The sequence below is a fragment of the Burkholderia sp. Bp9140 genome, assembly GCF_003853425.1.
Classification (GTDB): domain Bacteria; phylum Pseudomonadota; class Gammaproteobacteria; order Burkholderiales; family Burkholderiaceae; genus Burkholderia.
On sequence record NZ_QTPQ01000042.1, the window covers coordinates 1 to 56,354 of the forward strand.

53 protein-coding genes are annotated in these 56,354 nt (G+C 68.4%); 14 read left to right on the top strand and 39 right to left on the bottom strand.

The features are described from left to right. Positions 1–904, top strand: a 904-nt coding sequence (locus DIE21_RS29295) for a pirin family protein (RefSeq protein WP_409364659.1), incomplete at its 5' end; no start/stop codon positions are given. Positions 905–964: 60 nt separating this feature from the next. Here DIE21_RS29295 and DIE21_RS29300 read toward each other — a convergent pair. The 9 genes from DIE21_RS29300 to bcsB form a co-directional block, all read right to left on the bottom strand. Beyond that, complete coding sequence (locus DIE21_RS29300; RefSeq protein WP_006761544.1) at positions 965–1,162, bottom strand: hypothetical protein; 198 nt, start codon at positions 1,160–1,162, stop codon at positions 965–967. Next, positions 1,144–2,700: a cellulose biosynthesis protein BcsG gene (gene bcsG, locus DIE21_RS29305; protein WP_124500948.1), complete on the bottom strand. Its 1,557-nt coding sequence runs from the start codon at positions 2,698–2,700 to the stop codon at positions 1,144–1,146. Before bcsG ends, DIE21_RS29300 begins: the two co-directional genes overlap by 19 nt. 27 nt (positions 2,701–2,727) lie before the next feature. Continuing rightward, positions 2,728–5,265 (bottom strand): UDP-forming cellulose synthase catalytic subunit, encoded by a 2,538-nt coding sequence (bcsA, locus tag DIE21_RS29310; RefSeq protein ID WP_124500949.1) that lies wholly within the window; start codon positions 5,263–5,265, stop codon positions 2,728–2,730. Then, positions 5,262–6,050 (bottom strand): cellulose biosynthesis protein BcsQ, encoded by a 789-nt coding sequence (gene bcsQ, locus DIE21_RS29315; protein WP_124500950.1) that lies wholly within the window; start codon positions 6,048–6,050, stop codon positions 5,262–5,264. Before bcsQ ends, bcsA begins: the two co-directional genes overlap by 4 nt. Then, positions 6,047–6,256 carry a hypothetical protein gene (locus tag DIE21_RS29320; protein ID WP_124500951.1) on the bottom strand — a complete coding sequence of 70 codons (210 nt, stop codon included), beginning with the start codon at positions 6,254–6,256 and terminating at the stop codon, positions 6,047–6,049. Before DIE21_RS29320 ends, bcsQ begins: the two co-directional genes overlap by 4 nt. After that, positions 6,253–8,205, bottom strand: a complete 1,953-nt coding sequence (bcsE, locus tag DIE21_RS29325) for a cellulose biosynthesis protein BcsE (protein WP_124500952.1) — start codon at positions 8,203–8,205, stop codon at positions 6,253–6,255. Before bcsE ends, DIE21_RS29320 begins: the two co-directional genes overlap by 4 nt. A gap of 294 nt (positions 8,206–8,499) precedes the next feature. Next, a complete protein-coding gene (locus tag DIE21_RS29330) occupies positions 8,500–12,432 on the bottom strand; it encodes a cellulose synthase subunit BcsC-related outer membrane protein (protein WP_124500953.1) in 3,933 nt (1,310 codons plus the stop codon). Further along, a complete protein-coding gene (bcsZ, locus tag DIE21_RS29335) occupies positions 12,417–13,637 on the bottom strand; it encodes a cellulose synthase complex periplasmic endoglucanase BcsZ (protein ID WP_124500954.1) in 1,221 nt (406 codons plus the stop codon). The genes DIE21_RS29330 and bcsZ overlap by 16 nt, the downstream gene beginning before the upstream one ends. A gap of 3 nt (positions 13,638–13,640) precedes the next feature. Then, positions 13,641–15,959, bottom strand: coding sequence for a cellulose biosynthesis cyclic di-GMP-binding regulatory protein BcsB (gene bcsB, locus DIE21_RS29340; protein WP_124500955.1), 2,319 nt, complete (start codon positions 15,957–15,959; stop codon positions 13,641–13,643). 78 nt (positions 15,960–16,037) lie between these two features. On the opposite strand from bcsB, the gene DIE21_RS37945 reads away from it, so the two are divergent. Next, positions 16,038–16,796, top strand: a complete 759-nt coding sequence (locus DIE21_RS37945; RefSeq protein WP_260432559.1) for a diguanylate cyclase domain-containing protein — start codon at positions 16,038–16,040, stop codon at positions 16,794–16,796. Positions 16,797–16,842: 46 nt separating this feature from the next. On the opposite strand, the gene DIE21_RS29350 is transcribed toward DIE21_RS37945, so the two are convergent. The 4 genes from DIE21_RS29350 to DIE21_RS29365 all read right to left on the bottom strand — a co-directional run bounded on the left by DIE21_RS29350 (position 16,843) and on the right by DIE21_RS29365 (position 21,134). Continuing rightward, entirely contained in the window at positions 16,843–17,295 is a 453-nt protein-coding gene (locus DIE21_RS29350; RefSeq protein WP_124500956.1) for a hypothetical protein, read from the bottom strand. Further along, the gene (locus tag DIE21_RS29355) at positions 17,295–18,695 is read right to left on the bottom strand and encodes a phosphatase PAP2/dual specificity phosphatase family protein (RefSeq protein ID WP_124500957.1); all 1,401 of its coding nucleotides are present in this window, start codon (positions 18,693–18,695) and stop codon (positions 17,295–17,297) included. Before DIE21_RS29355 ends, DIE21_RS29350 begins: the two co-directional genes overlap by 1 nt. After that, complete coding sequence (locus tag DIE21_RS29360) at positions 18,692–20,461, bottom strand: bifunctional alpha/beta hydrolase/class I SAM-dependent methyltransferase (RefSeq protein ID WP_124500958.1); 1,770 nt, start codon at positions 20,459–20,461, stop codon at positions 18,692–18,694. Before DIE21_RS29360 ends, DIE21_RS29355 begins: the two co-directional genes overlap by 4 nt. A gap of 67 nt (positions 20,462–20,528) precedes the next feature. Further along, complete coding sequence (locus DIE21_RS29365; protein ID WP_124500959.1) at positions 20,529–21,134, bottom strand: CDP-alcohol phosphatidyltransferase family protein; 606 nt, start codon at positions 21,132–21,134, stop codon at positions 20,529–20,531. Between the two features lie 83 nt (positions 21,135–21,217). Here DIE21_RS29365 and DIE21_RS37380 point away from each other — a divergent pair, with 83 nt between their 5' ends. From DIE21_RS37380 to DIE21_RS29380, 3 genes are all read left to right on the top strand, one after another. Next, on the top strand, positions 21,218–21,355 hold the full coding sequence (locus DIE21_RS37380) for a hypothetical protein (protein ID WP_185640614.1): 138 nt from the start codon (positions 21,218–21,220) through the stop codon (positions 21,353–21,355). Between the two features lie 231 nt (positions 21,356–21,586). After that, on the top strand, positions 21,587–22,219 hold the full coding sequence (locus tag DIE21_RS29375; protein ID WP_124500960.1) for a lysophospholipid acyltransferase family protein: 633 nt from the start codon (positions 21,587–21,589) through the stop codon (positions 22,217–22,219). 37 nt (positions 22,220–22,256) lie between these two features. Then, complete coding sequence (locus tag DIE21_RS29380) at positions 22,257–23,186, top strand: phosphatidate cytidylyltransferase (RefSeq protein ID WP_124500961.1); 930 nt, start codon at positions 22,257–22,259, stop codon at positions 23,184–23,186. A 51-nt stretch (positions 23,187–23,237) separates the two neighbouring features. Here DIE21_RS29380 and DIE21_RS29385 read toward each other — a convergent pair whose 3' ends face one another. From DIE21_RS29385 to DIE21_RS29405, 5 genes are all read right to left on the bottom strand, one after another. Further along, complete coding sequence (locus DIE21_RS29385) at positions 23,238–24,086, bottom strand: topoisomerase IV (protein WP_124500962.1); 849 nt, start codon at positions 24,084–24,086, stop codon at positions 23,238–23,240. A 100-nt stretch (positions 24,087–24,186) separates the two neighbouring features. Next, the gene (locus DIE21_RS29390; RefSeq protein ID WP_124500963.1) at positions 24,187–26,016 is read right to left on the bottom strand and encodes a methyl-accepting chemotaxis protein; all 1,830 of its coding nucleotides are present in this window, start codon (positions 26,014–26,016) and stop codon (positions 24,187–24,189) included. A gap of 337 nt (positions 26,017–26,353) precedes the next feature. Beyond that, entirely contained in the window at positions 26,354–26,665 is a 312-nt protein-coding gene (locus tag DIE21_RS29395) for a hypothetical protein (RefSeq protein WP_124500964.1), read from the bottom strand. After that, complete coding sequence (locus DIE21_RS29400; protein ID WP_124500965.1) at positions 26,665–28,026, bottom strand: acyclic terpene utilization AtuA family protein; 1,362 nt, start codon at positions 28,024–28,026, stop codon at positions 26,665–26,667. The genes DIE21_RS29395 and DIE21_RS29400 overlap by 1 nt, the downstream gene beginning before the upstream one ends. Before the next feature lie 37 nt (positions 28,027–28,063). Beyond that, entirely contained in the window at positions 28,064–29,362 is a 1,299-nt protein-coding gene (locus tag DIE21_RS29405; RefSeq protein WP_124500966.1) for a CitMHS family transporter, read from the bottom strand. 97 nt (positions 29,363–29,459) lie between these two features. On the opposite strand from DIE21_RS29405, the gene DIE21_RS29410 reads away from it, so the two are divergent. Continuing rightward, complete coding sequence (locus DIE21_RS29410) at positions 29,460–30,356, top strand: LysR family transcriptional regulator (protein WP_124500967.1); 897 nt, start codon at positions 29,460–29,462, stop codon at positions 30,354–30,356. A gap of 40 nt (positions 30,357–30,396) precedes the next feature. On the opposite strand, the gene DIE21_RS29415 is transcribed toward DIE21_RS29410, so the two are convergent. After that, positions 30,397–30,990 carry a flavin reductase family protein gene (locus DIE21_RS29415; RefSeq protein WP_124500968.1) on the bottom strand — a complete coding sequence of 198 codons (594 nt, stop codon included), beginning with the start codon at positions 30,988–30,990 and terminating at the stop codon, positions 30,397–30,399. Here DIE21_RS29415 and DIE21_RS29420 point away from each other — a divergent pair. Further along, entirely contained in the window at positions 30,989–31,474 is a 486-nt protein-coding gene (locus DIE21_RS29420) for a hypothetical protein (protein ID WP_124500969.1), read from the top strand. The genes DIE21_RS29415 and DIE21_RS29420 overlap by 2 nt on opposite strands. Before the next feature lie 40 nt (positions 31,475–31,514). Next, a complete protein-coding gene (locus tag DIE21_RS29425) occupies positions 31,515–32,744 on the top strand; it encodes a transglycosylase SLT domain-containing protein (RefSeq protein WP_124500970.1) in 1,230 nt (409 codons plus the stop codon). Between the two features lie 184 nt (positions 32,745–32,928). Here DIE21_RS29425 and DIE21_RS29430 read toward each other — a convergent pair whose 3' ends face one another. Then, complete coding sequence (locus DIE21_RS29430) at positions 32,929–33,255, bottom strand: hypothetical protein (protein ID WP_124500971.1); 327 nt, start codon at positions 33,253–33,255, stop codon at positions 32,929–32,931. Positions 33,256–33,375: 120 nt separating this feature from the next. After that, positions 33,376–34,122, bottom strand: coding sequence for a MipA/OmpV family protein (locus DIE21_RS29435; protein WP_124501007.1), 747 nt, complete (start codon positions 34,120–34,122; stop codon positions 33,376–33,378). Between the two features lie 245 nt (positions 34,123–34,367). Between DIE21_RS29435 and DIE21_RS29440 the strand changes: the two genes are divergently transcribed. Next, entirely contained in the window at positions 34,368–35,093 is a 726-nt protein-coding gene (locus DIE21_RS29440) for a response regulator transcription factor (RefSeq protein ID WP_124500972.1), read from the top strand. Then, positions 35,094–36,494: an ATP-binding protein gene (locus DIE21_RS29445; protein ID WP_124500973.1), complete on the top strand. Its 1,401-nt coding sequence runs from the start codon at positions 35,094–35,096 to the stop codon at positions 36,492–36,494. A gap of 40 nt (positions 36,495–36,534) precedes the next feature. On the opposite strand, the gene DIE21_RS29450 is transcribed toward DIE21_RS29445, so the two are convergent. The 5 genes from DIE21_RS29450 to DIE21_RS29470 form a co-directional block, all read right to left on the bottom strand. After that, the gene (locus tag DIE21_RS29450) at positions 36,535–37,575 is read right to left on the bottom strand and encodes an iron ABC transporter permease (RefSeq protein ID WP_124500974.1); all 1,041 of its coding nucleotides are present in this window, start codon (positions 37,573–37,575) and stop codon (positions 36,535–36,537) included. Next, on the bottom strand, positions 37,572–38,609 hold the full coding sequence (locus DIE21_RS29455; protein WP_260432560.1) for an ABC transporter substrate-binding protein: 1,038 nt from the start codon (positions 38,607–38,609) through the stop codon (positions 37,572–37,574). The genes DIE21_RS29450 and DIE21_RS29455 overlap by 4 nt, the downstream gene beginning before the upstream one ends. A gap of 5 nt (positions 38,610–38,614) precedes the next feature. Beyond that, entirely contained in the window at positions 38,615–39,412 is a 798-nt protein-coding gene (locus DIE21_RS29460) for an ABC transporter ATP-binding protein (RefSeq protein ID WP_260426675.1), read from the bottom strand. Then, positions 39,409–41,502: a TonB-dependent siderophore receptor gene (locus tag DIE21_RS29465; protein ID WP_124500975.1), complete on the bottom strand. Its 2,094-nt coding sequence runs from the start codon at positions 41,500–41,502 to the stop codon at positions 39,409–39,411. Before DIE21_RS29465 ends, DIE21_RS29460 begins: the two co-directional genes overlap by 4 nt. 331 nt (positions 41,503–41,833) lie before the next feature. Further along, positions 41,834–42,211: a nuclear transport factor 2 family protein gene (locus DIE21_RS29470; protein ID WP_124500976.1), complete on the bottom strand. Its 378-nt coding sequence runs from the start codon at positions 42,209–42,211 to the stop codon at positions 41,834–41,836. A 93-nt stretch (positions 42,212–42,304) separates the two neighbouring features. Here DIE21_RS29470 and DIE21_RS29475 point away from each other — a divergent pair, with 93 nt between their 5' ends. Beyond that, a complete protein-coding gene (locus DIE21_RS29475) occupies positions 42,305–42,967 on the top strand; it encodes a hypothetical protein (RefSeq protein ID WP_124500977.1) in 663 nt (220 codons plus the stop codon). A gap of 41 nt (positions 42,968–43,008) precedes the next feature. Continuing rightward, the gene (locus DIE21_RS37950) at positions 43,009–43,230 is read left to right on the top strand and encodes an alpha/beta fold hydrolase (protein ID WP_260426676.1); all 222 of its coding nucleotides are present in this window, start codon (positions 43,009–43,011) and stop codon (positions 43,228–43,230) included. A 282-nt stretch (positions 43,231–43,512) separates the two neighbouring features. Here DIE21_RS37950 and DIE21_RS29485 read toward each other — a convergent pair whose 3' ends face one another. The 4 genes from DIE21_RS29485 to DIE21_RS29500 all read right to left on the bottom strand — a co-directional run bounded on the left by DIE21_RS29485 (position 43,513) and on the right by DIE21_RS29500 (position 45,943). Next, positions 43,513–43,959 carry a hypothetical protein gene (locus tag DIE21_RS29485; RefSeq protein WP_124500978.1) on the bottom strand — a complete coding sequence of 149 codons (447 nt, stop codon included), beginning with the start codon at positions 43,957–43,959 and terminating at the stop codon, positions 43,513–43,515. A 373-nt stretch (positions 43,960–44,332) separates the two neighbouring features. Further along, on the bottom strand, positions 44,333–44,944 hold the full coding sequence (locus DIE21_RS29490; RefSeq protein ID WP_124500979.1) for a hypothetical protein: 612 nt from the start codon (positions 44,942–44,944) through the stop codon (positions 44,333–44,335). A gap of 29 nt (positions 44,945–44,973) precedes the next feature. Beyond that, entirely contained in the window at positions 44,974–45,279 is a 306-nt protein-coding gene (locus DIE21_RS29495) for a RebB family R body protein (protein ID WP_124501010.1), read from the bottom strand. A gap of 106 nt (positions 45,280–45,385) precedes the next feature. Then, on the bottom strand, positions 45,386–45,943 hold the full coding sequence (locus DIE21_RS29500; protein ID WP_124500980.1) for an RNA polymerase sigma factor: 558 nt from the start codon (positions 45,941–45,943) through the stop codon (positions 45,386–45,388). 406 nt (positions 45,944–46,349) lie between these two features. Between DIE21_RS29500 and DIE21_RS29505 the strand changes: the two genes are divergently transcribed. Then, positions 46,350–47,024, top strand: coding sequence for a Crp/Fnr family transcriptional regulator (locus tag DIE21_RS29505; protein WP_124500981.1), 675 nt, complete (start codon positions 46,350–46,352; stop codon positions 47,022–47,024). Positions 47,025–47,103: 79 nt separating this feature from the next. Here the strand turns inward: DIE21_RS29505 and DIE21_RS29510 are convergent, their stop codons facing one another. The 4 genes from DIE21_RS29510 to DIE21_RS29525 form a co-directional block, all read right to left on the bottom strand. Beyond that, on the bottom strand, positions 47,104–47,427 hold the full coding sequence (locus DIE21_RS29510; protein WP_124500982.1) for a RebB family R body protein: 324 nt from the start codon (positions 47,425–47,427) through the stop codon (positions 47,104–47,106). A gap of 203 nt (positions 47,428–47,630) precedes the next feature. Next, positions 47,631–47,999, bottom strand: a complete 369-nt coding sequence (locus tag DIE21_RS29515; protein ID WP_124500983.1) for a RebB family R body protein — start codon at positions 47,997–47,999, stop codon at positions 47,631–47,633. A 190-nt stretch (positions 48,000–48,189) separates the two neighbouring features. After that, positions 48,190–48,525: a RebB family R body protein gene (locus DIE21_RS29520; RefSeq protein WP_124500984.1), complete on the bottom strand. Its 336-nt coding sequence runs from the start codon at positions 48,523–48,525 to the stop codon at positions 48,190–48,192. Positions 48,526–48,606: 81 nt separating this feature from the next. Continuing rightward, positions 48,607–49,239 (bottom strand): hypothetical protein, encoded by a 633-nt coding sequence (locus DIE21_RS29525; protein WP_124500985.1) that lies wholly within the window; start codon positions 49,237–49,239, stop codon positions 48,607–48,609. Positions 49,240–49,345: 106 nt separating this feature from the next. On the opposite strand from DIE21_RS29525, the gene DIE21_RS29530 reads away from it, so the two are divergent. Further along, the gene (locus tag DIE21_RS29530) at positions 49,346–49,543 is read left to right on the top strand and encodes a hypothetical protein (protein WP_124500986.1); all 198 of its coding nucleotides are present in this window, start codon (positions 49,346–49,348) and stop codon (positions 49,541–49,543) included. A gap of 539 nt (positions 49,544–50,082) precedes the next feature. Here DIE21_RS29530 and DIE21_RS29535 read toward each other — a convergent pair. From DIE21_RS29535 to DIE21_RS29555, 5 genes are read right to left on the bottom strand one after another with little or no spacing between them, the layout of a single operon-like run. Continuing rightward, a complete protein-coding gene (locus tag DIE21_RS29535; protein ID WP_124500987.1) occupies positions 50,083–50,442 on the bottom strand; it encodes a hypothetical protein in 360 nt (119 codons plus the stop codon). A 31-nt stretch (positions 50,443–50,473) separates the two neighbouring features. Beyond that, positions 50,474–50,965: an SMI1/KNR4 family protein gene (locus tag DIE21_RS29540; protein ID WP_124500988.1), complete on the bottom strand. Its 492-nt coding sequence runs from the start codon at positions 50,963–50,965 to the stop codon at positions 50,474–50,476. 36 nt (positions 50,966–51,001) lie between these two features. Next, complete coding sequence (locus tag DIE21_RS38180) at positions 51,002–52,801, bottom strand: PAAR-like domain-containing protein (protein WP_124500989.1); 1,800 nt, start codon at positions 52,799–52,801, stop codon at positions 51,002–51,004. After that, positions 52,794–54,137: a DUF2169 domain-containing protein gene (locus DIE21_RS29550; RefSeq protein ID WP_124500990.1), complete on the bottom strand. Its 1,344-nt coding sequence runs from the start codon at positions 54,135–54,137 to the stop codon at positions 52,794–52,796. The genes DIE21_RS38180 and DIE21_RS29550 overlap by 8 nt, the downstream gene beginning before the upstream one ends. An 11-nt stretch (positions 54,138–54,148) precedes the next feature. Continuing rightward, entirely contained in the window at positions 54,149–56,260 is a 2,112-nt protein-coding gene (locus DIE21_RS29555) for a type VI secretion system Vgr family protein (RefSeq protein ID WP_124500991.1), read from the bottom strand. Positions 56,261–56,354 lie beyond the last annotated feature (94 nt).

Sequence of the window (56,354 nt, forward strand, 5' to 3'; positions counted from 1 at the left end):
CACTAATTACACCCACTACTCCCCCCCCCCCCACACCCCCCCCCCCCCCCCCCCCCCCCCCCCCCCCCCCCCGGGGGGGGGGGGGGGGGGCCGCCCCCCCCGCCCCCCACGCCTCGTCGGCCCGTTCATCTTCTTCGACGAGATGGGGCCGGCCGTGCTGCCGGCCGGCAGCGGCATCGACGTGCTGCCGCATCCGCACATCGGCCTCGCGACCGTCACTTACCTGTTCGACGGCACGCTGATGCATCACGACAGCCTCGGCTTCCGCCAGAAGATCGTGCCCGGCGACGTGAACTGGATGACGGCCGGGCGCGGCATCGTCCACTCGGAGCGCTCGCCTGACGAGGACCGGCCGCTTGAACAGCCCGTGCACGGAATCCAGACCTGGGTCGCGCTGCCGGTCGAGCACGAGGACACCGCACCCGCGTTCGTGCATCACGCGGCCGACACGCTGCCGTCGTTCACGCGCGACGGCGCGAGCGTGCGCGTGATCGCGGGCACCGCGTTCGGGCTCACGTCGCCGGTCGCCGTGTTCTCGCCGACGCTCTATGCGTATGCGCAGTTCGCGGCGGGCGGGCAACTCGCGCTCGATGCGGAACACGACGAGCGCGGCGTGTATCTCGTCGACGGCGACCTCACGCTCGACGGCACGCCGCTCGCGCCCGCGACGATGGCCGTGCTCGAACCCGGCACGAGCGTCGTGCTCGCGAGCGCGAATGGCGCGCGCGTGATGCTGCTCGGCGGCGCGCACCTGCCGGGCGAACGGTTCATCGAATGGAATTTCGTGTCGAGCGAGCGCGCGAAGATCGAGGCGGCGCGCAACGCGTGGGCCGCGCAGACCTTCGGCAAGGTGCCGGGCGAGGAAAACGAGTGGACGCGCCAGCCGGAGCGCAAGGCGAAGTAAGCCGGTAGCGCCTGGTCCATCGATGCACGGCGGCCGGCATGCACGCCGGCCGCCGTGCGTTTACCGCTTCAATCCCATCAGCTTCGCCAGTACCGGCCAGCGGTCGAGCGATTCGACGAACGCGCGCCGCGCCTGCTCGTCGACATAGCGGGCCGGGTCCAGCGCGGGCAGGTGCCGCGCGAGGCCGAGCACGTCATTCGGTTGCGACAGGCGATCGTCGTCGCCTTCGCCGATGTTGATCACTGTTCGTCGATCCATACGCCATCCGGAGTCTTGACTGCGTAGCCGGCGTTCGTCGGCATCGTCACCGTGCCCTCGTTCTCGCCGACCATCCGTGTGCTCGGCAGGTCGGCCGCGTATTGCGCGAGCGTCACGCCAGGCTTGAACGGGCTGCTCGACACGAGGTTCGACAGCAGTTGCGCGAGCGCGAGGAAGCTCGTCGGCTGGTCGATCACGGTCGTCGCGCCGTGATTGCCGGCGAAACCGACGAGCCGCACGCCGACCGGCCCGTGAATGATGCGCGGCGTCGGAATCTCGCGCAGCCCCGCGACCTGGTTCTTGTCGCCGCGCAGCGCGGCGCCGTGCTCGGGCACGAACACGATCACCGCGCGCCGGCCCGACTGCGCGATCAGGTCGGCAAGCCGGTCGAAGTCGGTCATCAGCCGGGTCGCGCGCTGCGGATACGAATCGATGCTGGTCAACGAGCTGCCCACCACGCGGTTGCCGTCGTGCAGGCTGATCGTGTTGTAGTACAGCGCGACCGGGCCCGGCACCGACGCACGCTGCGCGTACCAGTTCGCGAGCGTGCCGTAGTCATCCTTGATCGCCGAGCCGTCGAACGCGTGCATCGCGACCGGCGCGGCCGCGTTCGAGATCATCGGCGCGTCGGGCACGCCGAGGTTGTCGTGAATGACCTGCAGGAAGTTGTCGAAGTGGCCGTCGTGGTTCAGCAGCGACTGCACCGTATAGCCGGCGGACGCAAGCTGCGAGAACAGGTAGCACTGCTGCGGCGCGCTCTTGTACAGGTCCGCGTGCGCCTCCTGCCCGCAGCTCGCGCGCAGCACGCGGATCGCGGCCGGGCCGCTGTAGCTCGCGGCCGTGCTGAAGTGGTTGAACAGGTAGTCGAAGCGGCTCAGCATCGGGTGATTGCGCACGTTCGCGGCATCGAGGTCGTCCCACGACAGCGAGCAGATATGCAGCACGATCACGTCGAACTGCGCGGACGGATCGCTCGCGAGATGACCGAACGCGACCTGCCGCTGCGACTCCTGCGCGCGGAACGTCGCGAGTGCCGCATTGTGATCCTCGGGCTGGCCGGCGCGAACGCCCGCTGCCTCGACCGGCCGCGATGCGGCCGGCGCGGCGACGCGCGCCATCAGCCCGTTGCCGGCCTGCCACAGCGGCATCACGATCAACACGGCGAGCACCAGGGTCGCGACGCGCACCCAGCGGTTGACGATGAAATAGACGATCAGCACGCCTGCCACCGTCAGCACCAGCACCGGCGGCAACAGGCGCGGCAGCAGCTCCATCCAGTAGTCGACGCGGAACGTGCTGACTTCGCGCGCGGCTTCGGCGAGGCGCGCGAGCGGCGGTGCATGCAGTTCGCGCGCGAGCAGCGGCACCGCGATCGCGATCGCGACGAGCTGCCGCACGATGCGCCAGACGCGCTGCCGGATCGGCGCGCTCGCCGCGAGCGCCAGCGCGAACGCGAGGTTCGCGAGCCACAGCGGCTGCAGGTGGCCGGTTGCGAACAGCGCGAACTTCAGGATGAAATACAGATTCCAGAACGTCATCTAAACCACTCCGTGATGGGCGCCGCGTCAGTCGCGCGCCCGATCGAGCTTCGGTGCCAGCATCGACTGCACGCCGCGCGCCACACCCTTCCACATCCGTACGTAACCGTCCAGGCCCACCCGCAGCACTTCCTTCAGTCCGCGCAGCGGCGTGTCCGAACGCGTGCCCGCGTGCCAGTCGAGCCACGCGTCCGCACGGCCGAACGTGCACTGCACGAGCTGGCGCTCCTGCTCGAGCGTCAGCGCCTCGAAGCTCACCCCGACGTGGGTCGGCGTCACGCGGCTCACGCGCACCGGGAACGGGAACGGCCGATCGCCGCGCGTCACGCACACCGTCAGCGTGTCACCGACCGCGAGCGGCAGCCCCGGCACCGCCTCGAGGCCGAGGCCGCCGGTCGAGTAGTCGCTCGTGAAGCACGCGGCCGTCGAGCCGTCGGCGAGCAGGAGCGTCGCCGGCACGCGCATTGCGATCCGGTGCGTGACGCGCACCTGCTTGGTCTCGCGCGCGACGGCCAGCGCCGCGCCGAGCATCGCGAGGTTGTAGACGGTCCAGCCGAGCGTGATCAGGATCGTCGACGCCTCGTCGCCCTGGTCGGCCACGAGCCGCCACAGCCCGGCCGCGATCGCGAGCACGTTCAGCGCGAACAGCACCAGGTACGGCTTCGACGTCGACCAGTCGACGTAGCCTTCGTCGATCTTGCCGCCCTTGTCGGTCACGTTGAACTTGCCGTGCTTCGGGCTGAAGAACGCGACGGTGGTCGGCAGCGCGATGTACCACGCGAGCACCGATTCGTAGACCTCGGCCCAGAACGAATGGCGATAGCGCCCCTGCATCCGCGAATTCGCGACGTTCGCGAGCACCAGGTACGGGATCACGTAGCTCGCGAGCGCGATCGACGACGCGTTGATGAAGTACAGGTGGAAGAACAGGTACGCGAGCGGAATCGTCAGGAACACGAGCCGCGGGATCCCGTAGAAGAAATGCAGCATCGCGTTGCCGTAGCAGATCCGCTGGATGAAGCCGAGCCCGCGCCCGAGGAACGGGTTGTCGATGCGGAAGATCTGCGCCATCCCGCGTGCCCAGCGCGTGCGCTGCTTCACGTGGCCCGCGAGGCTCTCGGTCGCGAGGCCCGCCGCCTGCACGGTCGGCAGGTACGCCGACGTGTAGCCGCGGCGATGCAGCTTGAGCGCGGTGTGCGCGTCCTCGGTCACGGTCTCGACCGCGACGCCGCCCACCTCCTCCAGCGCGCTGCGCTTGAGCACCGCGCACGACCCGCAGAAGAACGTCGCGTTCCACAGGTCGTTGCCCGACTGCACGAGCCCGTAGAACAGGTTGCCCTCGTTCGGGATCTCGCGGAACGTGCCGAGGTTGCGCTCGAACGGATCGGGCGAGAAAAAATGGTGCGGCGTCTGCACCAGCGCGCATTTCGGGTCGCGCAGGAACACGCCCATCGTGGTCTGCAGGAACGAGCGCGTCGGCACGTGATCGCAGTCGAAGATCGCGATGTATTCGCCGTGCGTCTTCGGCAGTGCACGGTTGATGTTGCCGGCCTTCGCGTGGCGGTTGTCGTCGCGCGTCAGGTAGCCGATGCCGGCCTCCCGCGCGAACGCGGCGAACTCGGGGCGCCGGCCGTCGTCGAGCAGGTACACGCGCAGCTTCCCGGTCGGCCAGTCGATGCTCTGCGCGGCGAACACGGTCGGCTTCACGACCGACAGCGGCTCGTTGTAGGTCGGGATATAGACGTCGACGCTCGGCCAGCTTTCGGGATCGTCGGGCAGCGGCACGATCGGCCGGTCGAGCGGCCACGCGGTCTGCACGAAGCCGAGCAGCAGGATCATCCACGTATAGGCCTCGGCACCGTACAGCAGGTAGCCGGCGACCGCTTCGACAGGGCTGCGGAAATCGAGCGTCTGGGTCGTGCGCCACCACACGTAGCGCACCGCGGCGAGCAGCGCGAGCGACGCGAGCGCGAGGGTCGGCAGATGGCCCGGCAGGCGGCGCAGCGCGAGCGCCAGCACCGCGACGATCGCGAAGAATGCGAACTGCGCGCCGGGCATCAGCGGCGACATCCCGGCCGCGGCCCACATCAATGCACCGGAAATCAGCAGCAGCGGCGCGAGCCAGCGGCGCCGGCCGACGCCGTGCGCGTGCGCGTCGAGCCAGTGGCCCCAGCGCGCCCACGGCAGACGCTCGAGCAACGCGTCGACGCGCACGCCGAGCGCGCGCGCCGCGACGTAGACCGGCACGACGAGCGTATCGAACCACGCGAGCGGATCGCGCGCGGGCTGCCCGTCCGCCGCGCGCGGCGCGCGCACGATCGAGCGCCACAGCCATTCGCGCAGGCTCAGCGGCTGAAGCACGCCCCACTCGCGCGCGAGCCACCGGAAGGCGCTGCGCGCCCAGCGGCGCACGCGATCGGGCCGGCCGGGCGGCGGCGCATGGAAGAACAGCCGCACGAGCCAGTCGAGCAGCGTGCGCTGTGCCGGCAGCCCGATCCCGCGCGCGCACCAGTTGGTCGCGCGTCGGGCCGCGGCGCGCCAGCGTGACGCGAGCGCGGCTTTCATCGCCGGGCTCCCGCACGGCCGGTCGCGGCCGCCGCGAGCCACGTGTCGACCCAGTTCGCGACGCCGTTCAGGTCGTGCGACGCCTGCGAATACGGCGCGTCGTCGAAGATCCAGCTGCCGCGCGCGAGCGTTTCGGGCACGGCCGCGTCGACGTGAATCCGCTGCTCGAGCATCGACGCCGGCCCCGCGACCGCGCGCAGCATCGCGAGCGCATCGCGCTGCATGTCGCGCGCGGGGTTCAGCCGGTTCACGACGATCTGCAGGTCGCCGCCGCCGGCACGCAATGCGTCGAGGCGCGCGGCGACGCTCGCGCACGCGGCCGGCTCGGGCGGCACGACGACGAGCGTCAGGTCGGCGCGGCGAATCGCCTGCTCGGCCTGCGGCGACGGATAGCGGGCCGTGTCGACCAGTACCACGCCGTCGTCCGGCAGCGCGATCTCGTCGAGCGCGCGCGACAGCCAGGCCGGATCGGCCACGAGCCGCGCATCGCAGGCGGCGGCGCCCGCCGCATCGACTTGCCCGTACGGCACGAACAGCACGCCGTCGGCATTGCGCCACGTATGCGCGTGCCACGGCGCGGCGTCACCAGGGTCACCGAGCAGGCCGTGCGCGAGCCCGTGTTCGGCAAGCGTGTCGAGCCCGAGCGCCGCGCCCATCAGGTTCTGTGCATCGAATTCGACCGCGACGACCGGCCGGCCGCGGCGCGCGAGCAGCACCGCGAGCGCGGCGGCGAGCGTCGTGCGGCCCGCGCCGCCGGTCGTCGACGTGATGGCGATCGTCTTCATTGCGGGGTCTCGTCGGTGCCGTCGGCATCGGGCAGCAGGCGCCCGCGCAGCGCGACCGGCACGAGTTCGCACGGCACCGCGTCACGCCGGTGCAGCCCGCGCGGCGCATGAAAACCGCGGCCGATGCCCAGGTGCTGCGCGACGATCCACACCGGCACCGCGATCGCGATGCCGACGATGAATCCGATGACGAGTTCGGCGATCATGCGTCCTCCGGCTTGCGCAGCGGCATCGCGCTGCGAATGGCGCCGCGCGTGCGCGCGGCGGGATTGTCGGGTTCCGGCGCCGATGCGTCGACGGACGCGGGCGTCGCACGGATCGCCTCGAGCGCGACGATCGTATCGATCGCGTCTATCGCATCGCTCACTTCACTCGCTTCGGTCGACGCCGTGCCGAGATCGGCGCGCGCCGCCGTGGCGCGCGCGGCACCCGCCGGCTGCGCGGTCGCGAACAGGTCGCTGTAGTCGGCGATCGGCGCGCGCCGGTTCTCGGTCTTCAGCGCGTCGAGCTCGGTGTCGATGCTGCCGGCCCCGAGACACACGACACGATCGGACAGCGTATCGACCGGCGCGTCGAAGATCCGCGCAAGCGCGTCCTCGGCGTCGGCCGGCTCGCACGCGAACAGGAACACGTACAGGTGCCCGGCATCCGCCGTCACGACGTCGCCCGCGCGGCGCGGCCGGCAGTGCCGCAGCGCATCGACGTGCGACACGCCGGGCAGCAGCGCGATCTTCGCGAGCGTATGCGGCAGCGCGAGCACGGCGCCGCGATCGAGCACCGCGCGAATCCGCAGGCAGAACGCGCCGACCGGCAGGTAGCCGAGCACCGAATCGCCGAGCGCGGCCGCGAGCGCCGCGCGATAGTCGGGCGCGACGGGCCGCGCATAGAGCTGCCCGCGCAGCGCGTGCACGGCGGCCTGCATCCGCGACAGCGGCAGGTCGCGCGCGACGACGCGGTTCGCGCCGACGCTCAGCAGCAGCATCTCGAACTGCTGGCGCAGCACCTCGCCGCGTTCGACGACGGCGATCTTCAGTGCACCGCCGCACTGCCGGCGCAGCGCGTGAACGGCCGCGCACAGCGCCTCGAGCTGGGCATGCGAGCGGAACGCGAGCACCGCGGTCGCGGCCTGCGCGTGCGCACAGGCGGCGACGACCGCCGCGTTGTCGTCGACGAGGTCCCAGCCGGCGGGCACGCGGCCCGCGTCGTCGAGCACCGCGCGGCTGACGATGACGCGATCCTCGTCGATCGCGAGCTTCATCCGGCGCGACGGTTCGACGGCGCCGCCGTCGACGATCGCCGCGAGCCGGCCGTCCGGCGCGAAGCGCAGCGGCCTCACTTCGCCGGCCGCGAGCGTGTCGCCCGCGCGCCAGAAATCGACGACCCACAGCAGCTCGCCGTGCGTGCGCTGCAGCTGCGCGACGCCCGAGCACACGCCGTGAAAGCCGCTGCGCGGCGCGCGATTCGCGTCGCGCACGAGCGGCGGATCGTCGGTGTCCGGATCGGCGCCGGTGCGCACGATCTCGGGATCGACCAGCAGCACCAGCGCGATCCGGTGCGTGCGGCACCAGTCGGCGAGCGCGTGCGCCTCTTCCGCGAGCGCGGCCGGATCGTCCCAGCTGAACCAGCGTTGCGCGCCTTCGATGAAATACAGCGAGCGCGCGCGAAAGCCGTAGCGCTTCATCGCACGCAAGCCGCCCGTGAGCCGTGCGAACGGACCCGGCGCCGCACGGCGCGGCACGCCCGGTTCGATCGCGGCATCGCCGTCGGCGGCCGCGGGCGCGGGCGGCATCGCCAGCACGTTGAGGTTGCGCGGCCAGCCGGCCGGCTGCGCGCCGCCCGCGAAACCGCGCGCCTGCATCTGCGCGGCCACCCGCGCCGCGTCGCGTGACAGCACGACCGTCACGTCGCGCGTGCGCGACTGCCGCGCGCTTTCCCACACCAGCGCGTCGCACGCCGGCGTGCCGGCGGCCGCGTAGACGGTGTACAAGCCGCCCGCTTCCAGTTGCGTCCACGCATCGGGCAACCCGTCGATCGCGAGCCGGCTCAGCGGGCCGGCGCGGCCGCCCGCCGGACCCATGCGCAGCAGCGCGCGCAGGCGGCCCAGCAGGCCGGCGGCGCCGAGCGCGGGACGGGTTGCATCGATTTCCGTATTCACGCGCTTCCCCTAGGGTCTGCTTGCATATGGAACGCACATGCGTTGCCACGAGAACGGCCGCTCGCGAGGCGCGCGACGCCGCGAATACTGACGTATTCGCAAGGAGCGCAACGCGGCGAGCGGCCGTTCTCGTGGCAACCCCAAATTAAAAAACCCATTCCAGGGGAATGCCCGAAAGCGCCCGTATGGCGGCGTCGCTCGTCGCTTGTTTGGCACGGCCAAACGGCGCTCCTCACTTCTTGCCCTACGAGCGCTTTCGGGCATTCGCATGTGCGTTCCATATGCAAGCAGACCCTAGTAATCCGAATAAAGCCGCACCGGCGTCGGCGTGACGAGCCAGCTGCGCTCCGCGCGTGCGTCGAACGCATAGCGCAGGTACACGAGCGCCGAACTCGGCGCATAGTCGTGCGACCGGTCGACGTGCAGTTGCGCGCCGACGCTCAGGTGCGGATTCACGCGATACTCGGCGATGCCGTTCACGCCGTACGAGAACGACACGCCGCGCGTCGAACTGCCCGCGTAGACCAGCCCGGCCGCCTCCTGCGCGGCGCGCTGGTCCGCGAAGGTCGGGTAGAACAGCGAATCCTTTTCATGGCTGTTCGAAATCCCGGCCGTGACGGTCAGGTCCCACGACAGCGCGTCGCGCCGCCCCGCCCATTCGATCGGCACGCCGAGCGACAGGTAGCGCTGCGGGCTGTAGTAGCCGCCCTGCCCGTACGTGTAGTAGCGCAGGTTCTGCGCGTAGTGCCACGCATTGCCGACGAGCCCCGTGCTCACCCTCATCGTCGCGCGTTCGTACACGGGCACCGTGAAGCCCGAGCGCAGCGTGACTTCCGCGTTGCGCTCGACGTTGCGGCCGGACAGCACGCCCGCGCCGAGTTCGGCGAACAGGTTCACGCGCCCGACGTCGACCGCCGCACGCAGGTTCACGCCGTCGCGGCGCACGCCGCCCCATACCGCACCGGTCCACGGGTCGCGCATCCCCGCATACGACAGCACGCTGCTCGTTTCCGGCCGGCGCGACGCGTTCACGGTGAAGCTCGCCGGGCCCGCGTCGAAGCGGTAGCGCACGCCGCCGACCAGGTAATGCACCGGGAAGCCGAGCGGCGACGTGCCGAGATCGACACGCCACGCGTCCGTGCGGTAGCCGGCGCCGAGCGCGACGCCCGTCATCGGCTGGTGCAGGTCGCCCTGCGGATGCGCGATCAACGCGGCGGCCTGCTGATTCAACGGCGACTGCACGGGCAATGCGGCCAGCGCGTTGAGCGCCCCGTAGGTCCCGAAGGTCTTCAGCGAATACGCGTTCGGGTCGCTCGTATCGAGCGTGCCCGCGTCGAGATGCACGGTGTCGAGCTGCAGGAACGCATGCCCGTCGTAGCGCACCGGCATCTGCATGTAGATCGGCACCTGCTGCGCGCGGTACGCGGAAATCCCTTCGTCGCCCGACTTGTACGCGGGCAGCCAGCCGATCTCGATTTCCGGATCGCGCCGCTGCTCGAGATCCGCGAACGCGGCCTGCGCGGGCGTGCGGCCGTCGCGGCCCGGGCTGACGCCGCTCGTGCGTTCCTGCGACAGCGACAGCCGGTACAGCGACGCGGCATCGTCGTAGCGGCCCTGCGCCTCGGCCACGCGGCCGGCCGCGACCGTCACGTCGGCGCGCGCCGGATACGCGGCCTGCAGCCGGTCGGTCAGCAGCGCGGCTTCGTCCGGGCGGCGCAGCGCGTTCAGGCGGCGCACGGCGGACAGCCGCGTATCGACGTCGTCGTCCGGCGTGCGCGCGAGCACGGCCTGCACGCGCGCGAGTGCCGCCGCGCGATGACCGCTGTCCTGGTCGATCCGCGCAAGCGCGAGCTGCGTATCGGCGTCTTCCGGCGTGCGCGCGACGACCGGCGCGAGCGCGTCGCGTGCCGCGTCGTAGTGCCCCTGCGCGCGTTCGAGGTCGGCCAGCTCGAGCGCATGGCGCTTGTCCGCGCGTCCGGCCGGGCTCGCGCGATCGAGCAGCGTGCGCGCGCGCGCATAGTCCTGCTGCGCGATCGCGTCGTCCGTCTGCCGCAGCACGAGCCGCAGCGACTGATCCTCGATGCGCGCGGTCTGTGCCGCCGTCAGCGCCGGCTCGCGACGCAGCGTGTCGAGCCACGCGGCGAGCGCGTCGTCGCGTCCCGCGCTGCCGAGCAGGTCGCCGTAGCGCAGCCGCACATCGGTATCGGCATCGTGCGGATGCGCGGCGATCCAGTCGCGCAACGGCGCGAGGCCGCGCTCGGGTTGGCCCGCGTCGATCCACTGCGCGCCGATCGCGGCCAGCATGTCGGGATCGTCCGGCGCGCTCGCCTGCGCATGCGCGAGCGACGCGGCGAACGCCGTGCGATCGCCGCGGCCGAGCGCGGTGCGCGCATCGGCCAGCGCGCCTTCTGCGTCGAGCTTGCGCGCGAGCGCGCGCATGCCGTCCGAGCGGTGCGCGTCGTCGACGCCCGCGAGCGCGGCCTGCGCGCCGGCGACGTCGTCGAGCGAGTTGCGATACAGCGCGCTCGCATAGCGCATCTCGGGCGTATCGCTCTGCGCGAGCCCGTCGTCCATCACCGTGCGGCCGAGTTGCGGCAGCCCCATGTCGCGATACAGCCGCGCGAGCGCGAAACGCGTCCACGGCGCATCGGGTGCCGCGCGCACCGCCGCTTCGTAGCGTTGCGCGGCCGGTCCGCGTTCGCCCTTGTCCGCGAGTGCGCGCGCCTGGTTCGCGAGCAGGTCGGCACGCAGGCCGTCGAGCGCCCGGCGGTCATCGCGGCCCGTCACGCGGCCTTGCAGCGCGTCGAGCAGCGGGCCGATGCGGTCCGCGCGGCCGGTGTTCTCATACAGCGTCGCGGTGTCACGCACGGCCGACACGTTCGGCGAACGGGCGGCCAGCAGTTCGCGCAGCACCGGCTCCGCGCGTGCCCAGTCGCGCTGCGCGAGCAGCGCATCGGCGAGCTGCAGCTTCGCGTCCAGGCTGCCGGGCTGCATCGCGAGCGCGGCGCGCGCCGCGCGCTCGGCATCCTGCGGGCGTCCGGCCGACGCCGCCGCGCGGCCTTGCGCGAGCCGCCCCCAGAACTGCGCGGTGCGCGCGAGGCCCTGCCACTTGCCGCGCTGGTCGGCCGACAGTGCCGCGGCACGCGTGAACAGCGCACGCGCTTCGTCGTGCCGGCCTTCGCGCAAGCGCAGCAGGCCGAGCCCGCCGACCGCATCGGCATCGTCGGAGCGCGCCTGCACGGCGCGCGCGAGCAGCGGATCGGCGCCGGCCAGGTCGCCGCGCGCGAGCGCCTGCAGGCCGCGCTGCTGCGCGATGTAGTCGGGATCGCGTTCGAGCCGGCGCTGCGCGTCGCGCTGCCGGTCGAGTGCGGCGGCGCGATCGCGAAATTCGGTGTCGTCCGGCACACGCGCCAGATACGCCTGCAACGCATCGAGATACGCGGGATCGTTACCGGCGGACTGCAGCACGCGCCGCCACACGGCCATCGCTTCCGTATGGTCGGTGTCGGCCCGCTTCGCGAGCGACCAGGCGATCCGGTTCGCTTCCGCGCGCGTGTCGTCGCGCTGGTTCAGGAGCCGCGCGAGCGCCAGCGCCGCGCTCGCGTCCTGCGGGTCGGCCGCGACCGCGCGGCGCAACGCGGCGATCGCCGGTTCGCGGCCGCGCGGCGCGTTCGAGACGATCTGGTAGTACTCGGCGCCGAGCGCGCCGGACGGCGCGCCGTTCGGAAACAGCGCGACGATGCGCCGCGCCGCTTCGTCGGCGCGGCCGCTGCGCGCGAGCAGGCGGATCTGCGCCATCTCGCCGCGCCCGCTCGTCGCGACGCGGTATTCGTCGGCCGCGCGACGCGTGTCCGGTGCCGCGGGCGCACGGGCCTGCAGGCGTGCCAGCGCGGCCTGCGCGCCTTGCGCGTCGCCGAGCCGCAGCAGCACGCGCATCTGTTCCGCCAGCAGCTCGGGATCGTCCGGCGCGATCAGCAGCCCCTTGCGCAGCGCGTCGCGCGCGAGGTCGTCGCGATGCTTGGCGCCCCACATGCGGGCGGTCGCGAGCTGGCGCTGCGCGTCGGACGGATCGGCCGTGGCCGGCGCCGATGCGGACTTCGGCGCGACGGTTTTCGGCGGCGTGGCGGCGGCGACGGCGGCCGCGGCCGGCGCCGCCGCACAGACCGACGACGCGAGCCACGCGAACCCCGCGACGCGCGGTACGGTGAGCTTCATCGGACCGCGCATGGACGGCCCTCCCAGCGCGCATCGAGCGCCCCGTCCGCGCCGAACCGGTAGCGGCCGTCGCGCCAGCCGAGGCCGAACAGCGTCAGCACGCTCGTGTAGTAGCCGGGCGCCGACTGGCGCGCGAGCGTATCGACGCGGGCCGCCTGCGCATCGGCGAGCGCATGCTGGCCGCGCGCGTCGAGGAACGGCACGGCCGCCGCGGAGAAGCCGCCGTTGCCGTCGTTCGGCCCCGCGACGCCGGTCGTCGTGTCGACCTTCTCCGGCGGTGCGCCATGCGCGGCGATGTAGTCGGCAAATGGCGCAAACCGTGCAAGCAGCGGCGCGGCAAGCGGATCGGCGCGATCGAGCATGCCGGCCCACAGGTACACGCGGATCGCGTTGTACGCGCTTTCCGCACGGGTCTGCGGATCGGGCCCGAAGCCGGCGCCCGCGCGATACAACGCCCAGTCCGGCGCAAAGCCCTTCGGCGCGGTGTCGAGCAGCACGCGGCCGGTGCCGGCCGCGAGCGCGGCCCAGCGGCGCTCGTCGGGCAGGCGCGTGGCGAGCCCGCGGATCACCTGCGGCGGCGAATAGCTGGGGTTCACGCGCCATTGACCATCGGCCAGCTTGAACCCGGTCGGCCCGGGCAGCAGCGTGAGGCCGAGGCCCGGCACGCTGGCCGTCTCGTCGTCGAGCACGCGCTTCGCGAGCAGCGCGCCGCGCGCGGTATAGCTGCGCTCGCGCCACAGCCGTCCGGCTTCGACGAGCGTGTAGGCGATCCACAGGTCGGCATCCGACGCCGCGTTCGCGTCGAGCACGCGCCATGCGCCGTCCGGCGCGCGGCCCCACAGCCACGCCGGCAGACGAGCGCTCAGGTCGCCCTGCGCGAGGTTGTTCTCGGTCCATGCGAGGATCGTGTCGAACGTACGCCGGTCGTTCGCGACGAGCGCGAAGAACAGTCCATACGCCTGCCCCTCCGATACCGTGCGCGAATCGGCCGAGCCGACGTCGATCACCCGGCCGTCGGCCGACACGAAATCGCGCTTGAACGCGTCCCAGCGCGGCCACGCCGCGCCGCACTGCAGGTCGGTCGCGCCGCTTTGCGCGGCCTGCGCGCGCCCGGCGGTCCCGGCCGCCGCGCACGCTGCCGCGACGGCCAGCACGAGCGTCGTGCCGGCGCGACGCGCCGGCCGCGTTGCCCGTCGCCTTGCGAATGCCCACGCCATCCGTTACATCCCCCGTCGGCGCGCGGCGATCCTCTGCAGCACGCTGAACACGCCGAGCGCGAGCAACAGCCCCGCGACGACGCCAACCACGCCGAGCACGACCGGGTGCCGCGCCGCATGCGTCCAGACGCGCGCATACCACGGCACGAAGCCGACCACGTACGGCTCGCCGACACGCAGGCTGTCGACCTGCCCCGGCCGCACCAGCGCGAGGTCGCCCTGCAACTGCGACACGAGGCCCGGCTTCTCGAATACGTCGAGCAGGTCGGCCAGGCGCGTCTGGTCGGTCGCCGTCAGCGCAACGACGCTGCGGCCGTGGCTGCCCGGCAGCTCGAACCCGGCGAGCGCGGCGAGCGCGCCCGTCTGTTCGACATGCGCGCCGCCGTCGGCCATGCCGACGCCGTTGCGCCAGCGCTCCTTCACCGAGAATGCGACACGCGTCGCGCCCGTGCCGGGCTGCTGGTCGATCGACAGCGGCAGCGCCGCGCGCCAGCGCGACAGCAACGGCGACGCGGGCGAGCCGTCGATCACGAGCAGGTCCTTGCGGCCCGCCAGCGCGGCGACGTCGCCGGGCCGCGCGACCTGCACGCGCAGCGCGGGGAAGCCGGTCCACTGACCCATGTGGCCGAGCATCGTCAGGTAGGCTTCGAGCTCGTGCGGCGACGGCCGGTCGGGAATCACGACGGCCGTCTGCGACAGGTCGGCGAAACGCGTGAACGGGAAGCCGCTGTTCGCGAAGAACGCCAGATTCGGCAATTGCGCGTAGTGGACGAAGTGCGAGAAGTCGATCGTCGAATCGGGATCGATCGCCGCGCGCTGCGGCTCGGTCGCGGTGCTTGCGCAGAGCCCCGTCTTCTGCGAATCGAGCGTGAAGCGGAACTGCAGCTGGTTGCCGCTGCCGACGCGGAATGCCGGGATGTCGACATCGCTCGTCACGCGCCCTTCCGGCACCGACAGCAGCGGCAGCTGCATGCGCCCGCGCGCGTCTTCCGCATGGGCCGGCCCGAGCCGGTACGACTTCACGAGCTGCTCGTTGATCTCGACGGCGAGCGTCGAGTTGTCCTGCACGGTCGGCGCCGTATAGCGATAGCGCAGCGTGATCGGCACGCCCGAGCCGTTCCACGAATGGAGATCGGCCGGCACGCGCAGGTTCAGCCGGATCGCGTCGGGCGACGTGCCGCGCACTTCGAGTTCGCGCGGATCCGGCACCAGCTCGCGGAACGCGATCGGCCGGTTCACCGGCAGCCAGCGCGGTGCGTCGTACGGCTGGCGCGGCGCGCCGAGATCGACGTGCGCGACCGTCGCCGCCGGGCCCGACAGCGCCGCGCGGCCGAGCACGAGCGTAGCGACCGCGTCGTCGACCTCGGCCGCCGTGCGGCCCGTCGCGACCAGCAGCTTGCGGCCCGGCGCGGCCGGGTTGTCGGCGACGGCGAGCAGCGGGCCGTTGATCGACGGCAGCGCGAGGCCGGCCGGCAGCGTCGCAGCCGTGCCGACCACCACCGCCTGGTCGTCGGCCGGCAGCGCCGCTGCGACCGGGAAGCGTGCCTGCCGGTAATCGGCCTGCGCGCCGAACCACGACGCGAGCACACCGGCGCTGCGCAGCGTCGCCGAGTCGGGCGACGCCGGCAGCACGAACGGCAGCCGCAGCAGTCCGTTGTCACGCCGGTCGAAGAACGGCGCGGGCAGCAGTGCGAGATCGTTCGGCAGGCGCACCGGCGACTCGTCGAGAATCAGCTCGCTGGTCGGGCTCACGTCGGCCCACAGTGCCGAGTTCGACGGATCCTCGCAGTGATCGAGCGTGTAGTGCGCGATCAGGCGCAGCCCGATCTGGTTGAAGTCGGAGAAATAGCGCGGATCGATCGGGATGTCCTGCGTGACCGTGCGGCCCGCGCGCGCCGCGTCGAACGGGACGGTCGCGACCACCTCGCCGTTCATCGACACTTTCAGGTGCGACATCGGGAACACCAGCGACGGCGAGTACGCATAGGTCAGGCGCAGCCGTGCGCCGGTGACCACCCGGTCGAGCCGTACGCCCGCGCTGATCGTGCGCGCATCGTCGGCGCCGCGCAGGCGCACCGGATCGAATGCGCCAAGCGACGCGAACGGCAGGTGCACGGTCGTCGCCGGCAGGCCGGCGGCGCTCGGCGCGGCCGCGAGCGGCGGCACGGCCGCGCCGCTGGCGAGCGCCGGCCCGGGCGGACTGCCCGCGGACGCCGAAGCGGCCGCGGGCACCGCCGGCATCGGTGCGGCCGACAGCGCGGCCGCATGAAACGCGCCGAACGTGGCGACCGACAGGACGAACAACGACATCGCCGCCTTCATGCGCGGCCCCGCATCGTCGCGATCATCCGGTCATCAAGCGCGTCGCGATCGGCGCGCGCAAAGCAGCTATGCCCGTGAGTGCACATCCCCACTGCTTCCCCTCATGTCTGGCCTGAATGCATTTATGGAAACGACGCGCCGGACTCCTCCGCTGCCGGTTCGTCGTACTGCGCGCGCCTGGCACCGGCGCACGCCCATTCGTCACACTATCTCAAAATTAGGGCAGAACTTACCCTGATTCGTGATGACGAAGGGAAAAAAACTCAATTCGGTCGGAAATGCTGCGCGCCGCGATTGAATGGCAAGAATTACGCCGTTGCTGGCGGTCGGGCCGCCCGGCATACTGCCGGCTGGCCGGACGGCGACCACGACCCGTTGCGACCCGTTGCGAGCCGCCGGAACGCGCTGCCGCGTGAGCGGCGCGTATGCTACCGCAAGCCCGCGTCGCGCGCTGCGTTTTCTCGATGGAAAACTGACCTGGATCAAATCGTCGACACCGCCACCCCGTCCTCCGACACGCTGCTGCGCATCATCGCCGCGCGCATGCTCGGCGCCGTGCGGCGCTCGGATACGGTTGCGCGGGTCGGCGGCGACGAGTTCGCGGTGATCCTGCCCAACGTCGGCAACCGCGACGATGTCGACGCGCAGCGCGCCCGGCTCGCCCGGCAGGTCGGCGAACCGTTCGAGTTCGAGGGGCATCCGCTGCGGCTCGGCGTCAGTGTCGGCGTCGCGATGCTGCCCGACGACGGCACCGACATGAATGCGCTGATCGAGTACGCGGACCAGGCGATGTACGAAGTGAAGCGCACGCGGACGCAGCGGGTGGCGCACGCGTGATGCACGACGCGTGCCGCGTCCCGCCGCCCGGGCCGCGACCGCGCGGCTAACCGACCCGCGGCAGCGCGATCGCCAGCCCGACCACGCTCCACTGCACGATCGCAACCAGCACGCCGGCACGGCACAGCCCGACCGCGCCGCGCACCCGCGCGTCGAGCGTGCGTCCGGCCTTCCCTTCATCGATCCAGCCGAGATCGGCGAGCGCCCGATCGAGCGCGGCGAGCCCGTCGTCGACCGACGCGTCGTCCGACACCGCCCGCGCCAGCGCGGCAAACAGCCGCCGGTCGATCTCGATGCGCACCGCGTACCACAGCGCGGCAATCCCCGACACGGTGCTGACCAGGGCCAGCAGCACGCGCGCGATCGTCGCCGGCGTCCAGCCCGACGCGATCCACCAGCCGGCACCGGCCGCGGCCAGCGCGGCCGCGATCGCCCACGCGCCCGCGTCGAGCGCACCGCGCGCGGCGGCGATCCGGAACGGGGCGGACGGGTCGCGCATCACGCCCCTCCCGTCACGCGGCGCCGGTCGATCCAGTCCTGCAGCACGGCCACGGCGTCGTTCGACCAGACCGCGCGCGGCCGCACCGCCCATACCGCCGCGAGCGCGTCGCGCGCGTCGCCGAGCCCGCGCCGCGCGGCAAGCCAGGCGGCCGCGCACAACACGCTGCGCCCGTAGCCGAGCGCGCAGCAGACCAGCACGTCGCGCCCTTCGGCATGCAGGCGTTCGAGTGCCGCGACGGCCGCCGCGAGCTGCGCGGAGGTTGGCGCGACGAGGTCGAGCTGCGGCACCGCCGCATACGCGAACGACGCGTCGGCCGCGGCCCAGCGCGGCATCTCGGCCGTCAGGTCGACGAGCGCGGTGAAACCGTGGCGCCGCATGTCGCGCGTGGTCGGCGCACGGCCGATCGACACGCGTTCGTCGATCCGCACCGGCGCCGGCTGCCGGAACGTCCACAGCCGCGAATTGACGAACGCGCCGGCGATCGTCGGTGCGAGCAGCCAGCGGATGAACACGGGGATGCGGCCCGCGTCGTCCTTCTGGAACGCACCGGGCGCCCCGCGCCGGTAGATCCACGCGACGCACGCGAGCGCCAGCGCGCCCCACCCGGCCGCCAGCGCCCAGCCCGGCGCACGCGACACGCAGTAAAGCGCCGCGAGCGCGACCAGCGCCGCGCCGAGCGCGTAGCGGCGCGCCAGCGCGCGGCCGGCGGCGGACGGCGAGCCCGCGGCACCCGGCAGCCGCCCCGCCGCGTCGCGCAACGGAAACAGGAACAGCGCCAGACAGCCGACGGCCGCGCCGGTCGGCACGTCGATCGCGTGATGCTGGTAGGTCGTCAGGACCGACACGCCGATCGCCGCGAACCACGGATGCAGCACGATGCGCGCGGCCGTGCCGCGCAGATGCTTTGCATAGACGGCCCACAGCACGACGAGCAGGCCGATGTGCAGCGACGGCGCCTGGTTGAACGGCTTGTCGAACCCCATCAGCAGCGTGAACAGCGCGCCGGCCGCGCCGAGCGCATCGGGGCGCTCGAAGCCGAAGCGCAGCGGCCACGCGATGAAGCACGCGACCGACACCAGCTGCACCGTCAACAGCCGCTTCACGTGATCGAGCAGATCGTCGCGGCGGGTCCAGAAGAAGAACGACAGCGCGTACAGCAGGTCGATCGACCAGTACGGCACGATGCTCCACGGCACGAACGGAATCGCGTGCTCCCAGCCGAACGCGAAGGTCGGCACCACCGCACGGCGCGCGGCGAGCCAGTTCGCGAAGCCGTAGGTGGAAAAGAACACGGCGCCCATCGCCGCGAGCCAGCCGACGCGCAGCGCGAACGACGCGTCGCGCGCGCCGGCCGCAGGCTCGGCGAGACCGTCCGCGCCGCCGCCGAGCGCGCTCATGACGCGTCGACCCGCTGCGCGAGACTGACCGTGAAGATGCCCATCTCGTCGATGCGCTGGTCGAGCTTGCGGAAACCGGCGCGCGCGACGAGTTCGTCCATCTCGGCCTGCGAGCGGCGGCGCATCACCCAGGTCGCGTCGCCACGGTGATTGTTCAGCGCACGCGCGATGAATTCGAGCTGCGGATGCCACGGCTGCCCCGTATAGACGAGATAGCCGCCGGGCGGCACCGCCTGCGCGAGCCCGCGCAGCGAGCGCTCGATCAACGCGTTCTCGCCGAACAGTTCATACAGCCCCGACACGATCGCGAGCGTCGGGCGCGGCTCGAGCGTCGCGAGCGACGCCTCGTCGAACGCGTCGCCGCGCTCGAAGCGCGCGATCGGCTCGAGGCCGCGCTGCGCGATCAGCACGCGCCCGGCCTCGACGTTCGGCGGGCTGTAGTCGCGCAGCGTGATGTCGTCGGGCGCCGCGCCGTCGCGTTCGGCGGCCGTCGCGATCGCGTCGAGCACGTAGCGTCCGTGCCCGGCCGCGATGTCGACGATCCGAACCGGTTCGCCGCGGCCGCGCAGCCGGCCGATCGCCGCGCCGATCAGCTCCTGCAGATGCACCTTGCGCTGACGGATGCCGACCCAGCCCGGCGAATCCAGATAGGTGCGGTCGATCAGCGCGCCGACGCCGAGCCGGCCCTGTGCGCGGTTGCGGTACACGTAGTCGAGCGTCGAACCCGAATCGAAGCCGAGCCGCAGCCCGAGCGCGATGCCGTCCGACAGCGCGCCGCCGGCCTTCAGGCCCGCCCGCGTGATCGCCCAGTACGCACGCGCGAACGGGTTCGCGGGCGGCCGGCCGAGCGCCGCGTATTCGTCGTGGAACGCGCCGCGCCGGTCGGCGTCGGCGAGCGACACGCGCGGGCTCGGCATATCGAACTCGCGCAGCACGAACGTGCGCAGCGGCGCGAGCGCCTGCGCGCGGTCGCGCTCGCCGAGCGTGTCGTGATAGAAGCCGGGCAGCACGATGCGCTCCTTGCGCGCGGCGCCGAGCCGCTCGAAGAAGCGGTCCTGCGGGCCGCGATGCACGACCCAGTCGGCGCCCGAAATCAACAGCTGCGTCGGCACCGTGATCGCGGCCGCATCGGCGACGATCCGCTTCGCGGTGTCGTGCAGGTCGAGCAGCATGTTGACGGCGATCGGCCGCGTGATCAGCGGATCGGCCGCATAGCTCGCGATCCGTTCGGGGTCGTGGGTGAGGAATTTCGGCTTGACGTAGCTGTTCACGTAGAACAGTCCACGCAGCTTGTGCATCAGCCGCAGCCCCGGCCGCGCGAACGGCACGTAGAGCTTGATGTGGAACGCGGGCGACGCGACCACGAGGCAGCGGATCGGCGGGGCGTAATCGTGTACCCAGGTAGCCGCGAGCACCGCGCCGACGCTCTGCCCGACCACGGCCATGTCCTCGATCGCGATGCCGTGCGTGTCGCGGATATGCTCGACGAAGGTCTGCAGGTCGCGCACCGACGCGGCCGCGCTCGGGCTGTAGCCGCGCGCGCCGGGCGAGCGGCCGTGGCCGCGCGCATCCCACGCGAAGAACGCGAAGTCCGGCAGGCCGAGCTCGTCGACGAGGTGCGCGACGCGCGCCGAATGTTCGTGGCCGCGATGCAGCAGCACGATCGCGCCGCGGCAGCGCGGGCCCGTCGCGGGCCAGTGACGATAGAACAGCGTTTCGCCGTCGTGCGTGATGAAGTCGGCCTCGCGGGCCGTGCGTGCGTTCATGCGTTTCTCTCGTCTCGTTATTCGAATCATGCGGCGCCGCCCTCCGGCACCGGTCCATCCAGGGCCGTCAGCCGCCCGCTTCGGCGACGCCGGCCTGCACGCGCCGCACCACCGTCACGATCGACAGCACGATCAGCACGCGCCACAGCCATGCGGCGACGCTGCCGACCGGCAGACCGAAGCCGATCCACAGCGCGAACGCGCCGAGCGCAAGCGCGCGGTCGCTCTTGCCGAACGGGCCGTCGTAGCGGCGCGTCGCGCCGGCGAGCGGGCCGATCAGCCCCGCGCATTCGACGATCACCGCCGTCAGCGCGAACAGCCAGACGTCGGCCGGCGCGAACGCGGGAATCGCGAGGAACGGCAGCACGAGCGCGACATCGGACACGACGTCGCCGAGCTCGTTCAGGTATGCGCCGAGCGTGCTCTTCTGCCCGTGTTCCCGCGCGAGCATGCCGTCGATCGCGTTGAGCGCCATCCGCACGAACAGCCAGATCGGGATCAGCAGGAACAGCACGCGGGCGAACACGCCGAGCCCGGCGAGCGCGCCGACGACGATCGAGCCGCCGGCCGCGAGCAGCGTGACCTGGTTGGCGGTGACGCCGCGTTCGGCAAGCGAATCCGCGAACGGACGCAGACGGTTCTGGAATTTCGGTTTGAGTGCGTAGAGGCTCATCGTTTTATTGGTTCGTCACGTTCGGACACGTTTCCAGCCGCCATGCCCCGGGCGGCGCAACCGCCAGCGGCGGTTTTCGACAGGTGGTCGTCATCGTCGCCGAGCGGCCCCGACGCGTCAAGCCGCGCCCCGCTTCGGCCGCGCCGCGCAATCTGGCGTTTTTGACGGAAACTCGCGATAATCCGCTGGCCCGTGAGCGCAGCAACGCATTCGAACTGTGACCGGGCGCTCGTGCAACAGCCGATTATCACGCCGCCGACCGGCGCATTCGCCGCGACGCAAAATACGCGAGCGAATCGTCCGATTATCGCGGCCCTGCGACAGGCAGCCACGAATTTGAAAAAACTTGAACAATGGCCGTCTGGCGCGCATCCTGCCGCGCCGGCATTCCGGGATTCCGCCCGCCGCGCATGCGCGGCTGCGCGGGCATGCAGGCAGGAGGCGCGACGCCGATGAACATCCTGAACGTCTGGCAGCGCGATTTCCTGCTGTCGATCGTGCGGCTCGTCGCCGGTGCGTATCCGGTCTGGCATCAGGCGCCGCCGTCGCCGACGCAGAAGATCTACTTCTCGAACCACACGAGCCATATCGACACGCTCGCGATCCTCGCCGCACTGCCGCGCGACGTGCGCGCGGTCGTGCGGCCGGTCGCGGCACGCGACTACTGGGACAGCAGCGACCTGAAGCGCCACATCGCGCAGAAGCTGCTGAACGTCGTGCTGATCGACCGTCACCGTGAAAGCGGCGGCGACCCGTTGGGCCCGGTGCGCGACGCCCTGCGGCAAGGCCACTCGATCATCATCTTCCCGGAAGGCACGCGCGGCGCCGACGTGTTGCCGCAACCGTTCAAGAGCGGCCTGTTCCATCTCGCGACCGAGTTTCCGCACGTCGCGCTGGCACCCGTCTACCTCGAGAACCTGCAGCGCATCATGCCGAAGGGCGCGATCTGGCCCGTGCCGCTGATCTGCAAGGTGCACTTCGGCGCGAACGACGCGCTCGGCGCCGGCGAAGACAAGCCGACCTTCCTCGCCCGCATGCGCGACGCGATCGTCGCGCTCGCGCCGCCGCAGCGGCCGGCCGGCTGAACGCGGCGCCCCCCCTCTCCCTTTTCCGGACTTCTTCATGCGAATTCTCTTCTGGGAACTGGTCGCGGGCGTCACCGGCGTGCTGCTGCTCGCGACCGTGATCGGCGCGATCCTCGGCGCGCGCAGCGGCGGCACCAGCGCGACCATCGTCAACCTGAACCAGCGCATCCGCGCGTGGTGGGCGATGATCGCGATCATGGTCATCGCGATCAGCCTCGGCAACAACGTCACGTATCTGGTGTTCGCGCTGCTGTCTTACCTGACGCTGCGCGAATTCATCACGCTCACGCCGACGACCGCAAGCGACCACACGACGCTGTTCATCGCGTTCTTCATCGCGATTCCGGTGCAGTACCTGCTGCTCGGGATCAACTGGTACGGCATGTACTCGATCTTCGTGCCGGTGCACCTGTTCTTCGCGATGTCGCTGGTGTCGGCGCTCACGCAGGACACGCGTGAATTCCTGAGCCGCAACGCGAAGATCAACTGGGCGCTGATGGTGTGCGTGTACGGGCTGAGCCACGCGCCGGCCGTGCTGATCCTCGACATTCCGCGCTACGCGGGGCAGAACGCACTGCTGCTGTTCTTCTTCCTGTTCGTCGTGCAGGTCAGCGACGTGCTGCAGTATGTGGTCGGCAAATTGTTCGGGCGGCGCAAGATCGCGCCGCGGCTGTCGCCGTCGAAGACGGTCGAAGGCTTCATCGGCGGCGGCCTGCTCGCGACGCTGTGCGGCGCGTCGCTGTATCGCGTGACGCCGTTCAGCTTCGGCGCGGCGTTCGGGATCTCGCTCGCGATCGTGATCGCGGGCTTCGTCGGCGGCCTCGTGCTGTCGGCCGTGAAGCGCTCGCTCGGCACCAAGGACTGGGGCTCGATGATCGCGGGCCACGGCGGGATGCTCGATCGCGTCGATTCGATCTGCTTCGCGGCGCCGGTGTTCTTCCACCTCGTGCGCTACCTGTACGTGTGAGGTGCGGGCGGCGCAACGCCGCCCGGTTTCGCGGTTCCGCGCGCGAACCGCTCAATACCCTTCGCGCACGGCCTTCGGCACGATGTAGCGGCCGCGCGCCGCGTCGAACTTCACCGTATGGCGCGCGTGAATCGCGCGATCGCCACGCTTGCCGGTTTCGGTCACGATCAGCGGATAGACGCCATCGCCCGCGCGCGTGTCCGGCGCGATCGCGAAGCGGCGTTCCTCGCAGCGCGCCGGATCGTTCGCGCATTCGGTCGATTCCGCATTGTCGAGCGCTTCGTCGATGCGCGCCGCCGCCAGCACCAGCGCGTCGCCGTACGGCAGCCAGATCGAGCGGATGCTTTGCGTATAGCCTTGCCGCGAATCGCTGTCGCCGATGACGAAACCGAACAGGTGCGGCCCGAGCCGCTGGATGCTCACCGTGCCCGGCTCGCCGCGCCCGCCGGACGCGATGCCCGTCTTCTTCAGCGCCGCTTCGAGCGTCGTCCCGTCCTGCGACGGCCGAAGCACGTACAGGTCGATCGCGCCCGACGTGGCATCGGAATCCATCCCCGGCATCCCGTTCTGCACGGCGTCCTCGGTCTCGCCGCACATCGCGAGCAGCGTGCGCGGGCCGTCGGCCGTCGCGACGCGCAGCGATCCGCACGGCGCATAGACGAAATCGCCCGCGTCCGACTGCCAGCCCTTGCGATCGGCACGCCACTTGCCGTAGGTGTCGCGGATGAAACTTTGCAGCTGGCGGTCGGGATGCGTCGGCTCGGCGGCATGGGCAGGCGATACCGCGGCGAGCGCGGTGAACACCGCGAGGGCGGACAGTGCGGCCAGCGTTGCCGCGAACCGGCGCCCGCGCCCGGCCTCGCCATTCGTGCAGCCCGGCGTAACGATCTCGTTCTTCATTCCAGGATCCGGTCGATGCGCGCGGCCCCTGCCGCACGCGCGGGCCGATGCCCGCGAGCCCGTAGCGTACACGCACGCCGCGGCCCCGGCGCGCGCCGCATCACGCCGGCGCCATATCGGCCGTTTGCGGACGCGCAAGCTTGAATTCGCCGACCGTTTGCGCGAGCTGCGCCGCCTGCTCGCGCAACAGCGCCGCGGCCGCGGCGGACTCCTCGACGAGCGCCGCGTTCTGCTGCGTCGAGTGATCGAGCTGCGACACCGCCTGGTTCACCTGCGCGAGACCCGTGCTCTGCTCGTTCGCCGCAACCGTCATTTCCGCGATCACGCTTGTAATGCCGCGCACGCCCTCGACGATCTCGTCCATCGTGGCGCCCGCCGTGTGCACGAGTTCCGACCCGCCCTCGATCTTGTCGACGGACGCCTGGATCAGCTGCTTGATTTCCTTGGCGGCCTGCGCGCTGCGTTGCGCGAGCGTGCGCACCTCGCCCGCGACGACCGCGAAGCCGCGCCCGTGCTCGTTCGCGCGCGCCGCCTCGACGGCCGCATTCAACGCGAGGATGTTGGTCTGGAACGCGATGCCGTCGATCACGCCGATGATGTTCGAGATTTCGTTCGAGGCCGCCGTGATCTCGCCCATCGTCGCGACCACCTGGCTCACCACCTCGCCGCCGCGCATCGCGACGCCCGACGCCGATTCCGCGAGCCGGTTCACCTGCGTCGCCGCATCGGCCGAGTTGCGCGCCGTGCCGGCAATCTCCTCGAGCGCTGCCGCGGTTTCCTGCAGGCTCGACGCCGCATGCTCGGTCCGGCTCGACAGGTCCTGGTTGCCCTGTGCGATCTCCGCGCTCGCCACGCTCACGGATTCACTGAACCCGCGGATCTGCAGCAGGATCGCCGAAATCTTTTCCGCAAACAGGTTGAACGCGCGCGCGATCTGCGCAGCCTCGTCGTTGCCGTCCGCCCGCAACCGCTTCGTCAGGTCGCCGCTCCCGCTCGCGACGTCGGTCAGCGCATCGCGCACCAGCAGCACGCGCTTGAATGCCGCATTCGTCAGCGCGCCGACGAGCGCGGCCGCGATACAGGCCACGATGACGATGGCCACGAGCGTCGTCGTCGCGACGGCGCGCATGCCGGCCGTCACGTCCGACCGGTCGAGCGCCATCACGAGCGACCAGTCCGTACCGGCGATCGGTTGCGCGCGCAGCAGCTTGGTCACGCCGTCCATCGCGATCGCCACCGGCTCGGTCGCGCTCTGCAGGCCGGTGAGACGCTCGGGCGTCAGTTCCGGTGACAGCTGCGTGGCGGGTTTCATGATCAGGTCGGTCTTCCCGCCCGCGATGAGACGCCCGCCGCGGTCGACGAGAAACGCGAAACTCGCCGGCGTCGGGTGCATCGACGCGACGATTGCGCTTGCGCGTTCCATGTAGAGACTCGCCGCCAGCACGCCCTTCAGCGCGCCGCCGCGCATGATCGGCACCGCGAATGCAAACGCCGGCTTGCCGGTCGACGCGTCCTGGTACAGCGCGGTGACGACGAGCCGGCCGGCCTCGACCGCCTGCTTGTACCACGGGCGCGCGGTCGGATCGTAACCGGACGCGAGCGGGATGTTCGAGAACGCCGTGCGGTCCGGCAGGCCGAGCGTCAGCACCTGGAACCCGCCCGACTTGCCGAGCAGCGTCAGTGCCGGCAGCGGATCGCCTTCGCCGATCGCCAGCGTATCCGCAAGCGCCTGCGTCTGCTGGGCGCGGCCGGCGACCCACTCGTCGATCGCCAGCGCGTGGCCGGCCAGGACCGACCGCAGGTTCTGGTCGATGGTCTCGTCGTTGTGTCGCTTGACAACCTCGTACACGAGGCCACCGGTGACGGCGAGTGCCGTGACGACGATGGCGACGCAGGTTGCCACGATCCGGGCGCGAATTGATGACAGCATGATGACGGCGATCTCCGGTTGCGCGTTGTTATCGAACAGTCAAATGAGTACGCAACCGGATTTAACGACCGGTCGCGACGCAACTTGAGGTTCGACTGGTCAGACCATGCAAAAAAACCGTGATGCACCGGCAGCGGGCGCGCCGATCGATACCCCCGAAGGGTTAATGCACCGGCGGGATGGGAAACGCGCCGCGGCGAGGCGAGGCGAGGCGAGGCGCGGCGCGGCGCGGCAGATCCTCGCCGGCGAACGCGTCGCGCACGCGGACGGTCGCCGCGAACTGCTGATTCCGTAACCGTGATCACGCGCCCCGCCGGCGACGCGCACCGTCACGTCGTCACGCCGGGTCGGGCACGTCGATCGCCAGCAGCGCGGAGCTGACCGACTTGCCGTGCGCGTCGAGTGCGAGCGAACGCGTGACGCCGCCGCCGAGCGCATCGCGCAGCACGAAGTTGAACGCGGCGAGCGCAGGCAGTTCGTAGCGCACGACGTCGCCGTGCACGATGCCCGCGAGCCATGCCTTCACCGCCGGCGCATCGAGATGTGCGCGCAGGTGTTCATAGTGACGCGGATCGCGGCAGATGACCGACACGTTCAGCGTATTGCCCTTGTCGCCGGTGCGCGCATGCGCCAGTTCACGCAGGTGCATCAGGCCTCCACGAATGAAAACGACGGCGCCACGGCCGCGCGCGGCAGCAGCACCGACTGCACCGCGATCACCTCGCGCGTCGACTTGAACGCACCGCCGCCGCCGGCCGGCCCGTTCGTATAAAGCGTCTCGACTTCGTTGCCGATCCGCTCGGCTTCGGCCGCACTCGCCGCACGGCAGGCGACCCGCACGCGGACTTCGGCCGGCTCGCCGCGCACGGCGGGCCTCGCGTCGCCATACAGCGAGTCGACGCCGATCAGATCGAAGCGCAACTCGGTCGCGGCCACGCCGGTCAGCGCGAGCCGCTCGCGGACGATGTCGAGCGCGAGCCGCGCGCGCGCCAGCGCCCCCGGCCCGCCGTAGGAGATCTGTCCTTCGCCGATATGGCCGTCGACGTATGCGACCGACACCTTCAGCGTATCCGTGCGCGCGGTGCCGCGCCCGCCCGTCACGCGCACGCGGTCCGGTGCCTCCTCCGTGACGGCCACGCGCGTGAAATCCGCGACGACGTCGGGCTGCAGGTAGCGCGCCGGATCATGGATCTCGTACAGCAGCTGTTCCTTGCAGGTCGCCGCGCTCACGCGGCCGCCCGCATGCGGCACCTTGGTGATCACGACCGAGCCGTCGGCCGCGACCTCGCCGATCGGGAAGCCGAGCCGCGCGAGATTCGGCACGTCCTTGTAGCCGGGGTCGGCGAAATAGCCGCCCGTCACCTGCCCCGCGCATTCGAGCAGATGGCCGACGACCGTCGCGGCCCCGAGCGTGTCCCAGTCGTCCATCCGCCAGCCGAACGCATGGATCAGCGGCGCGGCGAACAGCGACGGATCGGCGACGCGCCCGGTCAGCACGACGTCCGCGCCGGCCGCGAGCGCATCGACGATCGGCGCGGCGCCGAGATACGCGTTCGCGGACACGATGCGGTCGCGATACGCGGCGACTTCGTCGCCCGACTCCTCGAAGCAGAACGCCCCGCGCAGCACGACGTCGAGCACGTCGTCGCCTTCGACCGCCGCGACCTTCAGCCCCGCGAGGCCGAGCGACTGCGCGATCCGCGCGGTGCGCCGCGCGGCCGCGCGCGGGTTGGCCGCGCCCATGTTCGACACGATCCTCACGCGCTTGTCCGCGGCCACCGGCAGCACGGCACGCATGCGCGCGTCGAGCAGCGGATCGTAGCCGAGCGACGGATCCTTGCGCCGCGCCTGCTGCGCGATCGCGATCGTGCGCTCGGCCAGGCATTCGAAGACGAGATAGTCCAGCTGCCCGTGTTCGGCCAGTTCGACCGCCGGCTCGATCCGGTCGCCCGAGTAGCCGGCGCCCGCGCCGATGCGCACGCGCCGTTCGTGTGGTGGCTTTGCTGTCATGTCCGTACCGTCATCCGGCGCGCCGCGCCGGGAGAGATCAAAAAACGCCCAGCACGACGCACGCGATCGTCATCACGATCGAGGCGCCGAACAGCAGCGGGAACGTGAATTTCTGGTGCTCGGCCAGCTCGATCCCGCACAGGCCGACGACGAGGAACGTCGCGGGCGTCAGCGGGCTGACCGGAAACCCGGTCGTCATCTGGCCGAGCAGCGCGGCCTGCCCGACCTGCACGGCCGGCACGCCGAGCTGGCCGGCCACTTCCGCGATCACCGGCAGCACGCCGAAGTAGAACGAATCGGGATCGAACAGCATGCTGAGCGGCATCGACGCGAAGCCGAGCGCGACCGGGATGTGGCCGGCCATCGACGGCGGCACGAAGCCGACCGCCGCCTGCGCCATCGCCTTCAGCATCCCGCTGCCCTGCATGACCCCGGTGAACACGCCGGCCGCGAGCAGGATGCCGGCCATCATCAGCGCCGCGCGCGCATGCGCGTCGATGCGCTTTCGCTGCATGTCGACGTCCGGGTAGTTCACCAGCAGCGCGACGCACAGCCCGACCATGAACATGATCGCGGGCGGGATCTTCTCGCCCATCACGACCATCGTGCCGAGCACGACGAGCGTCAGCACCAGGTTGAACCAGAACAGGTGCGGCCGGCGCAGCGCCTGCTCGTCGGGTGTCAGCTCGCGTTTGGGCAGCGGGATCGACGCATCGTCGCGCGACAGGCCGAGCCGCTTCTCCTCGCGCCGCCCGAGCCAGTATGCGACGCCGAACACGAACACGAGCCCGATCGCCTGCACCGGAATCAGCGGATTGAACAACGCCGACACCGGCAGGTGCAGCGATGCCGACGCACGGATCATCGGCCCCGTCCACGGCAGGAAGTTGATCCCCGCGGCCATCGACACCGCGGCGGCCAGCACGCGCCGGTCCATCTTCAGGCGGTCGTACAGCGGCAGCACCGCGGGAATCGTCACGAGAAAGCAGACGGCGCCCGAGCCATCGAGGTGGATCAGCAGCGCGAGCAGCGTCGTGCCCATCACGATCCGCGTGGGCCGCGTGCCGACCGCGCGCAGGATGCGGTCGATGATCGGGTCGAGCGTGCCGGCGTCGGTGATCGTCCCGAAATAGAGGATCGCGAACACGAACATCCCGACGACGGGCGCGAGGCCCTTCAGCCCGTCGATCACGAATTTGCTCGTGTGCAGCCCGAAGCCGCCGATCAGCGACGCCGCGATCGGCACGATGATCAGCGCGACGAGCGGCGACATGCGTTTCGACAGAATCGCGGCCAGCAGCACGACGATCGTGCCCAGCCCGAGTAACGGCAGCATCCGTGTCTCCTACCTTGTCTTTTGTTGGAGACGAGCGTAAGGTCGGCGCAGCGATAGCACAATTGAAATGATTTGATCGCAGCAATCACAAACCGTTATGGATCTGAACCTTCGCGACATTCGCGCGTTCGTCACCGTCGCGCACGCCGGCAACTTCACGCGCGCGGCCGCGCGGCTGCACCTGTCGCAGCCGGCGCTGACCGTGCAGATCCGGCGGCTCGAGGACATCGTCGGCGCGCGGCTGTTCGACCGCAACAGCCGCAGCGTCGCGCTCACGCAGACCGGGCGCGAGCTGCTGCCGCTGCTGCAGCGCGCGCTCGACGACATGGAGCGCGTGCTGCGCGATGCGCGCGCGCTCGGCGAAGGCGCGAGCGGCACGGTACGGCTCGCGTGCCTGCCGACCTTCGCATCCAGCCTGCTGCCGGAGCTGATCCAGTCGTTCCGGCGCGACGTGCCGCGCGCGGGGTTCGACATTCGCGACGGCGTCGCGAGCCTCGTCACCGCGCTGGTGCGCAACGAGGAAGCCGATCTCGGATTGACGGGCGGCGACGCGTTCGATGCATCGCTGGAGGTGCTGTATGCGGGCGCCGACCGGCTCGTCGCCGTGTGCCCGAAGGATCATCCGCTCGCGCGCAAGCGGCGCGTGCGTACCGCCGACGTCGCCGCCGTGCCGCTCGTGCTGACCGCGCAGGGCACGAGCGTGCGCAGCGTCGTCGATGCCGCGCTGGACGCGGCCGGCTGCACGCCCGACATCGCGTGCGAACCGACCTACATGATGACGGCCGTCGCGATGGTGCGCGGCGGCCTCGGCGTGACGATCCTGCCGGCAACCGCGCGCGAGGTGCGCGCCGAGCCCGACCTCGTCGCGAAGCCGATCGACGACCCCGCGTTCGTGCGGCCGATCGCGCTCGTCGCGAAGCGCGGGCGCACGCTGTCGCGCGTCGCGCAGGCGTTCGCCGACGTGATGCTCGCGGAATTGAAAAAGCGCGCGTGAGCCGCGCGCCTGGAACGGCGGCCGACAACCGGCCGGCTGCTTACTGCGGGTCCGGCTGGCCCGGATCGACGTGCAGCGACTCGCCGATCGCGTAGAAGTTGCCGCCCGCGATGTAGTGCAGGCTGCGCAGCGCCGGATCGGCCGATTCGAAATACCAGTGACCGTCGCGGAACACGCGCGTGTCGGACCACGCGCCGACCACCTCGCCGATGAACAGGTCGTAGGTCTGCTGGTTGTGCGGCTCGGGAATCAGCTTGCACGCGAGCCAGCCGGAGCAGCCGGCGACGAACGGCAGGTCATGGCCTTCGACGTCGAACAGCGTGACGCCCGCGTCGCGCAGCTTGTCGGGCCGCTCGGCGAGACTGTGACTGCCGACCGCATGCGTGAGCTGCAGTTGCGCGGCCGTCGGCACCTGGATCACGAACGTGCCGCTGCGCTCGACGAGCTCGCGCGTCTTCGCGGACTTGTCGAGCACGACCGTCAGCTTCGGCGGCAGGAAATCGAGCGCGCAGGCCCACGCGGCGGCCATCACGTTGTCGACGCCGTCGTGGCGGGCCGACACGAGCACGGTCGGGCCGTGGTTGAGGAGACGGTAGGCTTTCTTCAGCTCCACCGGAGCGATGTGACTGTCCATGCGAGTTTCCCTGGTGAGCGGCGCGATGCGCGCCGGCCGAAGGCCGCATTCTCGCACTCCGCGCCGATCGCCGCCGACGCTGCGCAAGGCTGCGCGTGTCGCCCTGGGCGGCCGGCTGCGTGCGGTGTCGCGCGGCTGGTCGGCCGGAATCGCATGGCGGATTCCGGATGGCGGATTCATCGACACCGCGGCTGCGGCCGCCGTCATCGTTTCCGGGCTGCACACCGGCGCCCGCGCCGTTTTCCCTCCCATTGCTGCGCGATTCATTACCGTATTCGCGGCGCAACTGACGCGTGGCGTCAGTATTGCGACTGCGATTGGCACCAGCTTCCGCGCGAGAATCAGCCTTTTTTACCGATTCGATTGCGTCGCGCTGCGATACCGACGCCAGGGAAAATGCCCGACAAGCGCGCGGGCAAATGCAAAGGAAAGTTTGACGCCAGCCATTTGCCTGCGCGCTATGGCACACTTCGCGTCTGCGTAATTTCCTTGCACCGGGCGGCCGGATTCCGCCCCATCCTGCCATGCCGCGTCAGACTGCCCGTTCGATCAGCCACGCCACGCCGAAGATCGCCGCGACGATCGCGCTGTCGTGCGCGCTGCACGGGCTCGCGCGGGCCGACTGCCTCGACGACGCGGCCACGTTCCAGAAGGTGAGCGTGAGCCTGCTGCGCGGCATCGCGCAGGTCGAATCGGGGATGAATCCGAACGCCGTCAACACCAACACGAACGGCACCGTCGACATCGGCCTGATGCAGATCAACAGCACCTGGCTGCCGACGCTCGCGCGCGAAGGCATCACGCGGGAAAGCCTGTTCGATGCGTGCACCAACGCGTACGTCGGCGCGTGGATCCTGTCGCAGAACATCCGCCAGCTCGGCGCCAACTGGACCGCGATCGGCGCGTACAACGCCGCGTCGCCCGACAAGCGCCTCGCGTATGCCCGCAAGGTCTATGATGCAATCCGGACCATGCCGGATTCGCCGGATACTCCCATGCCCATCCTTCCGCCCTCCTTCACGCCGCCACAGCAGGTGCAGGCGTATAACCCGTTCGCGAGCCTGAGCGTGCCGGCGCCGCCGGTCACGCGTGCCCGCACGCTCGCGCCGGCCGCACCGCCGCCGCAGCCGCAAGGCGGGCCTGCCGGCCCGGCCGGCACGTACAACTTCGGCTGGACCGTCACGGGCGCCGACCAGGCCAAGCCGACCCAGGTGTTCGACGACGGCGCGCGGATCTACGTGCAGTTCAGCGACATGAAGCATGTGCCGGCGATCTTCACCGAAACGTCGTCGGGCCGCGTGCTGATGTCGTGGGAGCTGCAGTTCCCGTATGCCGTTCTGACGCGTCCCGCGCAAACGTTGATCTTCCAGCTCGGGCCGTTCGAAGCGCGCGCGCAGCGTGGCGCGGCGGGCACGATGATGCAGGCGGGGGCTGGAGCGGCAGCGGGAACGCAGCGTTCGGGCGCGGCGCCGGCAACGGCTGCCGCGGCACCCGCATCGAAACAGCCCGCGCATGCACCGGCGAAGCGTACGGCTTCGGCCGATGCACTGTGGTATGTGAATACGCCGTCGACGTCGGGATCGGCATCGACCGCGAGCACCGCGAATACGCCGACGACATCCAGCGCGCCCGCCACGTGGCCCACCGCGGTGACGTCGTCGAACACGCCGCCTGCCGCCTCGGCCCAGGCACCGGCCGCGGCGACACCGGCCACGCGCGTCAGCACCGACGCGCTCTGGTATATCTCGAAGTAACGGGCGCGCGCAGGGGTTCGCCAGCCGCCGCCGCCGCGTTCACTTCGTCACGGTCGGCGCAAGTTCGGGCGTGTTCATATCGTCCGCCCATGGCAGGTCGGCCCTGCCGTTCACGCTGAAATGCACGCGCAGTCGCACGACGTCGACGATTCCGGCTGCGGGATCGCCCCATCGGCACAACCCGTCACCCGCGCCGCACCCAGATCACCTTGCCGTCGCGCATGCCGAGATCGCGGCGCTCCTGCCGGTAATCCATCGTGCCCGGCAACGACTTGCCGTCGCGCTCGAGCACGCGCCACAGGCAGCCGTCGAGCAGCGCGGCCGCATCGGCCTCGGTCTTGCCGATCAGCGCGTCGTCCGGCACAGCGTCCGCCTGGCACGCAGGCGCGGCGTTCGGCGCGGCGCCGCCGGCAGTGGCGTTGGGGTGCTTCACGTTCATGTCCGCACATCCTGCAAAGGTTGCGCTCGCAACGAGTGCGACGAGCATCGCGATCGTGTTCGTGTTCTTCATCGGTTTCCCCCTGTCGCGGCCCGGCGTGCTGCCGGCCCCGCCTGCATGTTACCGCACGCAATGCGCGGCGAACGCGCAACGCCGACGCATCGCGTGCGGCATGCGCGCGCCGGCGCCCATTCAGAATTTGTAGGTCGCGCCGGCCATCCCGTAGTAGTTGCTGTGAGACTGGACGATCGGGCTGTCGCCGTGGCGCCCAAGCAACCGCGCCACGCCACCCGTCGCGAGCACCGACCAGTGCCGCGACAGGTTCCAGTGCCACGCGACCGACATCGTCGCGCTGTCGATCCCGCCGCGCGTCGAATACGGCCGGAAGCGGCTCGTCATCGACTGTGCATCGGTCACGCCGTAGAACGTCTGCGCGTAGCGACCGGTGCCGGCATGCACGCTGCCCGTCACGACGATCTCGTGCTGCGCGGTCTTGAACACCGGCACCGCGAGATCGACGTGCCCCGACACGCCGCGCGACGTATGCGTCACCGGCGTGTCGACCGTGACGCTCAGTTCGGCCGCGTCGAACAGCGTCACACCTGCCCGCACGCCGACGAGCACCGAACCCGGAATCCGGCCCATCCCCTTCAGGTAGTCCGAACCCGGCAGGTCGAAGCGGTTCTCGTCCGCGCGGCCCGGATCGTAGCTCACCGCCGCCGACACGAACGCACCATGCGGCAGATCCAGCCGGTAGCCGGCCCCTTCCGCACTGTCGATGAAGAAGCCGTTGCCGAATTTCGCGGAAAACCCCGGCGCCACGACGCCGCGATACTGGTTGCTCCCCTGGTAGCGCGGCGCGAACCCGCCGCCGAGCGAAATCGAATACTGGTTTTCCGCGTGGGCGGCGGCGGCAAGGGTCAGGCCGGCAAGCGGCACGCAATAGCGGGAGCGGCGAACGGTTGAGCGCACGATATTCAGACAAGAGTGACGGAGCCCGAAGTCTAGGTGCCGCCATGCGCCGGGACTGTCCGGAATCTGCGGGGAATCTGTGCTCAATTGTGTTCGATTGTTCGCGATTGTCGTCCTGCTGCCCGGGCCGCCGGAACGCCGGATAGAATTTGCATGCCGTGCCGCGCATCCGCCTGCCGGGTGCAGGACGACACGCGCGTATCGAGGAGACCATGTACGACAACCCGCTCAAATACCGTGTGCTGCTGATCGAGGACGACGACCGCCTCGCGCAGCTCGTGCGCGAATACCTCGACAACTATGAATTCGCGGTAACGGTCGTGCGGAGCGGCGACCTGGCCGTCGCGGCGGTACGCGAGCACCAGCCCGCGCTCGTGATACTCGACCTGATGCTGCCGAATCTCGACGGGATGGAAGTGTGCCGGCGCATTCGCGCCTTCACCAACGTCCCGGTGCTGATTCTCACCGCGCGCGCGGACGTCTACGACCAGGTCGCGGGCCTCGAAACCGGCGCCGACGACTACGTGACGAAGCCGATCGAGCCGCGCGTGCTGGTGGCGCGCGCCCGCGCGCTGCTGCGCCGCGCACAACCGGCCGCGACCGAAACACCCGCCGCCGCGCCCGACGCGCTGGTATTCGGCGAACTGACGATCTCGCCGCCGAACCGCACCGTCACGTGGCGCGGCGAACCGGTCGATCTGAAGACCGCCGAATTCAACCTGCTGCTGATCCTCGCGCGCGCGGCCGGCACCGTGCTGAGCCGCGACGACATCCTGAAGCAGTTGCGCGGGATCGAGTTCGACGGGCTCGACCGCTCGGTCGATTCCGGCATCTCGAAGCTGCGCCGCCGTTTCGAGGATGCGTCGTCGGAGCCGCACAAGATCAAGACGATCTGGGGCCGCGGCTACCTGTTCAGCCCTTCCGCGTGGGACGAATAAATGCTGCGCCCGTTGATCAGGCTGTACCTCGTCGTGATCCTGTGCGTCGCCGGATCGATCATGTTCATTCAGTTGTCGTTCGACCGGATCTTCTATGATCGCGTCGCGCAAGCGCAGCGCGATTCGCTGACAACCTACGCGTTCGTGCTGAACGATTATCTGGAACGCCATCCGGGCGCGCAGCGCATGCTCGCGCTGCGCGAACTCGCGAAGCACGGCAACGAGGGATTCGGCTTCGTGACGATGGCCGATGCCCGCGCGCAATTGAGCGGCACGCCGCTGCGCGATCTCGACGCCGGCCGGATCGCGATCAGCTACGACGGCAAGGACTACTACATGCCGCTCGCAGACGGCTCCGTTCTGCATGCGCGCCCGACCGAGGCAGCCGATCTCGACATCAAGATTTACGCCTACTTGCTGCTCGCGCTCGCCGCGCTGTTCGCGGTCGTGCTGTGGATCTCGTACCACTGGCGCGACCTGCGCAAGCTGCAGGCCGCCGCCCACGCGTTCGGCGCGGGCAACCTGTCGACGCGTGTGAGGCTGTCCGGCCGCTCGAACATCTATGAGCTGTCGCAGCAGTTCAACGACATGGCCGAGCGGATCGAGGCATCGATCAAGCAGCAGCGCGAGATGATGCACGGGATCTCGCACGAGCTGAAGACGCCGCTCGCACGCCTCGAATTCGGGCTCGCGCTGCTCGCCGACTCCGACGAGAGCGGCCGGACACGCGAACGCCGCGACGAACTGCGGCGCGACGTGCGCGAACTCGACGACCTGGTGACCGAATTGCTGACGATCGGGCGGCTCGAACAAGGCGCAAGCGAACTCGCGCCGATGGACGTCATCGTCGAGGCGTTGATCGACAGCGTCGCCGGCAACGTCGCGAACGACGTCGCCGATTGTGGCATCACGCTCGGCGTGTCGACGGCCGGCGCACCCGCCACTCACGTGTGCGATCCGAAACTCGTCGCACGCGCGCTGCTGAACCTGATCCGCAACGGCGCACGCTATGCGGCGCGCACGGTCCTGCTGTCCGCGACGCACGATGCGTCCGGCGCACTGGTGCTGAGCGTCGACGACGACGGCCCCGGCATTCCGGTCGCCGAACGCGCGCGCGTGTTCGAACCGTTCCAGCGGCTCGATTCGAGCCGCGACCGGCAGACCGGCGGGTTCGGTCTCGGGCTCGCGATCGTGCGGCGCGTTGCGCTCGTGCACGGCGGCAACGTGCGGCTCGAGGATTCGCCGCTCGGCGGCGCACGCTTCGTGATTTCGCTGCCGGCGCGAACCCTGCCGGACTTCCTGGGCGACGCGCAGGCAAGTGCGGCACGCGGCCGGTGCGGCGTCGCCCGCGCGGCTTCATCGCTTCGACAAGCGGTTGCGCGGCCGCGCGACGACACATGATGTGCCGCCCCCCGCTCGCCCGCTGCGCACCGCCGGCCGCTCAGCGCCGGCGCAACAGCGCGACGAAGAACAGGCTGCCGAACAGCGCGGTCACGATGCCGATCGGCAAATCCTCCGGCGCCGCGAGCGAGCGTGCGGCGACGTCGGCCCACACGAGCAGGATCGCGCCCGTCAGCGCGGCGACCGGCAGCAGCCGGCCGTGCTCGGCGCCCACGACGCGGCGGCACAGATGCGGCGTCACGAGCCCGATGAAGCCGATCGCGCCGCTCACCGCGACCATCGCACCGGTCGCGAACGACGCGACGACGAACACCTCACGCCGCATCCGGCCGCCCGACACGCCGAGCGCGGCGGCCGCGACGTCGCCCGACATCAGCGCATTCAGCTCGCGCCGCCGCGCATGGAGCGCGCCGCCCGCGAGCACCGCGCACATGGCCGGCACCGGCAGCAGGTCCCAGCGCGCGAGCCCGACGCCGCCGAGCATCCAGAACAGCACCGACGACGCGGCGCGCTGGTCGCCCAGATACAGCAGCAGGTTGCCGAACGCGGCCATCATGAACGACACGGACACGCCGGCGAGCAGCAGCCGGTCGGAGTCGAGCCGGCCGCGCCGGTACGCGAGCGCGACGACACACCCGGTCGCGGCCAGCGCACCCGCGAACGCGGCGGCCGACAGCGTGAACGGGCCCAATGCGGCGCCGGCCACCATCGTGACCGCAACGGCGCCGAGCATCGCGCCCGCGCTCACGCCGAGCAGGTGCGGATCGGCGAGACGGTTCGCGGTCGCCGCCTGCAGCGCGACGCCGACCGCCGCGAGCGTCGCGCCGACGATCGCGGCGAGCAGCGCGCGCGGCATCCGGATCAGCCAGACGATGCTGTCGTCGCCCGTGCCGGTTGCGAACGAAGCGGCCGCGCCGAACGCGGACGCGACGTGCGCTGCGACGATCCGCACCGCGACCGGCATCGCGATCGGCGCGGGGCCGAACGCGGCGGACACGACGATCGATACCGCCAGCAGCGCCGTCAACAACGGCAGCATCACGCGCGGGCCAAGCCGCGGCGCCCCGCCCCGCCCGCTCATCGCGACGGCCCGGCGAACGCGGCCGGATACAGTGCGCGCGCCAGCGCCTCGACGGCCGCGACGTTCTCGGGGCCCGGCGTCGCCGCGTCGTACGGAATCACGACGAAGCGCCGGTCGCGGATCGCGGCGACGCGTGCGAGCGCCGGCTGGCTCAGCAGGAACTGCTGCTTCTGCGCGGCCGTCACGGCCGAGTAGTCGACGATCACGATCGCCTGCGGATCGCGCGCGACCACGCTTTCCCAGCTGACCTGCGTCCAGCTGCGCGGCAGGTCGTCCATCACGTTGCGCGCGCCGGCCGCGGCGAGCAGCGCGCTCGGCATCGCGAGCCCGCCCGCGGTCATCGGCTTGTCGGTGCCGCTGTCATAGACGAACACGCGCAGCGGCGCGGGACGTCCGATCGCGCGCGCCACCGCCGCGAGACGCGCGCGCATGCCGGCGACGACCTGCGCGGCGCGCGCGTCGACACCGAAGATCCGGCCGAGATTGGTCAGGTCGCGAAACATGTCGTCGAACGACGCGGGCGGCCGCTTCATCACGTGCGAGCACGACTCGGTCAGCTCATACGTGCGGATGCCGAACGGTGCGAGCGTCGCCGGCGTTACCGCGCCACCGACGTGCATCCCGTAGTTCCAGCCGGCGAGATAGAAGTCCGCGCGCGCGGCCGCCAGCACCTCGAGCGACGGATACTGCGCGGCCAGTTCCGGCACGCCGCGCAGCGCGTCGCGCACGCGCGCGGTGCCGGTCTTCCAGCCGCCGATACCGGTATAGCCGACGAGGCGGTCCTTCAGGCCGAGCACGAGCATCATCTCGGTCAGGTTCACGTCGTTGCTCACCGCGCGCGTCGGTGCGCGCTCGAACGTCAGGTCGCGATCGCAGCTGCGCACGGTAACGGGATAGGCGCCGGCATGCGCCGCCGCGCAGCCGAGCACGGCGGCGGCGACCAGTCGGCGGCGAAACAGGCGAGGAAACAGGCAAGGAAACGGGCGGGAAAGCGACGAGCGCCACGATCGGCGGCATGAAGCGGAAAACGGCATGACGGTCATTCCGGATGAAGCGGCGTGATGCGCGGCCGGCCCGTGACCGGATGGCGATCGACGAGCGCGGCGACGCCGAACACGTCGCGCAGCAGCGCATCGGTCAGCACGTCGGACGGCGCGCCGGACGCGACGACGCGCCCGTGCGCGAGCACATGAAGCCGGTCGCAGTACGCGGCCGCGAGATTGAGGTCGTGAATCGTCGCGAGCGTGGCGATGCCGAGGCGCCGCACGCGCGCGAGCAGTTCGAGCTGGTGACGCAGGTCGAGGTGGTTGGTCGGCTCGTCGAGCAGTAGCAGCTCGGGCTGCTGGGCAAGTGCACGCGCCAGCAGCGCGCGCTGCTTCTCGCCGCCCGACAGCGACGCGAAGCGTTGCGCGCGGCGCTCGACGAGACCGACATCGCGCAACGCGGCCTCGACGATCCGGCGATCGTCGGCGCTCTCCGCATCGAATGCGCGCTGGTGCGGCGTACGCCCCATGCCGACCAGTTCGTCGACCGTCAGCCCGAAGTCGTCGGGCGTCTCCTGCAGCAGCACCGCAACGCGCTGCGCGAGCGCGCGCGGTCGCATCCGCCACACGTCCTGCGCATCGAGCGAGACGCGGCCCGCGTCGGGCCGCGCATAACGGAACACGCAGCGCAACAGGCTCGTCTTGCCGCTGCCGTTCGGGCCGACGAGACCGACGAACTCCCCTTCGGCGACGGTGAGCGTCACCGAGTCGAGCACGGCGAGCGCGCCGTCGGGCGACCAGCTCACGCGCTCGATATCGAGCATGTGCATCACGGGCGTCACGCTGCTCGTCATCGGAAGCGCATCGTCGCGACGAGCTCCGCCGCGCGCGACGGGGCGAGCAGCCATTGCTCGCCGCCGTTCGAGGTCGTCACCGCATAGGTGCGGTTCGCGAGGTTGCGCAGGTAGAGTGCCAACTCGGTGCGCGAGCTTGGCTGCCAGCGCAGCGACGCGTCGAACACCGTATACGACGGTACCTTGAGCCGGTTCGCATCGTCGCCGTACGTCGCGCCGACGTAGCGCACGCCCGCATTCGCCTGCCAGCGCTCGGCGAACGCCCAGCCGAGCCACAGGTTCGCCGTCTGCTGCGGCACGCCGGTCGGCACGTTGCCCGCACGCGATACCGTGGTAGCGCCCACTTGCTGGTCGAATTCGTCGTAACGCGCGTGCAGCAATGCGACGTTCGCATCGAGCGTCACGCCGTACGGCAGCCGTGCGCCGCCCGTCAGCTCGACACCGCGCGACGATTGCCGGCCGACCTGCCGGCGCAGCGCCGGATTGAACGGATCGGTGCTCAACAGGTTCCGCTTCGTGATCTCGTACGCGGCGAGCGTCCAGTATGCGCGGCCGCCGAACAGCGACTGCTTGACGCCCGCTTCCCATTGCTCGCCGGTCGCGAGCCGGTAGCCGATCTGCGAGGCCGACAACGTGACGAGCGAGCCGACACCCTCCGCGCCGGTCGTGTACTGCGCGTACGCGGTGAGCGCCGGCGCGATCTCGAACACGAAGCCGGTGCGCCAGCCGACGTTCGCGAAGCGCTTGTCGAAGCCCGCGCCGGTGGCCGCCTGCTCGCGGCTGAATGCAATGTGGTCGTAACGCAGCCCGCTCACCCACGCAAGCCGCGGCAGCACCTCGAGGCGGTTCTCCGCGAACATCGCGACCTGGTTCGCGCGCGTGCTGAACTGCGGCACCGTCGGATCGTCGCTCGCGAATATGCCGGGGTCGAAGCCGTGCGCGGGAACCGTCGATTCGCCGCCGTACGGCGCATTGTTGGTGCCGGTGAACGTGATGCGGCTGAACTCGGCGCCGACGACGAAACGGTTCGCGCGGCCGAACAGCGTGCCGTCGAACCGCGCGCTCAGCCGGTCGCCGAGCTGCCGCTGGTGGTGACCGATGTCGAGATAGTCGCCGCGCGTGACGCGCCCCGTGCCGGGATCGAGCACATACGCTTCCGCGTTGCGCCAGTGGCGGTTCGACGTCAGGTAGTAGAGCTGATTGTCGATCGTCACGCCCGGCGCGGGGCGGTAGCGCGCGGACAGGCGCGTCCACTGGTCGTAGTACGCGATCGACGCATCGCCGACGTTGTAGTTCAGCTTGCGCAGCGACGGATCGAGCAAGCCGTTCGGTGCGGGCACGCCATAGTACGTCTGCGGCATCTGGCGGCCGTAGTCGTAATCGAGCGTCAGCGCGAAGCGCGGGCTCACGTCGAGCCTCAGCGCGCCGCCGAGCGCGCTCGTGTGCGTATCGGCCCGTTCCGCGAGGCCGTTCGCACGCGCATCGCTCACGTAGAAGCGGTACGACAGCTGCGGCCCGAGCGCGCCCGTCGTATCGAACGCGACGCGCTTCGCGCCGTCGGCGCCCACGCCGACCTGCAGCGTCGTCTCGCGCGTGCGCTGCGGCCGCTTCGGCACGACGTTGACGACGCCGCCGATCGCGCCCTCCCCGTACAGCACCGACGCGGGGCCGCGCAGCACCTCGATGCGCTCGACCGATCGCGTATCGAACGGAAACGTGATCGTGCCGGCCGCCGGCAAGAGCCGCACGCCGTCGAGCAGCGTCATCACCGATTCCTGCCCGCTGAAGCCGCGCACGCTCAATGCCGTGCCGCCCGTGCCGGGCGCCATCGCGCTCGCGAAGCCCGCGGCGCGCGTCACCGCATCGAGCACCGTGCGATCGCCGCGCGCGTCGATCATGTCGGCCGTGACCGTCTCGACGCTCGCGGGCGTGTCGAGGCTCGCGAGCCCGAGCCGCGAACCCGTTTCGAGCGGCTGCATGAGCGGGTCGGCCTCGGCCGCTGGCGCAGTGACGCTGATCGCCGGTAGCGCGTGCCGGTCCTCAGGCGCCGGCGTGACCGCTTCCGCGGCGAGCGCGCCGGAGCTCGCCACCGCACAACCCAGCAGCGTCGTGCACCCTCGTGCGGCACATGCGCGCCAGCCCCCGTGGTTGCGGTCCGATGCCGGATGGCGTCGGTCGCGCCGCGCCGGTCTGTTCCTGGTTTTCGTCACTTCGTATCGATCTTCGCGTGGCTTCGCCGCGATCAGCCATGCCCGACAAATCAGGCTGGCCCCGGCGAAAACGTCAGATGATACAATATATCACTTGAATCGTCGGGATTTTGTCAGGTTGCGCGCGGGATGGCGGCGGTGCTGCCCGATGCACTCCGCGCGCGGCCCGATCGCGGGTAGCAACGCGCGGGCACCTCGGCGCCGCCGTCGCTCACCCGCCGACCTTGAACGCCGGAAGCTGCTGGGCCAGCCGCGCGCCCATTTCCGCGCCGAGCGCCTGCAGCGCATTGAACGGCCGGATCATCACCTCGAATTCGACGATCCGTCCGTCGACGTCGAAGCGGATCATGTCGATCCCCTTCAGCCGCTTGTCCCCGAGCGTCGCGCTGAATTCCAGCACGACGCTCGTGCCGTCGTCGGCGGCGAACTGGCGATGGTATTCGACGTTCTCCAGGATCGTGAGTACCGTGCGCAGCGCCAGCAGCAGCGCGGGCGCCGGTCCGTACGGCTTGAACGCCATCGGCGAGCGGAACACGGCGTCCGGATGAACGATCGTGTCGAGCTCGCCCAGATCCTTGCGCGCGATCATCGTGTGCCACCCAATTCATGCAACAACGCCATTCACGCGTGTGGCGCGCTCACGTCCTACTCGGTGCAGGCTCAATTCATCCAGGAGAAATCGATGACGACGATTCACACTTCGGGCGGCGAATTCGAGTTCGCCGTGTATGCCCCTTACAACTCGAGCCCAGGCGAACCCGTTGGCGGGCGCATCAACGTGGGCGTCGATACGGCACTCTGGTTCCGCGCGGACCTGGACAGCGACAACGTGCGGCTGGTCCAACTGATCCGGCCGCAGGGACAATGGATCAACGAGCGCGAACGGGCACGCGCGGCGAACGGCTGGTCGCTCGATTCCAACAGTCTGTCGCCCTGGTACGGCACCAATGATCTGGGCGTGCCCCGGCCAATCCGCGATCTGACGCCGAACATCACGCCGCAGTTGCGTGACTGGATCAAGCAGAACGGCATCCAGACCTTGTCAGGCGCAGGCTCGAGGCGCGGCAAGGGCTACCAGCGGGCGTGGATCGTCGATACGCCCCGGCACATGGCAGCGCGCGTCGGCGAACTGGTGCAGGTCCGGCTCGTGACGATCGCGGTGGATGTGCAGCACAGCGCCTATCTGGGCGGCGTGGCGTGGGGCTTCAATCTGTCGGAGCCGGGCGTGGTCACCGTGGCGCCAGCGAAGCTCGCGTTCAAGGTGAATCCGGCGGGAGATTATCTGCAGGCGCTCGACAACTGGAACCAGCAGGCCGGCAACACGCCACTCGTGCTGCCAGCCTGAGCGAGACACCACGATTCGAGCGCGATCGCGGCAAGCCCAACGTGCTAATCGCCGTGCTGTCGGTCGATGCCGACGGGCTGAGGCCGGCGGCGGGCGGCCGGGCTCTGGCCGATGCGCTGCCGCGGGTGAGCCATAAGGTGCTGCGAGCCTGCGGCCATCCGTTGATGCTGGAGCGTCCGCGGGAAGTGGAGCGGGTGCTACTCACGCTGCTCGCCGAGCCTGGCTCGATGTCCTCGCGATACCGGGATTCGCGAAAACGATGAGGGCAATACGCGCGGCGAGCGCCTGAGAGCGCCAGTGGGCCTCGCGCAAACGTAACGCAAGCATTGCCGTAGCACCCAGTCCTGGCACCTGTCACATGACGGACCACTGCAATCGGCCGCGCCGAACTGGCACGAGGGTCATTCCGTCTCAGTGGGGGCACCGACGGTTTCCACACAGCCTCGGTCGGAAACAGCCGCTACGCAGCATCAACGACGATCACGCAAATGGTATGAGCCGGTGCCCCTTCGCGTGGCGGGCGCCGCTTCACCGTACCGCGCCTGCTACACGTCGGTCCACGCGCCGGCGCCCTGCTGATACTGGATCACGCCACTGTTGAACCGCACCCGCAGATTGCCGTCCGGCAACTGCACCCAGGTCGTCATATCGAGGCTCTGCATCAGTCCGACAAAGAAATCCCGCAGCTGCTGCGACTGGCTGGCCTGCCAGACGTCGATGCGCCCGAGGCATGCACGCAGGTTGCCGCTCGGCTGCATGATCGTGCCGACCTGTCCGGCCACGTTCGACGCCGGATCGTAGATCGGCGTACCGTCGCCGCTGACGATCGACAGATGGATCCCGCGCACTGACGCAGGCTGGCCCGGTGTCTGCTCGACGAGCGCGATGCAGCTCGTCATCGCGCCGAAATTGATTTCCGTCGCATCTCCCCAGATGCACTCGCCAACTGCCAGCGGCGCGGGACCCTGTACGTTCTGAATGATGTAGGGCATGAGTTCCTCACATGACTCGATGGGACTACCGGTAGCAGGGCCGCGACGTGTTCGGGAAAACGGACGTGCGTCGGTCCCGCCGCTCACACATCCCGCATCAGGCCTGGCGGCCCTGCGGGTCGTGTCGATTGATTCTTTGTCGCTGTGCACGCAAAAATCAATCGACCTGCGTTCACGGGCATGATTGCCCGGGACGTTCGGCATCGACGCGACAATGGACCCACCTGTCGGTGGCACCGTTATTTCTCCGCTCGTGCCCGAGAATCGGCGAGTTGGAAATCCGCACGTCGCTCACCTTCGCCTCGCGTCCCCAAGGACTTCCGTCGCCACCGGACGTGCAGCGGCGATGCGCCGCGGCGCCCGCGGGCGTGCACTACGCGCCCTTCTTGTCCAGCAGCGCCTGGTACTTCTGCAGGCTCTCGTCGATCTTGTCGAGCGCGACGCTCGCGGCCTCCCCTTCGATCGCTTCCGCGGCGCCCGCGACGATCGCCGCAGTCGCGACGAACAGGTCCGTCAACAGCAGGCCCATCGCATCCATCGCCATCCCGGGCACGTTCTCGTCGATGGTCTTCTGCGCCAGATCCTTCATCAGCACGCTCTTGCCCGCGATCGCCAGCGACGTCGACGCCTCGAAGTAGTTGGCCGCCGCCTGCGCGACCATGCCGCCCGCCTGCGTGATCAACATGTTCGGACCGACGGCGATCTGCGTCGTCGCGTAGGACGCCGCTTCCGCGTTGATCGCCTGCACGGTCTGCAGCGCGGAGCCGCCGCGCCCGGCCGCATCCGCGATCTGGTTCGGCGCCTTCAGCGCATCGGTGAGCCTGCGCAGCCGGTTGACCGGCCACGCGCGCGCGCCGACCTTCGGCGCTGCGGCGGCCGGCGCGACATCGGCCGGCGTCGCGGCTTCGGCTGCAGCGTCTTCGACATCGCGCGGCGTCTGCGGCGCGTCGTCGCCGCGCCCGCCCAACATGCCTTTCATGTTCATGGTTCAGGTATCCCGAGAGTCATCGCGTCCTAATGCGTGGAACCCGTCTGCGGCCCACCCGTCGCGGCATGCGGCACGCCTCCCGATGCGCCGCCGGACGTGCCCTTCGGTGATGCTTCGACGGACAGGATCATCGCCACCGCCTTCGACACGACGGCGTTCGAAATCTGGTTCAGCGCCGCCTGCTGCTGCGTCATGTTCTGTGCCGAGATGCCGACGGCCTGGCTGAACATCTGATAAAGCATGCCCAGCGCCTGTGCCGGCGATCCCGCCACGACGTTGACATTGGTCTGCGTCAACGCGTCGGTAACCTGCTCATTGACTTTGTCTGCCACGAGGCCTCCTCGGATCTCGGCTCCGGCATGCGATTGAAGGAACGGGCGGGCCATCGACGCCGCGTATGCCGTTAGGAACGCTGCGTCCCTGCGTTCGTGAACTCGCTCAAGCGAGTTCCGCGCGCAACTTCTTGCGCAGCAGCTCGACGCGCTTTCTGGCAAGCGGTTCGTTGATCCCGAGCATCGCCGCGATATGCGGATAGGGCTGGTCCTCCTCGAACTTCAGCGTGAATAGCACCTGCTGCTGCGGCGGAAGCATGGACAGCGCCTGTTCGAGACGCAGCAACTGCTGCCGCAGCAGTAGCTGCTGCTCCACCGACGGTGCATGGCCAGCCAGCTCGGCGGTGTGATCGTCGTCCCAGTTCGAGTCGAATTCGAGCATGCCGTTTTCGCGCTGACGGTGGCGCGCGCCAGAGAGGAACGCGTGGTTCAGCGCCAGAAAGAGAAAGCCGGCCAGGTTCCGAACGCGCTCGGGCGAACGCTGCAGGTAAATGTGAACCTTGAGTGCGGTATCCGAAAGCAGTTCGTCAGCACGGTGAATATCACCCTTGCACAAGAGGCGCGCCCGCCGTCGCAACTTCCCCTGCATTTCACGCCACGTGTGATCGAGCTGCTGCGCCTGTGACGCTGCCGGCGAGGCAGCGTGCTGGTTCGAGGTTGTCATCCCGTGCCCTCCTTTTTTATGGAAAGCACAGAATCGATTTGATCCTGAGAATGACGCTGTTACCCGCGTAACACCATTATCAAGATAATCGTTTTGGTCAATTTTCTTGATTATTATGAACGGAAATTATTGACTCCCGGGCGCAGCCCGTTCCGTCGTGTCAGGCGCTCCGTCGGGCGTAAATAACGGCATTTCCATGAAAAAAGAACGACTGCCGCCGCGATGAGTTCGCGCGCCCTCACGCCGCTATCCATATCGGTCGACCGAGCGTCCTTGCCGTCGAAGTGGCGTCACATCTGGACTGCTCGCCGATTATTTCGCTCTCTTCATTATTTTTTTCACGCAGTGCCAGAGGCAGCGTTTTCCGCTAGGTGGCCGCATCGTCAAACAACCTCGCACCGAAAACATGCCTGCCCTTGCTAACGCCCAAACGCTGCGCAACATACCGATACTCACGGATCTCCCGGAAAGCCTGCTCGCTCACATCGAGCGGCATGTCACGCACTGGCCCGAACTCGGCAACCGCATGTTGTTCTTCAAGGGCGATCCGGAAGAGTTCGTCGCCTTCGTGCACCGTGGCCGCGTCTACAAGACACTGCACGAACCCGGCGGACGCGAAATCATTCTCGGCCACTCGATGCCGGGCGAACTGATCGGCGAAAGCACGCTACTTCGCGCACACCGGCGCAGCTTCACCGCTCAGTTGAGCCCCGACTGCCGCATTTCGCTGCTGCATCGCCAGTACTTCGCACCGCTGCGGGCCAACGCGGATTTCATGGAGCGCATCTACGAGCAACTGTGCCTGCACATCCATCAGCTCAGCGACTTCGCCGAGTCGGCGTGCCTGTACCGTCTCGAAGCAAGGCTCGCGCGCCATCTGCTGAACCGCATGCAAGGGAACGATCTCGAGGTGCCGCTGCCGGAGAGTCAGAGCATCCTGGCCGCGATGCTCAACGTCAGCCGTCCGCGACTGAACGGCACCCTGCAGAAGATGCAGCGCGACGGGCTGATCCGGCTTCACGAACACGGCGTGACGATCGAGCAACCGGAGCGGCTCCGGTACATCGCCGACGCAAATTGATGCCTCGGCACGCACGTGTGTCGTGCGGCGCCGCAGCGCCGGGAGGTTGCGCGCCGGGTTGCGCGGCGCGCGGTGAAGGTCAGCCGCGCCAGTGGCCGATGGCGTTCATCAACTGCGCGACGGCAGCCAGTTGCGACACAAAGCTGTCGTTCGCCGATCGCGCCGCGGTGGCCACCGCCACCGGCGAGCCGGCATAGAGCTGCATGATGCCGACGGTCGTGGCGGCGAGGTTGGATGCCGCCTGATTCGCCTGCATCTGCACCGCGTTGTGAAGCAGGATCGCGGACGCATGGCTGTTCGACTGCATGAGTGTGCCCAGGGCCACGGAGGGCGCTTCACCCACCACCTTGACGTTGGCTTGCGTGACCGCATCGGCAATCGCGGCGGAGGCCTGTTCCGGCATGTCGTTACTCCTGTTTTGCTCGCCGCCGCGACGCAGTCGGCGCGGTCACGGCGAAAGCATGAGTGGGTCGGTCGGCGAAGCGCGCCGCGCGACCGGCGATGCGACGCGGGCGCCCGCCGTCGCGGGTGTCGGCACGACATCGGGCGCCGAGCGGCCGCCACCGTGACCGGGGCCGCCGCCCGGCGCCGACTCCGGGTTACGCGTCAGGCGAGCGCCTTGCCGATCGCGAGCACGTCAGCCAGCACGGAGAGCACGCCGTTCGAGCCGATTTCCGTGGCGGCCGCGCCCGCGCTTGCCGGTCCGAGCGTGTAGAGCTGCATCGTCCCCACGTTCGTCGAGGTCGGCAGCTGCACCGCGGACTGCGACTGCTGCTGCACGGCGTTCTCGAACAACACGCTGAGCGAATGGCTCTGGGCCTGGTACAGCGAGCCCGTCGCCATCGCGGGCGCTTCGCCCACCACCTTGACGTTGGTCTGCGTGACCGCGTCCGTGATCGCGGCATTGACCGCGCAGGTCTTGCAGTCGCAGGGGTCCTTCGAATCGTCGGCGGTCGCATTTGCGTCGTTTGCCATCGTATTTCTCCTGATTTGCGAACGGGCGCCGCATCGAATCGGCTCGGCCCGTTCTGTCGGTTGCTCCGGAACGCCGCGCGGCACCGCTGCTCAGGTACCGGCGGCCGTGCTGCGGATCCGCGGCGCGGCGGGCGTATTGGCGGCTCGTGCCGCTTGCGCCGCCGCTCGACCACGGCATTGCGACGGCGCCTTAGGTGCCCTTCACCGCCTTCCCGATCGCGATCACGTCGGCCAGCAGCGCGATGATCCCGTTCGCGCCGATTTCCGTGGCGGCCGCGCCCGCGCTTTCCGGCCCGATCGTGTAGAGCTGCATCGTCCCCACGTTCGTCGACGTCTGCGACTGGATCGCGGCCTGCGACTGCTGCTGCACCGCGTTCTCGAACAGGATGCTGAGCGAATGGCTCTGGGCCTGGTACAGCGAGCCCATCGCCATTGCCGGCGCTTCGGCGACCACCTTGACGTTGACCTGCGTGACCGCATCGGTAATCGCGGGATTGACCTGGCACACCTGACACGAATGAGTCATTTGCTGCTCCTTGGTTCACGTAGTTGAGAGGTCGCACATCGGGGCCGGCCGTTTTTCGCGTTCAGCCGCATGACCCGCGTGCTACTGCATGGACGCTGGGCCCGGGGTGTCGTGAACGACCGCGGCGGCGGCATCCGGCGCCGTCGATTCGGACAGTTCGGTCGAACAGGCGCCGAGGCTTTGCAGCCGGTCGTATATCGCATCGAGCCGTGCGGCAAGCGAGTCGACGTATTGCCGGAAGCATGCTTCGATTTCCTGACGGATGAGACTCGTCAGCTGTTCACCGATCATCGCCAGCGCCTGACGGGTGCTGTCCTGGATGTCGGCCTCGCCGGATGCCTGAGCGTCGTCCGCAGACTCGTGCGCATCGAGCACCCCGGACACCTTCCGCTGTTCCGACGCCAGCATGCCGAGCGTCGTCTCGTTCTGCGCGTCGATTGTCTGCAGGATGCCGCGCATCTTCTCGTATGCCTTCTGCTGATTGAGCTGCAGGAAATGCTTGATTTGCTCGCGCGCCTCCTGCCGGGTTTTCAACTGCAATGGCGGGTTCGTGGCGTGCGCCTGGGCGGCCGTGCCTGGAGCAGGCGCCGGGTGGTCGGCATGCCTGCTCGGCAGCCGCTCCAGCAGCGCCTGTTCTTCACCCGGCGCGAGGGGCCGTCCCAACCGCTTCTCTGCGAACTGTCGCAGTAGCGGGTCAAGTGCTTCGTTGCTCATGGCTCACACCTCCTCGATGTCCGCCCGCGACGCCAGGGCGTGCGGATCGGGTTCGGACAGAAGCGGCACCGACGTGCCTGCGTCGGAGTACTGCAACGGATATCGCATGATGTTCTCCCGGCAATGGATGCGCGACGGCCTTGCCGGAAATTCGGCAGGACCGCTGCAGGGACGAACCATGTGGAGGGTCTGTGAAATCAGTGGTCGCCGCGCGCCGGCTGCAGGTGTCGGATATCCGCCGTCGCAAGCGTCAGAACTGCGCGTGGAACCGTTCATCGATACGTCGGCCGAGCGTCCGGCCTGATGGCTCCTCGACAACCTGCCCGACGAAGGGATTCGCGCGTCGCCCGCGCGCGAGCGGCGAAGATCGATTCCCGGGGCGCGTGTGGGTGCGTTCGCGTACTTCGGGCGCGGATTGGCCCGCACACCCATGCCGCTGGCCGATCACTTGCAGGAAGCACCCGGCGCGCCTGTAATCGCTTTCGCTCGACGAACCCGAACGCCGTGGCGATGCCCGAGCGAATACTGACGCCCGCCTCATCCAGCACATGTCGGCGGCGGACGCGCAGCGGCAGTTGCTGCTCACGTGCAATAAGCTGTTGCCGGACTACGGTGCGGACTTCCGCTGCGAATCGAAAGGAAGACTATCGAGACCAGCGCCAGAGGGATGACATGAAAATCAACAATGCGATGTATGCTGAAATGCGGAACGGTGGAGACTCGTGTACCGGACCGCCGGACGTCTGGCTCCTCAGATTCCACATTTATTGCCGCGGCTCTTGAAGGCTGGCTTTGCTCCCTCGAAGATATTCACTACCTTTCAAAGAACCTCGGGGTTTTCATTTAGACATATATAAATTCAACCAAATCACTATCCGGATTAAAATCCACCCTCATAAAGGCCTTCGCGTCGTAAAACCAACGATCGATACCGTCATGAACAGGCCACAACCTATCTGGCTTCCCCAAAACACGAATGACCTCATCTTTCGCGTAACCGATCCCGACTCCACGAACATCACCCGAAAACGGGCTCCTGATACGAACAGAATACACCTTTCCATTCTCGGAAAAAGCCGTTATCGCGCCGTCAGCCCGCTCAATCACATTTACCGTTTTCGCCCCGATCTTCTTGGGTTGCGGGGAGGCATTGAGTAGCGATGCCGCAGCAGCCTCCGTTTCACCAGACAGAGGATAATCCATCTTCATTCCTTAAAAATCACAATCCAAGCCATCAAGCCAAATCTTTATCTTTCAATGCATCCAGAAATTCCGAGAATGAATCAAACAGTAGCGTTATGTTATCGAAGCTGCCTAATGTTGGATCTTCCGCAGGCTCCGCACCCTCATGATTCCAAAAATATACCTTCCCATTGCGATCCGGATTTCGATCGCAATCCAACAGGTACAAGTTTCCGCCCGGATCATCAGCTATAGGCACGAAGCCAACCGGAATATATTCGTCCAGATTTTCCATCTGCGTAGGAATATGCCGATTCTTGCTGGGCGAAAGAGTTGAAAAATAGGAAACCAACAACGGACCCAACGGGGTGTCCTGAAGATAGCCTTCATTGAAGCAACCGCCGTTGTACTGTTGCAAGAAAGCCTTATAGGCTGCTGGACACATCAGCTCGTGCGACGAAAAAAACTCATCAATCGCATCGTCGGCAGCACCGTCGTACCGCACTGACGAATGGCTATGTGTTGAATACGTCAACGCTCTCATGTGCTTTCACCATCAAATATCCAGTTCTGCGGATCCCTACCCGCCACCACCGACGGACACACCGCCAGCATGAGGGAAACCACCTTCGGCAACATTGTGAATCGATTGTGGTACTAACTGCATTGTCTTGCCGTCTTCCACATGGTGCCACGTAAATCCATCGGGCGGATCGCTTCCTGTCAGTCCGATCTTCTCGTTGGCCTTTCTGAAGTCGCTCGTATGGTTAAACTGCATATCGTCGATCTTGACCGACTCGGTAGCGTGCGGTGAGAAATCGGGGAATCCTTCCTTGTTGTAAGTGACCTGCACGCCATCCTTGCGGATGTATGTGACCGATCCATCTTCGTGGGTGACAATTTTCCCGCCCTTCTTGACCCAGCTATTCCAGTTTGGCGGGTACTTCCAGGCTCCTCCTGAAGGCTTGACTCGAATCCCATCTCCAGAAATATCCGCCAACGCGTCGAATTCGCTCTTGTGGACAACCGGAGCGTTGGTCCCCGCCGCGTCACCCGCCGCCTTCGTACCTGCAGTCGTCGCATCGTCGCCAACGGCTCCTCGACCCAATTGCGACTCACCCGCGGTATCCGCAGCCTTTGCAGCGTTCGCGGCTTCTCCCGTTCGACCTGCTGCGCTTGTCGCTTCAGCCGTCTCCCCCATCTTGCCAGCGACAGTCGTGGCGTCGCCGACTTTTCCAGCCACACTCGCTGTCTCTCCAATCTTACCGCCAACGTTAGCCGCCTCTCCGACCTTGCCAGCCACATTCGCCGCTTCGCCAGCCTTGCCGGCTACGCCGACACCACCGACAAACAAACCGCCGATGTCGACCGCGCCGCGCCCCAGCGCCTCGCCATAGTTGCCCTGGCTCCACGCCTCCATATACGGCTTGGTGATGCCATCAACAATCGCCCCAGGATGATCGTAGATTGCCTGCGCCGTCTTTCCGGCAGAATCGACGGTCTGGGAGTATCCATGATAGTCATATAGCCCCGTCAGGTCGGACAAGCCTTCGGCAGCCTGCGACACTGGCGACAACTTGGCCGCTCCGACTGCCAGTCCACCCAAACCCTTCGCCATATCCCACACCGCGCCGCCGGCCCCTTTGAAGAACCCACCGACTTGATGCATCACACCCTTGTCGGGTGGCGGATTGGCGTCCCCCACGACGTTTCCGTTCGCATCAACCGAACTTCCCGGCGCAGGTGCCGTCACGTAGGTTCCCGTACAGTTGCCGGAGTTCATCGTGCAGGGGTCGCCATCCCGTATCACGGGATGGCCGCCCGCTCGAACTGTCGTGCTGCCTCGCGTTGGCTTGGTCTCGCCTCCCACCGTGCCGGAACCGACACCAGTGGCCGAACCCGCCTCGTCACCCGTGCACGTCGGGACCACGCTCTGATCGAGCACGTAAGCCGGCTTACCGTTGAATCTCACGGTCGGCACGATGCCGGCTGAGCCACTCAGATCCGAAACGATCTGATAGGGCACCGGTGGCGTCGAACTGCCCATCGGCGTCTTGCAAACGTCGGGCGTGCTACTCACCGCTTTGAAACTGCCATCCTGTCTCGATGCAATCCGGTTTCCCGTTGAGAAATGATCGGACGGCTGTGCCTTTTCCTCCGGCTTGTAGACGCCGGTCTCGAAGCGCCTCTGAACCGACTTCGCCGCCTCGTCAAATATGTCTCGCAGGTCAGGACGATCGCTCCACGGGTTCTGTGTATTCCATAGCGAATCCAGATTGTTCACTGCGTCGCGGGCCTGCTCGACACTCTGGATGTTGAAGTGCTCACGGAAAACGTCACCAGCGTCCCCAGTGACCGTAATTTCCAGCGGCTCAGCCATGTTGCGCCCCCGCCCGTCCGATCGAGTCTTCCGTCGAACGCGCAACAATGCGCTCCATGTCAGTCCGGTCGACGAACCTTGCTTCAAAGCGCTGCGCGCGCACCGATTTCATCAGCGTTGCGCGCCAAATCATTGTCACCTCCGGCTTTGACACGTCCGAAAGATCCACTGACAGCGTATCGAGTAGAAGCGGTGCGAACTTTAGCGAATGCTCGGTATATATCCACCCCATCGACAAATGGCCTGGCAAAGTCATACGCATGACCGTGTTGCCCTGTTCGTCTGGCTTCGAGCCCGGGGTACCGGCAGGAACAAGATTCTTCAGCACGAGTGTCTCATTGCCCATGAGATGCTGCACCTGCATCGCCGAATGCGCGCCGTTCCAGTAGCCGAACTGAAAATCTTCGGGCAAGCCCGGATGACGCGCTTCGAGCCACCGATCGTCGTAGGTACCGGCAAGCCCCCGCCTTGAGCGCCACGCTTTACCAACAATGCCGAAACCGACGGGTTGCAACAATGGCGATGCCTGACCATTCGAGGCATCAAGCCACACCTGTACGGAAACGGGTTCGCCACTGGGTTCGATCTGCGGCGCTGCTACCTTCTCTGGCCTGACCGCCTTCATATACCAGGACTCCGCAAACCCTAGACCGATCGGATTGTCTTCGCAAATCGTATGCGCGATCGGAACACGCTCTTGATCCGGATGTGCGGCCCGCTGCGTGTCATCAAGGCGAGATGCGTTCGGCACACGTTTCTCGGCCGGATTCCCCGCATCGACTCGACATTGCCCTCCCCACGCGAACTCGTAGCGAATAGGTAACTGCGTGATGGGCTCCGCCACCGTCAGTTCCCAATCCAGGGGGCGCACTATCCCGAGCGTACCGACCTTCACAAGTCGATTCATGCATCTAACAAGTAGCGACCGCCGAGCAAAGTATCTTCGGCCGTGTACCGATAGTCTGCGATCGAGCAACACTTTCGTCGTCAGCACGCCCGCATCTTCACTGGATCGAACAGGCGCGGACACAATCTGGACGCCAACCATGAAGCGCGACAACGGTCGACCCTGCGGTGCATAGGCCGCCCCGTTGATCAGAACGTCGCAAGACGGTTTATACGGAGCGAGGTCGCTTTCCTCTGCCACGCTGGACTGATTCACCTCACCGTGGAAACGATCGGACGTTGCGAGAGGTTTCTGAGTTTGCGCCAGTATCAGCGAACCGTTTCGCAGTTCGAAGGTCTGCCGCAAGACGACTGTATGGAACGACGCGCCATCCGGCGTAAACGACTCGAACGCTAGCGCGGGGAAAGGCGTGTAATTGGAGAATTCCATCGCTCCCCCTGTCAGTTGACGTCAACGTCCTTACCGTTGATCTGTACTGGCCCGGAGCCCTCAATCAGCAACTGCGTTCCGCGCAACGTGATGTGCCCGTTGCTCTCCATAATGAGAACGGCGCTACCCGTCTTAAGCTCGATTCGGTCGCCGGCCGTGATCGTGTAGGTTTTCCCGACCATCGTGGTTTTCGACAGGCCAACCTCTTCGGCACTCGCAAGGCCGGCGGCCGTATTGATCGCGCCGGCAACCGTGACCGTATATGCACCACCGACCGTCAAGGCTTTTGCGAGCCCGACCGTTTCTGTGGACGTCAATGCGATCAAGAGGTTTTCCATCCCTTGGATTGTTTCGTTCCGATTGCCGCCGACCGTCAGCGTTTCGTTATTGCCTACGGTTTCCGTTCGATCCACGCCGATGTGAATGGTCTCGTTGTTGTCGACTGTTTCGGTCCGATCGTGCTTCACGTGCACCGTCTCATCGTGATCGATATTCTTGCTGCGATCGTTGCCAACCCAGTGCGACTCGTCGTGCTCGACCTCGATGCGCTGATCCTTCTCGGCATGCAGCCACACCTCTTCGGCACCTTTCCTGTCCTCGAAGCGGATCGCGTTGGCGGTGTTGACGTTACCGGTCTTGGTTGAGCGCGTCAGAATCCCGCTCTGTGTCGCGTTGGCCGGAAGTTCCCAAGGCGGCATGTTCTGCGAGTTGTAGACGCGCGAGGTCACCAGGGGACGGTCTGGATTTCCGTCAAGAAAACTCACGACCACTTCGTCGCCGATTCGCGGAATCTGGACCATCCCGAATCCGCTACCCGCCCACGGCTGGCTCACACGCACCCAGCATGAGCTGCCTTGATCGCGCTTGCCCAGACGATCCCAATGAAACTGGACCTTCACGCGTCCGAGACTATCGGTATAAATCTCCTCGCCCTTCGGGCCGACGACAATCGCCGTCTGCGGCCCGACGATCGTCGGACGCTCGCCCTCGAACGTGGGACGATAAGGAATTTTCTTGCGAATGCAGGTGAAGCTGCACGAGTACGCCGAGCTTCCCTCGCCAGGTTGATAGTTGTTCGTGCCGGTGTGCGAGACAGTCAGCAACAGAAACTGCCGATCTTCCTGTTTGGTACTCGCATGATCGTAGTGGTCGTCCAGCTCGAAGTATCGGCACGGCATCATCCGCCGGCTGGTCGTCGTTCCGACGAACGTCTTGCTGTGCGCGGCGAGCGCTTCTGTCCGGAAACGCGTGAGTTCTTCACCTCGATCGCTATCCGCAAAGCCATGTTCGCCCAGGTAGTCATAGATCTCGTACGACGGCACTTCGCCCTGGTTGACTTCAGTTCCGCCTGAAACGAATCGTCGCGCCTGGGGAATCTTGTAGTCGAAGGTCTTCAGTCCGACCGTGCTGGGTGCAAGATGACGTTGGGCCTGAAACGACGTGACGACGGCCAGATTATCGAGCGGCTCGTCCTGGTTGTACTGTAATGACGGACTACGCCCGTCGATCGGCTTGGCCGTCACCGAGTGATCCGCGATGATCAGCTTGTGCCCATCCTTCGCATGCTCGAAGTAGTAGAAGAGGCCATCCTCTCGCATCAGCCGTTCGACGAAGGCAAGATCCGTCTCGCGGTACTGGGTGCAATAGCTGCGGTTCTTCGTTCCCTTCGACAGGCGGAACTCGAACGACGCGAGCTTTCCATACTCCTGGAACACCCGCGTGAGGATCGCCTCAGTGTTCTCTTCCTGGAAGATCCGGATGTCCTGTCGACGAGAGAGCATCCAGAGCCACGGCAGAATCGTGGCGCTATAGATGGCGAAACCACCATCCGTATCGAGATGCGAGAACGCTGCAACATATCCGTGGAAATAGCGCTCTTCGGAACTGGCGAGCGCATCGGTCAACTGCAAGGTAATCGTAACCGGCTGACCGATCAGCTTTTTCAGTTCGATGTTCTTGTCTTGAGACGCAAGTCGAACGTGGGTCTCGAAATTCTGGGATAACCCCTCGGTACAATGGAAATCGACAAGCACCAGATCCGATCGCCCTTTCAGCGGCGTTTGGATCGTAAACAGGCGATTGCTCTGGAGCTGGAAGAAGCTCGCAATTTCTGACATTTGCATTTGTAGCCTCGGAATCTCTCAGCGGAGGGGGCAGCTTTTTGTCGGCCGAGCCATTCTAATATGGCTGCACGGCGATTGAACCAGATCTCGACTC

Excerpts from the sequence above, each read along its gene's own strand:
- DIE21_RS29300 (WP_006761544.1), bottom strand. The coding sequence starts at position 1,162 with ATGGATCGACGAACAGTGATCAACATCGGCGAAGGCGACGACGATCGC.
- bcsG (WP_124500948.1), bottom strand. The coding sequence starts at position 2,700 with ATGACGTTCTGGAATCTGTATTTCATCCTGAAGTTCGCGCTGTTCGCA.
- bcsA (WP_124500949.1), bottom strand. The coding sequence starts at position 5,265 with ATGAAAGCCGCGCTCGCGTCACGCTGGCGCGCCGCGGCCCGACGCGCG.
- bcsQ (WP_124500950.1), bottom strand. The coding sequence starts at position 6,050 with ATGAAGACGATCGCCATCACGTCGACGACCGGCGGCGCGGGCCGCACG.
- DIE21_RS29320 (WP_124500951.1), bottom strand. The coding sequence starts at position 6,256 with ATGATCGCCGAACTCGTCATCGGATTCATCGTCGGCATCGCGATCGCG.
- DIE21_RS29330 (WP_124500953.1), bottom strand. The coding sequence starts at position 12,432 with ATGCGCGGTCCGATGAAGCTCACCGTACCGCGCGTCGCGGGGTTCGCG.
- bcsZ (WP_124500954.1), bottom strand. The coding sequence starts at position 13,637 with ATGGCGTGGGCATTCGCAAGGCGACGGGCAACGCGGCCGGCGCGTCGC.
- bcsB (WP_124500955.1), bottom strand. The coding sequence starts at position 15,959 with ATGAAGGCGGCGATGTCGTTGTTCGTCCTGTCGGTCGCCACGTTCGGC.
- DIE21_RS29350 (WP_124500956.1), bottom strand. The coding sequence starts at position 17,295 with ATGCGCGACCCGTCCGCCCCGTTCCGGATCGCCGCCGCGCGCGGTGCG.
- DIE21_RS29355 (WP_124500957.1), bottom strand. The coding sequence starts at position 18,695 with ATGAGCGCGCTCGGCGGCGGCGCGGACGGTCTCGCCGAGCCTGCGGCC.
- DIE21_RS29360 (WP_124500958.1), bottom strand. The coding sequence starts at position 20,461 with ATGAACGCACGCACGGCCCGCGAGGCCGACTTCATCACGCACGACGGC.
- DIE21_RS29365 (WP_124500959.1), bottom strand. The coding sequence starts at position 21,134 with ATGAGCCTCTACGCACTCAAACCGAAATTCCAGAACCGTCTGCGTCCG.
- DIE21_RS29375 (WP_124500960.1), top strand. The coding sequence starts at position 21,587 with ATGAACATCCTGAACGTCTGGCAGCGCGATTTCCTGCTGTCGATCGTG.
- DIE21_RS29380 (WP_124500961.1), top strand. The coding sequence starts at position 22,257 with ATGCGAATTCTCTTCTGGGAACTGGTCGCGGGCGTCACCGGCGTGCTG.
- DIE21_RS29385 (WP_124500962.1), bottom strand. The coding sequence starts at position 24,086 with ATGAAGAACGAGATCGTTACGCCGGGCTGCACGAATGGCGAGGCCGGG.
- DIE21_RS29390 (WP_124500963.1), bottom strand. The coding sequence starts at position 26,016 with ATGCTGTCATCAATTCGCGCCCGGATCGTGGCAACCTGCGTCGCCATC.
- DIE21_RS29395 (WP_124500964.1), bottom strand. The coding sequence starts at position 26,665 with ATGCACCTGCGTGAACTGGCGCATGCGCGCACCGGCGACAAGGGCAAT.
- DIE21_RS29400 (WP_124500965.1), bottom strand. The coding sequence starts at position 28,026 with ATGACAGCAAAGCCACCACACGAACGGCGCGTGCGCATCGGCGCGGGC.
- DIE21_RS29405 (WP_124500966.1), bottom strand. The coding sequence starts at position 29,362 with ATGCTGCCGTTACTCGGGCTGGGCACGATCGTCGTGCTGCTGGCCGCG.
- DIE21_RS29410 (WP_124500967.1), top strand. The coding sequence starts at position 29,460 with ATGGATCTGAACCTTCGCGACATTCGCGCGTTCGTCACCGTCGCGCAC.
- DIE21_RS29420 (WP_124500969.1), top strand. The coding sequence starts at position 30,989 with ATGCGAGTTTCCCTGGTGAGCGGCGCGATGCGCGCCGGCCGAAGGCCG.
- DIE21_RS29415 (WP_124500968.1), bottom strand. The coding sequence starts at position 30,990 with ATGGACAGTCACATCGCTCCGGTGGAGCTGAAGAAAGCCTACCGTCTC.
- DIE21_RS29425 (WP_124500970.1), top strand. The coding sequence starts at position 31,515 with ATGCCGCGTCAGACTGCCCGTTCGATCAGCCACGCCACGCCGAAGATC.
- DIE21_RS29430 (WP_124500971.1), bottom strand. The coding sequence starts at position 33,255 with ATGAAGAACACGAACACGATCGCGATGCTCGTCGCACTCGTTGCGAGC.
- DIE21_RS29440 (WP_124500972.1), top strand. The coding sequence starts at position 34,368 with ATGTACGACAACCCGCTCAAATACCGTGTGCTGCTGATCGAGGACGAC.
- DIE21_RS29445 (WP_124500973.1), top strand. The coding sequence starts at position 35,094 with ATGCTGCGCCCGTTGATCAGGCTGTACCTCGTCGTGATCCTGTGCGTC.
- DIE21_RS29450 (WP_124500974.1), bottom strand. The coding sequence starts at position 37,575 with ATGAGCGGGCGGGGCGGGGCGCCGCGGCTTGGCCCGCGCGTGATGCTG.
- DIE21_RS29455 (WP_260432560.1), bottom strand. The coding sequence starts at position 38,609 with ATGCCGTTTTCCGCTTCATGCCGCCGATCGTGGCGCTCGTCGCTTTCC.
- DIE21_RS29460 (WP_260426675.1), bottom strand. The coding sequence starts at position 39,412 with ATGACGAGCAGCGTGACGCCCGTGATGCACATGCTCGATATCGAGCGC.
- DIE21_RS29470 (WP_124500976.1), bottom strand. The coding sequence starts at position 42,211 with ATGATCGCGCGCAAGGATCTGGGCGAGCTCGACACGATCGTTCATCCG.
- DIE21_RS29475 (WP_124500977.1), top strand. The coding sequence starts at position 42,305 with ATGACGACGATTCACACTTCGGGCGGCGAATTCGAGTTCGCCGTGTAT.
- DIE21_RS29485 (WP_124500978.1), bottom strand. The coding sequence starts at position 43,959 with ATGCCCTACATCATTCAGAACGTACAGGGTCCCGCGCCGCTGGCAGTT.
- DIE21_RS29490 (WP_124500979.1), bottom strand. The coding sequence starts at position 44,944 with ATGAACATGAAAGGCATGTTGGGCGGGCGCGGCGACGACGCGCCGCAG.
- DIE21_RS29500 (WP_124500980.1), bottom strand. The coding sequence starts at position 45,943 with ATGACAACCTCGAACCAGCACGCTGCCTCGCCGGCAGCGTCACAGGCG.
- DIE21_RS29505 (WP_124500981.1), top strand. The coding sequence starts at position 46,350 with ATGCCTGCCCTTGCTAACGCCCAAACGCTGCGCAACATACCGATACTC.
- DIE21_RS29510 (WP_124500982.1), bottom strand. The coding sequence starts at position 47,427 with ATGCCGGAACAGGCCTCCGCCGCGATTGCCGATGCGGTCACGCAAGCC.
- DIE21_RS29515 (WP_124500983.1), bottom strand. The coding sequence starts at position 47,999 with ATGGCAAACGACGCAAATGCGACCGCCGACGATTCGAAGGACCCCTGC.
- DIE21_RS29520 (WP_124500984.1), bottom strand. The coding sequence starts at position 48,525 with ATGACTCATTCGTGTCAGGTGTGCCAGGTCAATCCCGCGATTACCGAT.
- DIE21_RS29525 (WP_124500985.1), bottom strand. The coding sequence starts at position 49,239 with ATGAGCAACGAAGCACTTGACCCGCTACTGCGACAGTTCGCAGAGAAG.
- DIE21_RS29530 (WP_124500986.1), top strand. The coding sequence starts at position 49,346 with ATGATGTTCTCCCGGCAATGGATGCGCGACGGCCTTGCCGGAAATTCG.
- DIE21_RS29535 (WP_124500987.1), bottom strand. The coding sequence starts at position 50,442 with ATGGATTATCCTCTGTCTGGTGAAACGGAGGCTGCTGCGGCATCGCTA.
- DIE21_RS29540 (WP_124500988.1), bottom strand. The coding sequence starts at position 50,965 with ATGAGAGCGTTGACGTATTCAACACATAGCCATTCGTCAGTGCGGTAC.
- DIE21_RS38180 (WP_124500989.1), bottom strand. The coding sequence starts at position 52,801 with ATGGCTGAGCCGCTGGAAATTACGGTCACTGGGGACGCTGGTGACGTT.
- DIE21_RS29550 (WP_124500990.1), bottom strand. The coding sequence starts at position 54,137 with ATGGAATTCTCCAATTACACGCCTTTCCCCGCGCTAGCGTTCGAGTCG.
- DIE21_RS29555 (WP_124500991.1), bottom strand. The coding sequence starts at position 56,260 with ATGCAAATGTCAGAAATTGCGAGCTTCTTCCAGCTCCAGAGCAATCGC.